Genomic DNA, 55,255 nt, shown 5'->3' with positions numbered 1-55,255 from the left:
GGTATAGCTCAGCTGGGAGAGCGCTTGCATGGCATGCAAGAGGTCAGCGGTTCGATCCCGCTTATCTCCACCAAATCGTTTTAACGATGCACTGAAAAAGATTTCCAGATGTGGGGGTATAGCTCAGCTGGGAGAGCGCTTGCATGGCATGCAAGAGGTCAGCGGTTCGATCCCGCTTATCTCCACCAAATCTCTGTTCGTCCTGAACAATTGCAACACAATCCAACATTACTGAATTCATAATTGCTCATTTCATATGCAGAATGGCGTCATTATTGGTGCGACGACACTACCAGCGTTCTGAAATGCGCCCATCTTTTGATATCAAGTCTCTCGACGAATTGCGCCATAAAACGCGCGAGCTTCTTCCTGCGCGCTGCGATGATCTCACCCATTCAGCATTCCAGCTTCTTCTCAGGGGACGCAATGAATGGCACCGCAGCAGTTTCTCACGCGCTGCGATGATCTTATCCGTTCAGCATTTCGGCTTCTTCTCAGGGGACGCAATGAATCGCACCGCAGTAGCTAGCTTCTCACGCACTGCGATGATTTTATCCGTTCAGCATTCAGCACTGCATCAGAGTGCGCAATGAATCGCACCGCAGCAGCTTCTCACGCGCTGCGATCATCTTATCCGTTCAGCATTCAGCACTTCATCAGAGCGCGCCACAAATCGCGCCGCCAGAGCTTAGTGTGCACTGAAATTATGCACAATCTTGTCGCGGCGCAATTTATGGCGCTAAGAATTAAGCGGTTGCGGCTTGTTCTTGAGCAGGCAACACACGGAAGCCGTGCGTGCCATCACGATCCAACTGTGCCACCAGGCCGTATTCCCAATCCAGGTACGCCTGCATCACGGCAGGTGCGATATCGGTGCCTTCATACGGACGGCGGTAGCGATCAATCGCCGGTGAAAGCAACTGCTGGTCGCCTTGCTCGGTCGGCAGTTGCGCTGCGCGCCAGGCCGCATTGCCGCCTTCCAGCACAAACACCGGCTTGCCGGTGAGTTCCGCCACCTGGTCAACCGCATATCCGGCCAGCAAACTGCTGCCGCAGGTCAGCACATAACGTCGTGCCGCTGGCAGTATGGCTTTACCTTCTTTTTGCAGCGTTGAGCGCAGCAGCCAGCCCGCACCCGGAATATGGCTGTTAAGGTGATTGGCGTGCGTGGTGAAGTCCAATACCTGGGTCTGACCTTCTTCCAGCCACTCCGCCAGCTGCTGTGGCGAAACAAACTCGGGCTGCGCAACAGCAGGAACCTGCGCTTTCCAGGCACCGGTGGCACTGAAATCACTGGCCTGCAGCTCTTCCAGCACCGACACTTGCCAGCCCAACTGCGCCAGCCAGGAAGCGGTCATATTGGCGCGTACGCCGTCGTCATCAATCAGTACAATACGTCCACCGCGCACGCTGGCGTAATGATCGGTTTCCTGCACCAGCTGTCCGCCTGGTACATGACGACTGCCGGGCAGATGACCCGCTGCATACTCTTCAGCGTCACGCACATCAAACAGGTAAGTGGTGCGTGTTTCCTGCTGCCAGCGCTTAAGTGTTGCCAAAGGAATGCGCTCCACGCCTGCGCGATCCGCGATGCTACGCGCGTTCGTCGCAGCCTGGCGCTGTGCCGTTTCACTGGCTTCACCGTATCGGCGCGACTGAGTATGCTCCAGCGCGTGGCCTGCCAGCGTCCAGCCAATAGTGCCGTTACGCAGCGCAAAGACCGGATTGCGAATGCCCGCATTCACCAGCGACTGAGTACCAATAATGCTGCGCGTGCGGCCCGCACAGTTCACAATCACCGTGGTTTCCGGTGATGGCGCGATATCGCGTACGCGCAACACCAGTTCACCGCCTGGTACGCTGGTGGCGCCTGGAATGCTCATGGTCTGATATTCATCAAAGCGACGCGCATCCAGCACCACCACGTTGGCATCACTGTTGATTAAGCTGTGCACTTCATTGGCTGACAGGGAAGGGGTATGATTGTGATGCTCAACCAGTTCACCAAAGGCCTTACTCGGCGAATTCACATCAATAAACAGCTCACCGCCCGCAGCCTGCCAACCGGCTAAATCTTCTTTTAACAGCGCTATATTTCTGTAACCCAGTGCTGCAATTCGTTCCGCAGCCGTCTGTGCCAGCCCTTCGCCGTTATCATATAGCGTGATGGCTGTCTCCAATTGCGGAATGCGATCCAGTAGTTCCAGCTCCAGTTTGGAAAGCGGGATATTCACCGCAAACAGCGGATGGCCGGTGGCAAACAGCGCTTCGTCGCGCACATCAACAATCGCCACTTCCTGCTGCTGACGAAGAGCCTCAAGAATGTCCGCCGCCTGGCGGAAAGGGAATACGGGTTTACTCATGTGATAGATCCCAAATGTTCGGTAAGTAACGGTTGCTGTAACCGGAGATAAATTGTTTTTCACTGCCGTCTTCGCGATACACCGCGCGTTTGACCGCGCCGATATTGGCGCCATAAACGTGGATGCTGATCGAGACGCGATCGTCATAGGCATTGCTGACGCGATGGATATCGCCCACGGTGGGAGAGACGGCTTCGACACTACCGGGATCAAGACGTACCGGCGCACCTTCCGGTTGCAGGCCATTCGGCCCCGGCTGCCAGGATTGCGAAATCTCCCCACCGCGCAGCATGCCAATCAATCCCCAGACGCGATGATCGTGAATCGGCGTTTGCTGGCCTGGCCCCCAGACGAAGCTCACAACTGAAAATCGCTGTCGGGCATCGGCATACAGCAGATATTGTTGATAGTGTTCGGGATGCGGATGGGTATAAGCCTCGTCCAGCCAGTCGTCATGTTGGATCAGCTCGCCCAGCCAGGCACTGCCCTGTTGCAAAACAGTGGCTTCATCGGGATTCTGGTCGAGCAAGGTGGCAAGGTTACCGACAAAGTCGCGTAAACGATGATGCTGATAGGCACTCATGACTTATCTCCCGGCGCGCTTTTAGCGACCTGATTGGCCTGAGCCGACAAACTAAAATCAAAGGCTTTACTGACATCGATCGCTTTCGGCAGCACCTGATAGCGATGGAAGAAGGCAGCCGATTTTTGCAGGGTGGGGATTAGGCTGGCATCAAACACCAGCGGTCGAATGCGCGCATCGGCTATCCAGCTGCTGGTAATGTTGGTGGGCATATTGAGTGTTTTACCCAGCACGCTGGCGAACTCCTGCGGATGTTGCTGCGCCCAGATTTGTGCCTTAGCCAGGCGCGCCAGCAGATCGGCAATGGCTTTACGTTTACCTGCATCATTGATCGCTTCATCACGCGCCAGCGCATACGAATAACCCGACATAATGCCTTTGCCACCGCCGTCAGCGACGCGCACCGTGCCATCCACAGCGGTGGAAGTGGCGATGTAAGGTTCCCACGGCGCCCACGCGGATACGGCGCCGGAGGTCAAGGCGGCTCGGCCATCAACAGGTCCAAGGAAGCGCAGCGTGACATCGTCTGGTTTTAATCCCGCACGCTCTAGCAAGCCAAGCAGCAGATAGTGGCCCCAGCCGCCACGATTCACCGCGATCTGCTTGCCTTTCAAATCCTGCAAACGGTGAATCCCGGCATCAGGACGCGTCAGCAGCGCGATACTGTCAGGATTGTTTTGCCATGCGCCCACTGCTTTCACCGGCGCGCCAGCCGCAAACACAAACAGGAACGGCAGGTCACCGGTAAAGCCGACATCCAGTGCACCGGCATTTAATGCTTCCTGCACTGGTGCACCCGAATCAAAGGCAGTGAGTTTCAGATCGTAGGGCAGATTATTGAGTTCACCTGACGCCTTTAACGCGGCAAAACGATCCCCCTTAACATCGCCCAGTCGCAGCGTGACTTTATCAGCGGCGAGCAGTGGATTGAGCGTGGAGAGCGCTATCGCAACACCGGTAAACAGTGCAGCCAGGCGCATCAGGCGCTCCTTTTGTCAGCGGTTTTTAGCGCAGCCACTTTTTCGCGCGTCAGTGGGATCAGTTCCTGGCCGTATTCCACCGCATCATTCAGCGGATCGAAGCCGCGAATCAGCACGCTGTGAATGCCAAGGCGATAGTAATCCAGCAGCGCGTCGGAAACCTGATCGGCAGTACCCACCAGTGCAGTGGAGTTGTAGCCGCCTTGCACCAGTTTAGCCACGCCTGTCCACAGTACTTTGTCCAGGCGATCGCCTTCATTGGCGGCAGCCAGCAGGCGCTGAGCACCGACGCTTTGCGGCTTGGGTTTGCCAAACGCAAATCCGGTCTCTTGTAACTGTTTTTCTGCCAGCTCACGGATATGCTCGGCGCGCTCCCAGGCTTCTTTTTCGGTTTTACCGATGATGGGGCGGAACGAGATATTGAAATCAATTTCGCGCCCGTGCTGAGCCGCAGCGGCTCGTACGTTGCGCACCGTCTCTTCCGCCCCTTTCAGCGGTTCGCCCCACAAGGCAAACACATCGGCATGGCGTGCAGCCACATCAATCGCTTCCTGAGACGATCCGCCAAAGTACACCGGCAGTTTTTTCTGCACGGGCTTGATGGCTGAAAACGCCTGTTCAGCCTGGTAAAAGTTTCCCTTATGATCATAAGGCTGGCTGGATTCCAGGCTCTGCCTGAGCACGGTGAGGAACTCGTCGCTGCGTGCATAGCGTTCGGCTTTATTCAGGAAATCGCCATCGCGACGCTGCTCGACATCGCTACCGCCGCTGATGATATGCACCGCCAGACGACCATCGGTCAGTTGATCCAACGTTGCCAGCTTGCGCGCGGCCAGGGTCGGTGCGACAAAGCCCGGACGGTGTGCCAGCAGGAATTTCAGTGAGGAAGTGTGTGCCGCCGCGTGGGCGGTGACCAAAAAACCATCCGGTTGATCGGACCAATAACCCACCAGAATACGGTCAAAGCCCGCTTCTTCATGGGCGCGGGCAAAACGTGCGATGTAATCTTTATCAAACAGCGGGCCGCTGGCGGGGATGATCTCGGAAGCCAGTCGGTGGCCAATCATGCCAAGAAATTGAATGCTCATACGATTCTCCAGATGTGACGTTATGGAGAAAAGCTACGGGCGCAGGCAACCGTGAAGGAAATTCAATATTGTGCAAAGGTTTTGCGTTTAGCGGGGAAGTGGCGATTGGCGGGGATAAGCGGGAATCGAAGTGAGATAGAACAGAAAGGCATAATTAAGAAGAGAAGGGCGAGCCGCAGCTCGCCCTGAACATCAGAAGGCCAGAACCAGACCGGCGATAGCGGCGGAAAGCACGCTCACCAGGGTTGAACCGTACAGCAATTTCAGGCCGAAGCGTGAAACCACGTTACCTTGTTCTTCGTTCAAGCCCTTAATCGCACCTGCTACAATCCCGATAGAAGAGAAGTTAGCGAAGGACACGAGGAACACGGACAGAATGCCTTCCGCATGCGGTGACAGCTGACCGGCGATTTTCTGCAGATCCATCATCGCCACGAATTCGTTAGAAACCAGCTTGGTCGCCATGATACTGCCCACCTGCAGCGCTTCGCTGGACGGCACGCCCATCACCCACGCGAACGGGTAGAACACATAACCCAGCACACCCTGGAAGCTGATGCCGAAGATCAGGTCAAACAGCGCGTTCAGGCCAGAAATCAGGGCGATAAAACCAATCAGCATGGCGGCAACGATGATCGCCACTTTGAAACCGGCGAGGATGTATTCACCCAGCATTTCGAAGAAGCTCTGACCCTTGTGCAGATCCTGCAACTGCAGATCTTCTTCGCTATCGACGCGGTAAGGGTTAATCAGTGACAACACGATAAAGGTGCTGAACATGTTCAATACCAGCGCAGCCACCACGTACTTCGGTTGCAGCATGGTCATGTAGGCACCGACGATGGACATGGAGACGGTCGACATCGCCGTAGCCGCCATGGTGTACATGCGACGCTGTGACATTTTGCCGAGGATATCTTTATACGCGATGAAGTTTTCTGACTGTCCCAAAATCAGAGAGCTTACGGCGTTGAAGGATTCCAGTTTGCCCATACCGTTCACTTTTGACAGCACGGTACCGATGCCGCGGATCACCCAAGGCAGGATACGGAAATGCTGCAAAATACCGATCAGCGCCGAGATAAACACGATCGGGCACAGAACATTAAGGAAGAAGAACGCCAGGCCTTTGTCGTTCATGTTGCCAAACACGAAGTTGGTACCTTCGGCGGCATACTTGAGCAGATGATCAAACAGACCTGCAAACCCTTTGACGAAGCCGAGGCCCGCTTCAGAGTTGAGGAAGAACCACGCCAGCAAAACTTCGATCACCAGAAGCTGAACGATGTAGCGAATGCGGATGCTTTTACGATCGTGACTGACCAGCAAGGCCAGTACGGCTACCACCACTAATGCCAAAAGAAAGTGCAAAATATGGGACATGTCGGCTCCAAATTTGAGGAGGGTTGTATTTTGTTGCGTATTCTATGTAACGCGTTACTTAAAAACGAGATCAAAACCACATTATAAGTATTCGGTATCGACAAATTTCTAAGAATAGTCTCACCGCTCACAACCTCTTCACAAAGTCTTCACAAGAAATATCCACAAAAACATTGTCTATAAAATAACCCGAGAGTAGAGTGATTCCTGTTGCAAACATTTTGGCAAGAACTGGCTTTACCGCAAGGTATAGCAATGGCTATACTTCATAGCACCATCTATTAATACGATAACTATAATCAAATTTCACTTGCCTTGAGCGCCCGCTAAGCTGCACGGGTCAACAAGCGTTAGGACAGGGTCCACACTATGTCAGAAAGTCGCACCGCTGAGCGCGCTGCTCGCGGAGCCAGAAAAATCAAGCTCGCGCTGCTGGGCCCCGCCTTCATCGCGGCGATTGGTTATATCGATCCCGGTAACTTTGCCACCAACATTCAGGCAGGTGCGGCCTACGGCTACAAACTGCTGTGGGTGGTGGTCTGGGCCAATGTGATGGCGATGCTGATTCAGTTGATGTCGGCCAAACTCGGTATAGCCACCGGTAAAAATCTTGCAGAACATATCCGCGATCGTTTTCCGCGCCCGGCGGTGTGGTTCTACTGGGTGCAGGCGGAAATCATCGCCATGGCCACTGACCTTGCTGAATTTATCGGTGCGGCACTCGGCTTTAAATTATTACTGGGGATTTCGCTACTGCAAGGTGCAGTGCTCACGGGTGTCGCCACCTACCTGATTTTGATGCTGCAAAGCCGGGGGCAGAAGCCGCTGGAATTGGTGATTGGCGGCCTGCTGTTGTTTGTCGCCGCTGCCTATATTGTTGAGCTGTTTTTCTCGCAGCCGAAAGTGAGTGAACTGGTCACCGGTATGGCGCTGCCTTCGCTGCCAACCTCTGACGCTGTGTTCCTCGCTGCCGGTGTGCTGGGTGCCACCATCATGCCGCACGTGATCTACCTGCACTCGGCACTGACGCAACACGGCAATATTGGCAGCAAAGCGGATCGCTACTCATCAACCAAACTGGATGTGGCGATTGCCATGACCATTGCCGGCTTTGTGAATCTGGCGATGATGGCGACTGCGGCGGCGGCTTTTCACTTCAGCGGCCATACCAGCATCGTTGATCTCGATCAGGCGTATTTGACGCTGCAACCTTTATTGGGCCGTGCAGCAGCCATTGTATTTGGATTAAGTCTGGTGGCGGCAGGCTTGTCTTCTACCGTGGTGGGAACGCTGGCGGGGCAAGTCGTGATGCAGGGCTTTATTCGCTTCCATATTCCGCTGTGGCTGCGTCGCACTATCACTATGCTGCCTTCCTTTATCGTAATCTGGGCCGGATGGGATCCGACGCGCATTCTGGTGATGAGCCAGGTGCTGTTGAGTTTCGGTATCGCACTGGCATTGATCCCGCTGTTGGCCTTTACCGGCAACCGCGAGTTGATGGGCGATGAGATGGTCAATTCGCGCCTGATGCAGAACGCCGGACGCCTGATAGTGGTGCTGGTAGTGGCATTGAATCTCTATCTGTTGGTGGGCGAGGCGCTCGGCTGGTAACTTTTCGGCTGGTCATCAGGAAGAAAAGAAAATCCCGGCTATCAGGCCGGGATTTTTGTATTAATGGTGGTGGTGATCATGCCTGTCATCATGACGATGGTCATGGCGCCAGTGCTCACGGCGTTCCCGCTCATGCCAGCGGCGTTCACGCTCACGTTCGTAAGCCTCATGGCGACGCCACTCTTCATGACGCCACCAGCGGTGATCGTTGTAGCGATAACGGTCATTCCACCAACGCGGCTCGCGCCAGCGGCCGCCATCCCAATAGTAACCTCGACGATCGCGATCGCCGAGATGCAGCGTGACACCCGGAGCCAGCGTCAGGGTAGCACTGTTGGCTTCTGCTGTGTGCATTGCCAGGGGTGAAAGTGTTGCCAGCAAGGCGGCAAACAAAATTGCACGTTTCATAACTTCTCCTTTTCAGTGGCTTATCACTGCCACCGTTGCGCTAGTGTGCCACATCGGTCCAGTGTTGCCTTGAGAGTGAGTCTGAAAACGTTGCGGGAAATCTGAATTGAGAATTTTCTGCTGCGGAAAATACCCGGCATGAGCCGGGTAGGTAAGCGTTTACACTAATATGTTATGAATCGCTTCGATCTCTTCAGTTGTCAGCATGGGCTGGCTTAGCATCTCAACCGCATCATCAATTTGCGCAGTTTTACTCGCACCAATCAGCACCGAAGTCACACGCGCATCACGTAGCACCCAGCTCAGCGCCATTTGTGCCAGCTTCTGCCCACGCTGTTGCGCGATGGCCTGCAGCTTACGCACTTTTTCCATCTTCTCTTGCGTCAACTGGCTCTCATTGAGGAATTGACTGCCGCTGGCGGCACGCGAATCCTCCGGGATGCCTTGCAGATAGCGATCGGTCAACACGCCGCCGGCCAGCGGAGAGAAGGCGATGCAGCCGACGCCATTATCACCTAGCACATCCAGTAATCCTTGCTCTTCCGGTGCACGTTCGAACATGGAATATTTCGGCTGATGAATCAGGCAAGGGGTGCCCAGATCGCGCAGAATGGCAATCGCTTCGGCTGCTTTATCTGCCGGGTAATTGGAAATGGCGGCATACAGCGCTTTACCCTGGCGCACCACCTGATCCAGCGCACGCATGGTCTCTTCCAGCGGCGTCTCCGGGTCAGGGCGATGGTGGTAGAAGATATCGACATACTCCAGCCCCATGCGCTTCAGGCTCTGATCCAGACTGGAAATCAGATACTTGCGTGAGCCCCAGTCGCCGTAAGGGCCGTCCCACATGGTGTAACCGGCTTTGGTGGAGATCACCAACTCATCGCGCAGTCCGGCAAAATCCTCACGCAAAATGCGTCCAAAATTGGATTCGGCGGAACCCGGCGGTGGGCCGTAGTTATTGGCCAGGTCGAAGTGCGTGATGCCACGGTCAAAGGCGTGGCGCAGGAGTTCGCGGCTGTTGTCGACACGGGTGCTGTCGCCAAAGTTATGCCATAAACCCAGCGAAATAGCCGGTAATTTCAGGCCGGTACGGCCACTGCGACGATATTGCATCTGTTGATAACGTTCGGGGTGAGGAAATACAGACATGCAGCGTTCCTGTCTCAAGAAGGGAGAAAGTGACATCAGCATAGCAGTGTATGCGTTTACACTAAGCCGAAACGCGCCGAAGATCGCAACTTACAGAATTTTCTGTCGTCGTAACGATTGCTTGCCACAAATCACCATGCGCTGATGGTGAAAATCTCGCCAATTCAGCCACATCGCTGATACTTCGATCATCCCCTTAAGAAGGAGCTGTCGATGAAAACCCTCAACGTTGGCGACTATTTACTGCACCGTTTACAGCAAGCTGGCATCCGTCATCTGTTCGGTGTGCCGGGTGATTACAATCTGCAATTTCTCGACAGTGTTATCGCCCACCCCGAGATTGCCTGGGTCGGCTGCGCCAATGAACTCAATGCCGCATACGCGGCGGATGGCTACGGTCGTTGCAACGGTGCTGCTGCATTGCTCACCACTTTTGGTGTGGGTGAACTGAGTGCGATCAATGGGATTGCGGGCAGCTATGCCGAATATGTCCCGGTTATTCATATTGTTGGCGCGCCAGCCAGTCGTGCGCAACAGCAAGGTGACTGTGTACATCATTCACTGGGTGATGGGGACTTCCATCATTTCCTGCGCATGGCACAAGAGGTCAGTACCGCCAGCGCGGTGCTGACTGCGGAGAATGCGGCTGAAGAAATTGACCGCGTGATAGCGGAAGCGCTTGACCAGCACCGGCCCGGCTATCTGCTGCTGGCGGTGGATGTCGCGGCGACGGAGATTACGGTGCCTGATGCCCAGCCCGTTGCGCCTGTCCATCAGGACACCGCAGTTGCGACAGCTTTTGCTGTTGCCGCTGAACGCTTACTGGCTCCTGCACAGCGCGTGGCGTTACTGGCCGATTTCCTCGCTTCACGTTGGCAATTGCAATCGCAGCTATTTTCACTCCGCCAACTGCGCGCCATTCCCGCCGCCACATTACTGATGGGCAAAGGCGTGCTTGATGAACAACAGGCAGGTTATGTTGGCACTTATGCGGCTGAGGGCAGCAGCGATCAGGTGCGCCGTGCTATCGAGGAGACGGACGTGACGTTGTGCGTGGGCGTGCGTTTCACCGATACCTTGACCGCCGGTTTCACCCAGCAATTACCTGCAGAGCGCGTTATCGACCTGCAACCGTTTCACGCCATGGTGGGGGGCGAACGCTTTGCGCCGCTTAGCATGGCGCAAGCCCTCGCCGCATTACTGCCCGTTTATCAACGCCACTGCACACATTGGGCGCTGGCTGACACCGCATCTTGCGAAGAAATTGAGCAAAACGATGATGCGGTAATCAGTCAGCGCGCATTCTGGCAGGCGATGCAGCGCTTCCTGCAGCCGGATGATATTATCCTGGCCGATCAGGGCACGGCCGCCTTCGGTGCGGCCGCGCTGCGTTTGCCGCCGGGCGCGCAATTGCTGGTGCAACCGCTATGGGGATCGATTGGCTATACTCTACCGGCGACCTTTGGTGCACAAACGGCACAACCTGGCCGGCGCGTCATTTTGATTATCGGTGACGGTTCAGCGCAGCTGACAATCCAGGAACTGGGTTCCATGCAGCGTGATGGGCAACAGCCAATTATTTTCCTGATCAATAATGAGGGTTACACGGTTGAGCGGGCGATCCATGGCGCTGAACAGCGCTATAACGACATCGCGCAGTGGAACTGGACTGCGTTGCCACATGCGATGAGCGTCCAGTGTGCCGCACAAAGCTGGCGAGTGAGCGAAACGGTGCAGTTAACGGCGGTGATGGAGCAATTGATGCGTCATCGTCGCCTGACGCTGGTGGAAGTGGTGATGGAGAAACAAGATCTGCCGCCGTTGTTGCGTAAAGTCACGGCGGCTCTGCACCAGCGCAACGGCGGCTAGCCGCTATCCGGCTTACGCTTTGTGACTTTAGACCAGGCGGGGCCTGAAATCCTTACGTACTCCCGGTACGCTCCGGTTTCTCCGCACCGTCCGTTTCCCGTGAGGCTACGACGATAACGCCTGGCGCGATAAGCCCGCAGTTTCGGAAAGTTGCCTCTATACAGTGAAGCCGCTGATTGTCAGGCTGTGGCACGCACCAGAAGTGTTTACGCCCATCGTGCTGGTGGGCGTTATTGTTTTATTGGCAGGCTCTTATATAGTGTCCTGCAATTGTTTATGACCCAAGCGGAGCAGCAGAAGAATGACAAAATACGCCCTGGTCGGCGATGTGGGCGGTACCAACGCCCGTCTCGCCCTGTGTGAGGTGGAAACCGGTGCCATCTCCCAGGCCAAAACATTCTCAACATCAGACTACGACAATCTCGAAGCGGTGATTCGTGCTTATCTCGATGAGCAAAAGCTGGACATTAAGCATGCCTGTATCGCGATTGCTTGTCCTATCACCGGTGATTGGGTGGAGATGACCAATCACGATTGGGCATTCTCAACGCGTGAGATGAAAGAACATTTGGCATTCGACAGCCTGGAAATCATTAATGATTTCACCGCCGTGTCGATGGCAATCCCGATGCTGACCGACAATGAAGTGATTCAATTTGGTGGCAAAGCGCCGGTCGAAGGCAAACCGATTGCCATTTATGGCGCCGGCACCGGATTGGGCGTCAGCCATTTGGTGCACGTTGATAAACGCTGGATCAGCTTGCCGGGAGAGGGTGGGCACGTTGACTTCGCCCCGAACAGCGAAGAAGAGGGCGAGATTCTTGAAGTGCTGCGCGCGGAGCTGGGTCATGTGTCGGCAGAGCGCGTGCTGTCAGGCTCCGGTCTGGTGAATCTCTATCGCGCCATCGTCAAATCTGACAGCCGTGAGCCCGAAAACCTCAAGCCGAAAGATGTCACCGAGCGTGCATTGAAAGATAGCTGCATCGATTGTCGTCGCGCGCTGTCACTGTTTTGCGTGATCATGGGTCGTTTCGGCGGCAACCTGGCGCTCAATCTTGGTACCTTTGGTGGCGTGTACATCGCAGGGGGAATTGTGCCGCGCTTCCTCGACTTCTTCAAAGCTTCCGGCTTCCGTGCCGCGTTTGAAGATAAAGGCCGCTTCCGTGATTATCTGGTCGATATCCCGGTGTTTATGATCACGCACGATCAGCCAGGCCTGCTGGGCGCGGGCGCACATCTGCGCCAAACACTGGGTCGCGTGCTGTAATCTGTTCAGGCGAGCAGCGTCCTGCTGCTCGCTTTACAACCTCATCAACTGGCGAAACGCCTTCACTTTGCTGCGGCTCACCGGCACCTGTGCATCCAAATCGCGTAACTTAACCAGATAGGTATTGTTAAACCACGGCTCGATCTCACGAATTTTGCTGAGGTTGACGCAGTACGAGCGATGACAGCGGAAGAACAGCTGTTCTGGCAGGCGACTGCAGAATTCACTGATCGCCATCGACATCACATACGCTTCGCGACGGGTATAAACAAACGTCAGTTTTTCATGCGCTTCGACGTAATAGATATCGTTGATATCTGTCACGATAATGCGCTCATCTTTCACCAGGTTAACGGTTTGCGGCGCACTTTGCTGAGTAGACGGCTGTGCGAGTTGCTGCTGTGCGCTGGCCTCCAGCTTGTTCAGCATGGTGATAATACGCGACTCATGATAGGGCTTGAGGATGTAGTCAAACGCATCCAGTTCAAAAGCATCCACCGCATGCTCTTTCCATGCGGTGATAAACACTATCAACGGCTTATGCGCAAATTGGTTGATGTTTTGTGCCAGTAGCATGCCATCCAGCGAAGGGATATTGATGTCGAGGAAGATGACATCGACACGATGGTTTTGCAGATACTTCAGCACCTCCAGCCCATCATCAAAACAGGCTTCGATAGTGATCTGACTGTGCTGCTGGATCATCCAGCTCAACTCTTGCTGAGCAAGAAACTCGTCTTCGACGATAATGGCTTTCACGCGCTGGGTTCCGTGATATGGCTCAACGGTGCAGCCATGCGCTGACCGTTTTTGCTCAGAGTGAAGGCAATTTCCGTTCCCGGATGATGACGAGTGATGCTCAGACCCTGGCCGGAAAGCAGCTTCACCCGATGATGCACATTAAGCAGGCCGATTTTGTTACCCGGCATCTCATCGCGTGCCACCCGGCCAATCACCTCTTCACTGATACCTGCGCCCGTATCGCGCACCGCGACGCGAACACTCTCCCCGAGATCTTTCACACTCAACGTCACCACACCTTTGCCACGGCAGGGCTGAATCCCGTGCACAATGGCATTTTCCACCAAAGGCTGAATCAGCAAACTTGGCAGCGTGAAGTGCAGATCTTCATCAATGTCATAAATCATCGAGAGCTTATCGCCAAAGCGCGCCTGTTCAATGGCAATGTAATCCTTCACCTGCCACAGCTCTTTTTTAATGTCGATCAGCTCGTCATCGTTAAGCTCAAGGTTGTAGCGCAAATAGCGCGACAGATTAATCACCAACTGGCGTGCCGTATCCGGATTGAGACGAATGGAAGAGGAGATGGCATTCAACGCGTTAAACAGGAAGTGCGGGTTAATTTTGCTCTGCAACGCGCGCAACTCGGCTTTATTCGCCATCTCACGTAACTGCTCTGCACGTGATACCTCCAGCTGGGTAGAGATAATTTGCGACAAACCTATAGCCATCTCTTTCAGCGATCCGGTAATACGATGCGCACGACGATAATAGATTTTTAGTGTGCCCGTTACTTCCCCTTTTTCCCAAAGGGGAATAACCAGCATCGAGTGAATATCTTTGGTGCGATGGGCTTCATCATTATTCTTAATGATGATTTTGCCGCTCGCGATTGACTGCGCGGTAGTCGGGCTGATGCCATCATCCCCATTTTGATAGTTATGCTCACCGTAACCGACATAGGCGAGAATTTGTTGGGTATTGGTGATGGCCACGGCATCGGCGTGAATATCGCTACGAATAATCGCGCATACCTGGCGCAGTGACTGGCTATTCACCTGACGAAACAGCGGCAGAGTTTTATTGGCTATCTCCAGTGCCAGCTTGGCCTGGCGCGCGGCAATCGCCTCTTTTTCCCCTTCCACGCTCTGCACTAACAGCACAATCAAGCCAATGCTCGATGCGCCGAGAATCATCGGTAAAGCGATCTCAGAAACAATGGAAAAGCCCAGTGCCATCGGCCGAGCCCATAACACAATCAGAACCATGGTGAGGGTTTCGCACAGCATGCCGCCAAGAATACCGGCGCGCCAGTGCTGCTCTTTGCTCACGCGGCGATTAATGACGCCAGAAGCGACACCGGCAATGATACTGGTAATCAGGCAAGGCACGGCCGTGACACCATCCATATCGATCAGATAACGATGTATGCCCGCGATCACCCCTGTCGCGATGCCAACCCAGGGGCCAAACAGAATGCCGCCGGACATCACCGCTATCACACGCACGTTCAGCAGCGAGCCATCTACGTTAATGCCGGACCAGGTGCTAAACAGCGCAAACAGCGAGAAAATCGCTGTCACCACCACCTTTTCTTTGATCGAATGCTCATCTTTTTGCAGCAGCTGACGGAATACCCGCGTGCGGGTAAGGAAGAATAGACAAATCAGCATCAGCGCAGCGCGGTCAAATACCGCCAGTAGCATGTCAAAGTGGGAAGGCAAGGGCATCTCTCGGAGTGAACCTGGGTGAGGTTATGATAAAAAATGTGATCAAGATCTGCCAGCGCCGCGACACCCGCAAAACGCTTCTCATGGTTTAGATCAATTTTCTGCCAATTTCTCCAGCATCCTCCGCGCGGTTTTAAAACAGCAACGCATTCAGCTCAAGGCCAGAGCGGACCAGCCCGAAGAGCAAAGCGTCTGGGCCATGGATGGCCCAGCCGATCTGCACGGATGCGTTTTGTCTTTGCGATCGGGCTGGTCCGTTCTGGCCCTGGCACCCAACCAGCAGCAACTTTAAATCCAGCTCCCAACTCCCAACTCCCAACTCCCAACTCCCAACTCCCAACTCCCAACTCCCAACTCCCAACTCCCAACTCCCAACTCCCTCAATCCCCTTAAATTCCCAAAAAGAGGAAAACTTGAGTAACAAAAAGAGGATTAGTTATCCCTGCGCGGAACGCTGGTTGTCAAAGACTCCGTTTGCTATGTTGCCATGAGTTATTTCGCGGAGCGCAGCAATGCAACTTCTTACCCCTCGCTTGTCCCTGACACGCTTACAACCCGAAGACTGGCAAATCTTCAAAGCGGTACATGAAGATCCCGGCACCATGACCTGGGTCAGTGAAATCCCTGACGAAAACGACATTCGTCAGCGCTTCACTGAACGCCTCGCACCCTGGCAAGTCACCAGCTTCCACATGCTGTGCCTGGTGGCGCGCTTGCGCGAAACCAATGAACCCATTGGCCTGTTTGGATGCAGTGCCGAATGGCAGCCTTATCGGCAGGCCGAGGTCGGCTACATGCTCTGCCATCGGTTCACCGGAAACGGCTACGGCAGTGAAGCGCTCAAGGCACTGTGCGACTTCTTGCTACAGGCAGAATTTCATAAACTCAAAGCTCTGGTCATAGAGGGGAATTGGCCGTCCCGACGCATTCTGGAAAAGAATGGTTTCACGTTAGAGGGCACGCTGCGGGATAATTATCTGCTAAACGACCAATGGGTAAACGATTGGGTGCTGGGGCGCCTGAATCCACAAAATTAAAAAAATATTCTGTTGCTCTCGACAATTCTGTTATCAGCGCGTTATGTTCTTTCTTCGGTCACCGCAGTGACCAGCGTCGCTCGGACGGTCCGGGCGCCTACGTAAACCAGAGGACATCATGGCTGATAACAGCACACCCCGTCGTTTCTCGCGTATTGAACGCCTTCCCCCGTATGTATTTAACATCACCGCTGAATTGAAGATGGCTGCGCGTCGGCGTGGCGAAGACATCATCGATTTCTCGATGGGGAACCCGGATGGCCCTACGCCGCCACACATCGTGGAAAAACTCTGTCAGGTAGCGCAACGCGAAGACACGCACGGTTACTCCACCTCGAAAGGCATTCCTCGCCTGCGTCGCGCCATCTCGCGTTGGTACGCAGACCGCTATCAGGTGGAGATCGATCCCGAATCAGAAGCGATTGTCACCATCGGTTCCAAAGAAGGGCTGGCACACCTGATGCTGGCGACGCTCGATCATGGCGACACCGTACTGGTGCCAAATCCGAGCTATCCGATTCATATCTACGGCGCGGTGATCGCCGGTGCGCAAGTACGTTCCGTACCGCTGGTGGCAGGCGTTGACTTCTTCAACGAGCTTGAACGCGCCATCCGTGAAAGTTACCCGAAACCGAAGATGATGATCCTCGGCTTCCCATCCAATCCCACTTCTCAGTGTGTTGAACTCGACTTTTTCGAACGGGTGATCGCGTTGGCGAAACAGTACAACGTGCTGGTGATCCACGACCTCGCTTACGCCGACATCACCTATGATGGCTGGAAAGCGCCGTCGATTATGCAGGTGCCGGGGGCGCGCGACGTGGCGGTGGAATTCTTTACCCTGTCAAAAAGCTACAACATGGCAGGCTGGCGTATCGGCTTTATGGTGGGTAACAAAGAGCTCGTGTCTGCACTGGCGCGCATCAAAAGTTACCACGATTATGGCACCTTCACCCCACTGCAGGTTGCGGCGATTGCCGCACTGGAAGGCGATCAGCAATGCGTGCGTGATATCGCTGAACAGTACAAACGCCGTCGTGACGTGCTGGTGAAAGGCCTGCATGAGGCGGGCTGGATGGTCGATCTGCCAAAAGCCTCGATGTACGTCTGGGCGAAAATCCCCGATCACTACGCGCATCTCGGTTCGCTGGAGTTCGCTAAACTGCTGTTGCAGGAAGCCAAAGTGTGCGTCTCACCGGGCATCGGCTTTGGTGACTACGGTGACACCCATGTGCGATTTGCCCTGATTGAAAACAGCGATCGTATTCGTCAGGCGGTACGTGGCATCAAAGCGATGTTCCGCGCGGATGGTATATTGCCGGGAACGGTAAAAGCGCTGGAAGAAGAAGAGTAAAACTAAGAAGGGCGACTTTGGTCGCCCCGCCTGGCAGGATTTATTTGAGCATCAGCACGAAGGTGCCTACCCAGATTAACAGGAAGAAAGAAACTCCCATCAAAGCGTATCTCACAAAATGACTCCTCTGAGCGGTTACCATGCTGGTGATCCCACTCCAGCGTAACCCGAACAGAATAAGAGAAAGGTGAAGTTCATAACCGCTGCACGCTTTCTTCTCAGGTGGTTCCAAGCGAACTCAGAACAGGATCGAGCGCTAATTTACGCGCAATCGATCCGAAAATAAATAGGCCATTTCTGAGAGATTGCTCACATTTTCATCGCGCTTCAATTTCCGGTATCGCGGACATGCCCACACGCAGTTGTGCCAGATCGGGTTGGTTGGCATCCAGCACAATTTTCACCGGTAAACGCTGCACGACCTTGGTGTAATTACCGGTGGCATTGTCCGGTGAAATGGCGGAGAAGGTCGCGCCTGTCGCCGGTGCAATGCTGTCGACATGACCGGTAAAGGTCTTGCCAGGCAATGCATCGACTCTCACTACCGCTTTTTGCCCTGGCTGGACATCTGCCAGCTGAGTTTCAAGATAGTTGGCGGTGATATAGGTTTGCTGTAAGGGCACTACCGCCAGCAAACGGGTTCCGGCGCTGACGTAAGCGCCCAATCGCACCGAACGCTGACCCACCATACCCTCTACCGGCGCCACAATCCGCGTGTAAGAAAGATTTAATTTCGCCTGATCCACGCTGGCCTGCGCCGCCGTCACATCGGCTTCTGCCTGACGCACGGCCGCTTGCAACACGCCAACCTGTTTCATTGCGGCTGCCAGCGCCGCTTCACTCTGGCGCACCGCAGCGGATGCTGAACGCTGAGTTGAACTGGCTTTCTGCTGCTCATCAGCAGCAATAGTGCCGCTTTTATACAGCTGGTTATAACGCGCCGCACTCTGTCCGGCATATTGCGCTGACGCCTGGCTCGCCGCTAAGGTCGCTTTGGCTTCATCAATCGTTGATTGCTGCTGCTCCAGTTGAGCCTGGCTGCTCAGGCGCTTGGCATCGCTGACCTGCAAATTCGCCTGCGCCGTTTCCAGCGCCACGCGGTAATCGCGATCGTCCAGTGTGGCCAGCAGTTCGCCCGCTTTTACTCGCTGGTTATCCTGCACATTCACACTGGCGATATAACCGGACACTTTGGGTGCCACCAGAGTGTAATCCGCATTGACGTAAGCATCATCCGTGCGGTGATCATTCCCGGTCATTGATGACCAGACAAAAAAAGCCATGGCCAGCAACACGATTAATAGGGCACTCAACAGTACTGTTCTTTTCAAAGCAAAAGCTTGCATATCAGTTATCTCGACGTCGTCGTAACAGATTGAATCAGGGTTTGTGGCGGCCAGACACGTTTTGGCAGCCAGGCAGTCAGCAATAGCAGCAGGGCGGCGAAGCCAATCAGCATCTGATAACAGTCACTCAGGCTAAGCACCATCGCCTGATGTTTCAGTAACGTCGCGAAACCGCTAAGGTTCTCTGCGCTACTGGCGCTGCCATCAGGTAGTAAAGGAAAACTGCTGCTGGATTGGGCGCTGCTGGGCGCGGTCATCAGCCAGGGGCGACTGGCGGCATTGCTCACCAACACGCTGGAGTGAAACTGTTCCCGGTGACTGATAAACCACCCCACCAGGGTGCTGGCGGCAATGCTCGAGAAGCCGCGCACCGTATTAAACATCGCGGAGGCAAAAGGGCCTTCCGGTGGCGCAACCACGCTGGTCGCACTCATCAATACCGGCAAAATCACCATCGGTTGACCGAAGGCCTGCAAAATCTGAATTTGCCAGAAATTTTGCCGCGCCCAGTCGCTGGTGATATGCATGCCCATCAGGCAGGAGATCACCAGCAGCGCCACGCCAGCGGTCAGCATCCAGCGGCAATCAATCCAGCGGATATTCAGCAGTGCCGCCACCAGCGGGGCGATCAGTAATTGCGGCAAGCCGATGGTTAACGCCAGCGGCGCAAACTGTAGCGTGCGGAATCCCTCTACCTGGCCAAGATAAGCTGAAGGCAGCGCCGATCCGGAAAGTGACAACATCAAGACACCTGCCAGCGCCAGCAATCCGTGCGTGAGATTGTGACGACGCAGCATCTGGAGTTTGAACAGTGGCAGCGGGTGAAACCATTCATTAATAAAGAACACAGTTAGCAATGCCAGCGCGCTCAATAATAGCGCCGCAAACAGCGGTGAACTCAGCCAGTCGAGACGTTCGCCCTGCGTCAGCGCCAGAATCAGCAGTGCCATGCCTGAGCAGCCGGTGAGCATGCCGAAAAGATCGATCTGTTTGAAACGATCGAAGCGCAGCGGATCTTGCGGTAAGCCCCAACCAATCAGCAGCATGGCGATCAGCATGCTGGGGATGACCTGCCAAAACACAAACATCCAGCTCACCTCATCGGTCCAGAAAGCGGCGAGCGTGGCGGCGAGATTGGGCCCAAAGGTGGCGGTCAGCGCGTAGGCACCAAGGCCATAAAGCTTGATCGGCGGCGGCAGAAATCGCAGTGCTACGGTCATGAGTAACGGTGGCAATGCACCGCCAAACAACCCCTGCATCACGCGCAGCGCAATAAAGAGTGTGGCGTTCGGCGTTAAAGGCAGCAGTAAACCGCAAAGCATAAAGCCAGCGGAAACAGCCAGAGCAAAACGACGCAGGGAAAAGGTCACGGCAAACCACGGTGCGATCATCATCGCGGCCACTTCTGCGGCCTGATAAGCGGAGATGATCCAACTGCCTTGATCGTAGCTAATGCCGATAGCGGCACGGATATCCGCCAGCGCAATATCCGTCACGCGGTCATTTAATCCGGAGGTGAGCGCAGCAATCAGCACGCCAACCAACCCCAGCGCCAGGCGCAGGGTAAACGGATGGGGAGCCGGAGCCGCAACAGGCTGGGCGTTCATAGCAGGTGTCTCGTTTTATTATTGATGCAGTGTATTGCGATGTGATACATGTCGCATCTTACATCTCGGTATGATGTATTGCAATGTGATACAGGGTGTAAAAGTGCGGTCATTCGCGCTAAAGTAGGGCAGGCCAAAAAGGAACGCACAATGGTTGAACTTCCCTCAAGCCGTGAGGATGAAAAAGTGGGTGGCATTCAGGTCATCGCGCGTGCGGCAAAAATTCTGAATGCGCTGGGTGAACATCCGGGTGGCATGAGTCTGGGCGAAATTGCGCAGGTGGTCGATCTGCCGCGTTCAACGGTGCAGCGTATTATCGCCGCACTCGACAGTGCGCAACTGGTGCGCAGCAGCGGGGCGGGCGGGCTGCGTCTGGGACCGGCTCTGCTCAAACTGATTTCCAGCGTGCACAGTGATGTGGTCGAAATCGTCCGTCCGTTTCTGGAACAACTCTCAGCCGATATTAACGAGACCGTCTCGCTGGCGCGCGCCAGTGGCACGCAGTTGGCGATTGTTCACTATGTGGTGGCATCCCGGGAATTGCGCGTGGTGCCACGCATCGGATTGAATCTCCCGCTCTATAGCACTTCAGGCGGTCGCGCACTGCTGGCACTGGAAAGTGATGAAGATGTGCGAGTGATGGTCGGCGAAGCCTACAAAGAGTTGACCGAAATGACGGTGAAAACCCTGCCGCAGCTGCTGGAGCTGATTGCTGAAGTGCGTAACAGCGGTCTGGCCATCGATCGTGGCGAAACGCTGGAAGGCATTTCCACCATGGCGGTGGCGATCGACACGCTGTTTGGTCGCTTCTCCATTTCGCTGCTGGTGCCGACGGCGCGTTTTCATAAACAGGAAGCACGCTATCGTGATGAAATCATGAAATGCAAAGAGGCGCTGATTCGCGAAATTGGCAAAATGACCGCTGTGGAAGGATAACCAACTGATGAAAACCTTGCTGATGGCCATCGATAACTCACCGGTGGCAGAAAAAGTCATCGCGTTAACCATTGAACAGGCGCTGGCACAACAGGCTCAGGTCACGGTGTTGTGCTGTGTTGATCCCACTTATTCCTCCTGCAATCAACCGATCGAAATCGATGCGGGCGAAGATCCGGATGATTTCGTAGCGGCAAAAGATGAACAAAACACCGCTGAAATGGTGGTGCGTCACGCGCTGGCACCGCTACTGCGTGCCGGTGTGGCTGCCAAAGGTTTGATTCTGGCCGGTGAAGCAGCGGAAACCATTGTGGCACAATCCAATGCATTGAAGGCCAGCATGATCATCATCGGTCGCCGTCATCTCTCTCCTTTCAATCGCTTACTTAAAGGTTCGGTGAGTGCGGCTGTGATTGAGCGCGCCAACTGCCCGGTTCTGATTGACGTTCGTAAGGATTAATCACGCTCCATGTTTTCCCTCTTACCTATCACGCTGGCGGCGTTTGCGCTGCTGGCGGTGATTATCATCGTTCTGATTCGCACCACCGCACTGCGCTTATGGCAGGGGCTGGGGCTGTTTTTACTGCCACTCGTATTGGCGAATATGCTGTGGTTCAGCTGGTTACATCCACGGCAGGAGCGACAGGCGCTGGAAACCGAGGTGGCAAACCAGTTAAGCCTCGCGCCAGGCTATCGTCAGTTAAAAACACAGGAGCCAGCGCTGTGGCAAATGCTTAATCGTGAGTTGCTGCACAAGCGTATGGAAGGGGTGCCTGCTGATCAGGCACTGGGCGAGTTGCGTGGATGGTTAATGGATCTGGTTAATCAGCGTATGGCGCGTGCAGACGACGAAACGCTGCTCAATTATTTGCGCGTGTCAGTGCAGGAGATGCAGGCACTGCAGCAACCCGAGCCACAACGCTGCTTCCGCTTCCTTTACCCGCAGGTAAATGGCGGCATCAATCTGCAACAAGCGCTGTCACCGACGTTATACCAGCGTGATGCCCTGGCGTTAGATTTGCTCCTGCAAAACAGCACCGGCGAAGAGCGTCCGATTGATCAGCAGGGCGCACAACGTGATTTGCAAAGCGTCGTGGAGAAACTTTACGGCAAGTGGGGTGATAAACTTCAGCAACTCAACATGCCTGCTGATACTGCCGTCGATCGCAGCGCCATGTGTGCCATGTCGATTGATCTTTACAGCGGTATTCTCGCATTGCCTGCCAAACAGTCCGCCAACCTTTTGCGTAAAATGGTCAGCCTTACCGGTTAGGTTTACGCGTAAAAAAAAAGCCCGCTCAGCGCGGGCATAATGGTCACTTTCCGTTTGTTTTTTTCGTGTCACCTGGTGTGGTGCAGACTTCGTGCTGTCTGAAAGCATCATGGCATCGGTTAAGTGATATGAAAAACCGTTTGGTTTTATTGATTTGATTGGTAAAAACTTTTTCAAAATGACTATTTCGCGCCAGTTTCCTATAGATGCGTGCGGCATAGGCATTTAGACTGCTTCGCCTGGAAGAGGACACCCTAATGAAAAAAATGCTGATTAGCGCACTCGCGCTTTTTATGCTGGCCGGTTGTAGTGTCAGCAAACCCGGTGGATTTGAACGTGTCGATGAAGATAAAAGCTCAAATACCGTGCAATATCGTTATGACCCGCAAACGTTTAATAGAGATGCGATGGAAGTCGATCTGGCGAATTATTGCAACCAACGTGGATTTGATAAAGTGGAATCGCTGCCGGCACAGGACAGCCATTTGCCCGGATTAAAGAAAGCCTGGTATCAATGTAATTACGCGGTAAAAAGCTAAAAGAAAGGGCGGGATAAATTCCCGCCCTTTTTGTTTTTTTATTATGTGCTGTGTGTGCTTTGCCCAATTACCAATGGCGACCATGATAACCATGGTCATGATGCCAGCCGCCACCGTGGCCCCAGCCCGGTCCGCGACCATATCCGTCATGAACGATACAACCACTCAACATCGTCATAATGGCAACAACCGAAGCAGCTTTAATAAGTGTTTTCATGGAGAGTCCTCCTCTTTTCCAATGAAGCCAGATTACCGGGGAAAAGTGGAGTGAAGATGCAGTGAATGTAGAGTTATTTCTGGATCTATTACCAGATATGTCAATTTAAAGCTAAAAACGTCAAGGCGGGAAATAAACCAATCAGATAAAACCGAATGCCTGATGATAATAACGCGAATAGTCTGAAATACAATCCTAAATAACAGCCGTTCTCAACTTCAAAAACATTATGCAGGAAAGAAGGAGAAAATAGATGCCGCAAAGTGATGCGGCATCTGTGGGAATTAATTGTGCAGCAAAGGTTCACTAACGTTTTGACGATTTGGCAGACGGATGCTGAGCGACAACACCAGTGAAATCACCAGCAGTGTCATGATCAAGCTGAAGGTCACGGTAAAACCACCAAACACGGAAGCCACCAGTGAACCCATCACGCTGCCGATACCGAATCCCAGGTAAATCAGCCCGTAATTTTTCGTTAGATTATTGAGACCGAAGAAATCGCTGACCAGAGAAGGGAACACGGTGATGGTGCCACCAAAGCTAAAGGCAACGCAGGCCAGTGACAGGAAGAAGGTGGTTTCATTCATCCGGGTAAACAACAAAATACTCATGCCCACCAGTGAAACGATCTGTGCCAGTGAAATGACGCGAATACGTGCCATTTTATCGGAGAGTACGCCGAGAATAAGGCGGCCACTCAGGTTAGCAATCGCGATGACAGTCACGGCATTGGCGGCGGTTTGCGTGGTCAGATGGACCATGCCTTCGCCGATGTCTTTCGCTACGCCAATGACATACAGTCCGCTCATGCAGGCAGTGAGGAACATCAGTGCCAGCATCCAGTACTGTGGCAAGCGCACGGATTGCGCCAGCGTGTAATCTTTTTCCTGCAATTTCGCGTTACCGCTGCTTTGCTGGATCGGGGCATCACGCATCATCAGCGCACCCACAATGATCATACTCATCGCCAGCACACCCCAAATCATAAAGGTGTTCTCCAGGCCGTAAGTGCTGAGCAACGCGCCACAGATAAATTTGAAACCCAGGCTACCTAAGCCATAAGCGCCAATTGAGCAGGCGGAAATTAACCCTTTACGCTCCGGGAACCACTTCACGCAGTTTGACAGCGTCATCAGATAACCTGCGCCATCCGCTAAACCGACCAGGATGCCGGCGCTGAGATACAGCATCATCAGGTTATCGGCATGAGCGGTCAGCCAGAAGCCTATCGCCATCAAAATACCGGCGCCGATGGTGACGTTACGCACACCAAAGCGCTCCTGTAATTTCCCCGCCAGTGACGATGCAATCGCGAGGCCCAGGCTTAATAAACCGAACGAAAAAGCGACCTGACTAATGGGAGCATCGAGTTTATGTGCCAACTGGCCGTTAAACAGGCTCCACGTATAGACCGAGCCCAGGGCAAACTGCGTGATAATAGTGCCGATAAGGGTAAGCATGCGGGTGCGCTGCAACGGCGCGGATATTTCTGTTTTCATTTTTATCTCTCCCCTCAGGGAATGCGGAATCTGCAGCGATAATAGGCAGCTTACGCGCGCGCGTGGCGAAGCAGGGCATCAAGAGACGGGACGAGGGAATGAAATGCAGTAAAACGGGTATGAATGGCATTGGGCCATTAGGATGTCAATTTAAGCGTGGCGGTTGCTATGGGTAAACATGTGTAACCAGGTGTGATAAGCGCGCCAGTTTTGCTGCAAGATGACAGATTTTTGCCAGGATTAAAATTCACTAACAGGAGGAAATATGACAGACCGAGCATATGAATCCGCGTCAAGCGAGGATGAAGTTTGCTGCATCATCGGTCAGGCGGTGATTGAGTTAAGCGATGAGCATCAGCCTGTGAATAAATCCACGCTGTCGCTGAAATTATTGGCTATGGCCGATCGCGACAGAGATGATGAACGCGTTCTGCTTTACTGGATTGCCAGAAAAGCCATCAATAAACCTCACCAGCTCAATATCGGCGTTCAGGGCTGGCGCTAGAGGACCAAAGAGCGGGCGCAATGCCCGCTCTCGCAATTTAGGCCAGGCGTAATTTGCGTGCCGTGGGCCAGCGCACAAACATCACCATATTCCCCATCAGAATCATCGCCAGACCCACGATGGCATTGCTGTGCCACTGATATCCCTCATAAATGGTCGACAACGTCAGTGCCACCAATGGGAAAAGCAGTGTGCAGTAGGCGGCCTGGCTGGCTCCGATACGACCGACGAGCGTGAAATAAGCGCCAAATCCCAGCACAGAACCAAAAATGGCCAGATAACTCATCGAACCGAGCCACTGCAGATTCAGCGCAGGCGCTAATGAATCGCCATTCAGTAGTGCGATGATTGCCATAACGATTGCACCATATAACATGGCATAGCTGTTGGTGGTCAGCACATCACGTTGACGGCGCTGATGGCGAGTCGAAATCATGTTACCCAAAGAGAATCCAAGCGTGCCCAAAGCACTTAGCCCAACGCCCCACAGCAGTTGCGGAGCCGGGTGCGCTGCCTGAATGTCATTCCAGAACAAGGCAACAATTCCCCCCAAGCCGAGCACGGCCGCGGGTAACAGGCGAAACGGTGGGCGCTGACGGAAAAAGATCCAGCTATTAAGCGCGTTATATAACACTGCCATGGAGAAGATGACCGATTCCAGGCCACTGCTGATCCACGCTGCCGCATGATAGAAACAAACGAAGTTGAAGCCAAATACGCAACAGCCTTGCAGTAAGCAGAAAAGGTGATCCTGCTTATCCAGTGGGCGCAGGCGTTTAATCAGCTTTAGGATCACTAACATCAATACCGATGCCAGTAAGAAGCGCCAGAATACCGCCACCAGGACTGGCGTGTTGGCAGCCTCTTGTTGTAGAAAAATGGCGATCCAGGTGGTGCCCCAAATCAATACAACCGCAAGGTACAACATGATGTTCATCGTAAACTCTCCAGCAAAATCATTGCCCGAAGTGTGACGAAAATAATCACCACTGGCTTGCACGCCGTTGCGCGTGAATTGCAAAATCTTGCGCTTTTTACACGGATGTCCCGCGTTGGCCTGTTTTCTGGCTGGGGAGATCCGTAAACTGTGCGTTATTAACCTGTGAGTGGACCTCCCGATGCCCGATTATCAGACCTTTGACATGTTGCAGCGCCATAAAGCGCAACTGCGCGATAGCGTGCAGCTGTCGGGTGGCATCAAGTTGGCGGCCTGGTTTAATAGCGGCGATCGCGTCACCAACCTGAGCGACCACCACACGCTGAGCCTGTATACCGCTGATGGCTATGATACCTGGCACAAAACCCAGCATGGTTGGCGCAATGGCGGTGGTCCGGATCGCTTCTGCCTGATGCCGAGCGGGGTTGAATCGACCTGGGATCTGCGTGCCGATTTGTCGTTCGTGCACCTTTACTGTACGGATGAGCACTTGCGGCATCTCGGTGAGCAGATCTGGGATCGCAGCCCCGCGCAACTCAACCTGCATGAAAAAATCTTTGCCGATGACGATCGCATAACGCAACTTTATCGCCATTTCCTGCTGAGCGTTGACTGGCAGCAACCCGCTAATCAATTGATGTTGAGCAGTGCCTCGACGTTGTTGATGACGCATCTTTTGCAGCGCTACAGTGAAGTGCAGTGGCAGGCGCCACAGGTGCGTGGCGGATTAGCGCCCGCGGTATTGCGACGTGTATTGGCGTTTATCGATGCGCAGCTGGATCAGCCTTTGACGCTGGCACAGCTGGCGGCAGAAGCGGCCTTGAGTGAATACCACTTTGCACGCATGTTCCGCAGCAGCGTGGGCGAAGCACCCCACCAGTTTGTGATGCGCCGCCGCATGGACACCGCTTTAAACTTGCTGAAGTTTAGCGCGTTGCCGTTAACCGAGATCGCGCTGCGCTGCGGTTTTCACTCTTCCAGTCACTTCAGTAACCGTTTCCGCCAACTGCATGGCGTAACGCCCTCCGCATGGCGGCAAAACCCGCATCAGCTTTGATTTCACTGTAATTGCCTGAAACAGCCAGTTTCTACCTTCGAGGAACGTCTCAAATTCATTCACTCATACGCTATTTTTAGTGACTTCCTCTTCGATTTAGATAGAGTCTTATCCGTTAACATATTGTTTTTATGTGATAATTACACGTTTAGCTTATGCGGAGTGGTAATGATGGAAATGCGCGTTTCAAAGCTTGAAACCGATGTATTTGAAATGAAGGCAGATATTAAAACGTTGAAAACCGATATGGAAACGGTGAAAACCGACCTGGCGGTGATCAAGTCTAACTACGTAACGAAAGCCGATTTACATCAGGAAATCGGCAAAACGCATGTAGAAATCGCCAAAATTCACAAAGAAATGACAAAACAAACCAAATGGATCTTGGGTGGAATAATGAGCGCGGCTGGGCTCAGCTTGGGCATAGCTCGCTGGCTGTTTTGAGGAGGGAGGGAGGTCTGAACTGGTGTCCCCTGCAGGAATCGAACCTGCAACTAGCCCTTAGGAGGGGCTCGTTATATCCATTTAACTAAGGAGACGCGGCGCGCAGTATAGCGTACCGACCAGCAGAATTTAACCGTGTTAATCCTGTTTGCTCAATCTATCAACAATGTCGTGCCACAGATCACTGTTGTTTCTTCTGCGCTTTCTCTTTGCGCTTCTGTTCCGCCTTCGCTTTGGCCTCCGCCGCCTCACTCATATCGTTGCGAATTTGCGCATGGCTGATCAGTGCAAAAATCAACGTACCGCCGGTGATATTTCCCAGCAGGGTAGGCAGCGCAAACGGCCAGAAGAATTCCTGCCAGGGTAGCGTGCCGGCAAACACCAGATACAGCACTTCAACGGAACCCACCACAATATGGGCCAGGTCCCCCAGCGCGACCAGCCATGTCATCAGCACAATGACCACAATTTTTGCGGCTCCGGCATAGGGGAACATCCACACCATGGTGGCAATGATCCAGCCAGAAATGACGGCATTTGCAAACATCTCACTCGGTGAGTTATCCATCACTTTTTCACTGATGGCGGTAAATGCCTGCCGGGTCGCATCATCAAAGATCGGCATGTAATTAAACGCCAGTGCGCCCAACGCCGTGCCCATCAGGTTTCCCGCCAGGACTACACCCCAGAGTCGAAACAACAGCAGAAAATTACCGCTGGTGGGTTTGTGCATCACCGGTAATACCGCAGTAACCGTGTTTTCAGTAAACAGCTGCTGACGCGCCATAATGACGATAACAAAGCCAAAGGTATAGCCCAGATTTTCTAGCAGAAAACCGCCAGGCACATCGGCCAAATGCACATGGAAAATCCCTTTGGCCATCAGCGAAGCGCCCATTGAAAGCCCGGCCGCAACGGCAGACCATAATAAAGCCATACCGTCACGTTCTAGCTCTTTCTCGCCATCCTGGCGGATCTCTTCATGAATGGCAGCCGCTCGCGAGGGCAGGGCATCTTCATCCACCTCAATCTCTTTTCCCTGGTCTTTCTCTTCACTCTCAACATCGTTGTCATTATTAGAAATGGATGGCGATTGCTTCATGTTTTCCCCCGGTGATAATGCCAGTGCGTAATAAGCGTAGACGGTTTTATCAAGGGCGAAATGTTACTAAGATTCAAATTAAGAGTAACAAGATTTTAACTGAGGTGCTTTTTTGCACAGTTTCTTGATCTGATGCGCACGAATACCCCCTTTGAGGGAAGTGAGAGCAACCTCACAGACTTCGGCCCACAGATTCATTGTGGTATTATCCCCGCCTTATTTCACAGCTGCGATTCCCTCTTTCATGCTCGAAGTCATTAATCTCTCATGCGTTCGTGATGAGCGAACCCTGTTTCATGGACTGAGCTTCCATGTGCAACCGGGTGACATTGTGCAAATTGAAGGCCCTAACGGGGCAGGAAAAACCTCACTGCTGCGTCTGCTGGCTGGTTTAAGCCGGGCAGAAGAGGGCGAGGTGATGTGGCAATCGCAGCCGATTCGTCAGCAGCGCGAAATATGGCATCAAAACTTGCTCTATCTTGGTCATCATCCTGGTGTGAAGTCGGTACTCTCACCTCTGGAAAACCTGCATTTCTGGCACGGCGATCGTGATGAAGAAGTGATTTTCGACGCGCTGGAGCAGGTGAACTTGCTGGGATATGAAGAGGTGCCGGTTGCACAGTTGTCCGCAGGGCAGCAACGGCGTGTAGCCCTGGCTCGCTTGTGGCTCAGCCCGGCAAAAATCTGGATTCTGGATGAACCGCTCACGGCCATTGATAAAGGCGGCGTGGAAAAATTAATGGCGCGTTTCGCTGAACATGCCGATAACGGAGGCGCAGTGATTTTGACTACCCATCAGGATCTGCCTGATGAGAGTGAACGCGTGCGCAAAATCCGCCTTATCTCGGAGTGGGCTTGATGTTAGGTCGCGTGATTCAGCGTGAGTTGAAAATTGCATTTCGCAGCGGTGCCGAGGTGATTAACCCGCTGTGGTTTTTCCTGATTGTTATCACGCTGTTTCCGTTAGGTATCGGGCCGGATCCTCAGCAACTGGCGCGCATTGCGCCAGGCGTGGCGTGGGTTGCGGCATTGTTAGCCTCACTGCTGGCGCTTGAACGACTGTTCCGTGATGATTTTCTGGATGGTTCGCTGGAGCAACTACTTTTGCTACCCACACCGCTGCCCGTCACGGTGCTGGGAAAAGTGATTGCTCATTGGCTGATTACGGGCTTGCCACTGATTTTACTGTCGCCGCTGGCGGCACTACTCCTGTCACTGGATTTTGCTGGCTGGCGCGCGATGGCACTGACGCTATTACTCGGCACGCCAACCTTGAGTTTTCTTGGTGCGATTGGCACCGGTTTGACCGTTGGGCTGCGGCGTGGCGGCGTACTTCTGAGTTTACTGGTATTGCCGTTGTCGATACCTGTTCTGATCTTTGCCAGCGCGGCCATCGATGCCGCCGGTCAGGGATTGCCGATCGGAGGTTATCTGGCAATTCTTGGCGCGATGCTGGCAGTGAGCGCAACACTTTCGCCGTTTGCTACTGCTGCGGCTTTGCGCATTAGTCTGCATTAATCCGTGCTGCCCCAGAGCTGCCGGTATCCGAATTCTTTTTATTGTGAGCTATGCAAATGTGGAAATGGTTACACCAGTGGGCGAAGCCTGAGCGGCTTTACCAGCTATGCGGTCGCTTAATTCCCTGGTTCGCAGTGCTGGGCGTCGCCACGCTGCTACTTGGCTGGGTATGGGGCTTTGGCTTTGCACCGGCCGATTATCAGCAGGGCAACAGCTTCCGAATTATGTACATTCACGTGCCTGCGGCGATGTGGTCCATGGGTGTTTACGCCTCCATGGCGATTGCCGCGTTCATCGGCCTGGTGTGGCAGATGAAGATGGCAGATCTGGTCTCCGCAGCGATGGCGCCGATTGGCGCAGTATTTACTTTTATCGCGCTGGTCACCGGTTCTGCCTGGGGCAAACCGATGTGGGGCACCTGGTGGATTTGGGATGCCCGCCTAACCTCGGAGCTGGTGCTGCTGTTCATCTATATGGGGGTGATTGCGCTCTATCACTCGTTTGAGGATCGTCGCACCGCCGGTCGCGCTGCAGGCATCCTGATTCTGGTGGGCGTGGTTAACTTGCCCATCATCCACTTCTCGGTGCAGTGGTGGAACACCCTGCATCAGGGATCGTCTGGCATTTTGCAGCAGGCGATTGCGCCGAGCATGCGGACGCCGCTGCGCTGGGCCATTCTCGGTTATCTGCTGGTGTTTGGCGCGCTGACGCTGATGCGCCTGCGTAACCTGATTTTGTTCAGCGAGCGCCATCGTCCATGGGCGATCGATGTGGCTCAGGGAGGGCGCAAAGCATGACACCGGCTTTCTCATCATGGAGCGACTTCTTCGCCATGGGTGGCTATGCCTTCTATGTCTGGCTCGCCGTCATCCTCACGTTAATTCCTTTATTCGGTCTGGTGCTGCATACCCTGTTGTTCCGCCGCCGTTTGCTGGCAGAAATTCGCCAGCGTCAATCCAGGGAGCGCCGCATTCGCGCGGCCAAGTCGAAAAAAGCTGCCAGTGAAGCAGCAGGAGAAACCGTGTGAATATCCGTCGTCGTAACCGCCTGTATGTGGTGGTGGCGATTTTGGTCGGCTTAGGCCTGGCCACATCGCTGGTGATGTACGCGCTGCGTTCCAACATTGACCTGTTTTACACCCCGAGTGAAATTCTGTACGGCAAAGGCGAAGCGCATCAGATGCCGGAAACCGGGCAACGTCTGCGCGTCGGCGGCATGGTGATGCCTGGCAGCGTAAAACGCGACCCCAAAACGCTGGCTGTCTCTTTCAAGTTGTATGACGCCAACGGCGTGATCAGCGTAAGTTACGAAGGCATCTTGCCGGACCTGTTCCGTGAAGGGCAGGGCGTGGTAGCGCAAGGCGTGCTGGAAAGCGGCAACCTGGTCAATGCCAAAGAAGTGCTGGCAAAACATGACGAAAAATACACCCCGCCAGAAATTGAAGATGCGATGAAGAAAAACCACACAGGACCTGCAGCGACTTATCAGCAGGCAGGTGCTCAATCATGATGCCGGAAATTGGCAGCTTTCTGCTTTGCCTGGCGCTGGGACTCGCGCTGCTATTAAGTATTTATCCGTTGTGGGGCGCAACCCGTCAGGATGCACGTTTGATGGCGATGGCACGTCCACTGGCATGGGGCATGTTCGCCTGTATCGTTGCCGCCTTCGTGGTGCTGGTACATGCGTTTATCGTTAACGATTTCAGCGTGGCCTATGTTGCCACCAACTCCAACACCCTGCTGCCGGTTTACTATCGCATCGCGGCCACCTGGGGCGCGCATGAAGGTTCACTGCTGCTGTGGGTGCTGTTGCTCAGCACCTGGACGGTAGCTGTCGCAATTTTCAGTCGCGGTATGCCGCAGGATGCACTGGCGCGTGTGTTGTCAGTCATGGGGATGATCAATCTCGGCTTCCTGCTGTTTATTACGCTCACCTCGAATCCGTTTACTCGTACCCTGCCGAACTTCCCGGTTGATGGCAGCGACCTCAATCCGATGCTGCAGGATATCGGGCTGATATTCCATCCGCCCCTGCTCTACATGGGTTATGTCGGTTTCTCAGTGGCATTTGCGTTTGCTATTGCGTCATTGATGGCAGGGCGTCTCGATACCGCATGGGCGCGCTGGTCACGCCCGTGGACCACCGCAGCCTGGGTTTTCCTGACCATTGGCATCGTGCTCGGTTCGGCGTGGGCCTATTACGAACTGGGCTGGGGCGGCTGGTGGTTCTGGGATCCGGTCGAGAATGCTTCGTTCATGCCTTGGCTGGCCGGTACGGCGTTGATGCATTCACTGGCGGTGACAGAAAAACGGGGTAGCTTCAAATCCTGGACGGTGCTGCTGGCGATCACGGCATTCTCATTAAGCCTGCTGGGCACTTTCCTGGTGCGCTCAGGCGTGCTGGTGTCAGTGCACTCGTTTGCTTCCGACCCGGCGCGCGGCATGTTCATTCTCGCCTTCCTGGTGATCGTGATTGGTAGCTCGCTGCTGCTTTATGCCATCAAAGGTGGCAAGGTGCGCAGCCGCGTGCAGAGCGAAGCCTGGTCACGCGAATCCTTCCTGTTGGGTAATAACGTTCTGTTAATTGCGGCCATGCTGGTGGTGCTGCTGGGCACGCTGTTGCCGTTAGTCCATAAGCAGCTGGGACTGGGCAGTATTTCTGTCGGCGAACCGTTCTTCAACACCATGTTTACCTGGCTGATGGCACCGTTCGCCCTGATGCTCGGCATTGGGCCACTGGTGCGCTGGCGTCGCGATGAACCGCAGAAACTGTGGAAACGTCTTGGCGTCGGCTTGCTGGTCACACTGATCTTATCGATCGCGCTGCCATGGCTGCTGCAGGATCGCATTGAAGCGATGACGGTGATTGGCCTGTTGATGGCGATCTGGGTGATTCTGCTGACGCTGATGGAACTGCACGAGCGCGCGACCCATCGCCACAGTTTCTTCAAAGGTCTGCGTCATTTAACCCGCAGCCATTGGGGCATGGTGCTGGGTCATTTAGGCGTTGCCGTAACGGTGGTGGGTATCGCTTTTAGCACGCAGTACAGCGTCGAGCGTGATGTGCGCATGAAATCGGGCGATGCCGTGGATATCCACAACTATCACTTCATTTTCCGCGACGTACACAACTTACAGGGGCCGAACTACAGCGGCGGTGTTGCCATTATCGATGTGACGCGTGACGGAAAATTTGAAGCGGTACTGCATGCTGAAAAGCGGTTCTATACTGCAGCTCGCACCATGATGACCGAAGCGGCAATCAGCGGTGGTTTCACTCGCGATCTCTACGCGGCATTGGGCGAAGAGCTGGATGACGGTTCATGGGCGGTGCGCATCTATTACAAACCGTTCGTGCGCTGGATTTGGTTCGGCGGTGTGTTTATGGCGGTCGGCGGCCTATTGTGCCTGCTGGACCCGCGTTATCGTTCGCGCAAAAAAGCGCAGCAGGAGGAGCTGGCATGAGTAAGAAAATCTTGTTCATCCCGTTAGTGCTGTTTCTGCTGCTGGCGGCCGCGCTGTTGTGGCAGCTGTCTCGCAACGCTAATGGTGATGATCCCACGCGTCTGGAGTCGGCGCTGATTGGTAAGCCGGTACCGGTTTTCAAATTGGAAGCGCTCGATAAGCCGGGCAAAATCTACGATCAGCAGGTTCTGACCGATGGCAAGCCGATCCTGCTCAATGTCTGGGCCACCTGGTGCCCGACATGCCGTGCTGAGCATCAGTATCTCAACACGCTGGCCGAGAAGGGCATTCGCGTCGTCGGGCTGAACTACAAAGATGATCGCACCAAAGCGGTCACCTGGCTGAACACCCTGGGCAACCCGTACGCGCTGAGCCTGTATGACGGTGACGGCATGTTAGGTCTGGATCTCGGCGTGTACGGTGCGCCGGAAACCTTCCTGATCGACGGCCACGGCATTATTCGTTATCGCCATGCGGGGGATATGAATGACCGCGTGTGGAACGAAGAAGTGAAACCGCTGTGGGATAAATACAGCAAGGGGGCCGGTGCGTGAAACGGCTGCTTCTGTTAATAGCGGGCATTCTGCTCAGCACCAGCCTATGGGCTGCCATTGATACTTACCAGTTCGATTCGGTACAGCAGGAAGAGCAGTACCGCGATCTCACCGGTTCACTGCGTTGCCCTAAGTGTCAGAACAACAGCATTGCCGACTCCAATGCGATGATTGCCGCAGACATGCGTCTGAAAGTGTATGAGCTGATGAAGCAGGGCCAAAGTCGCCAGCAGATCATCGATTACATGGTGGCGCGCTACGGCAACTTCGTCACTTATGAACCCCCGGTTACCCCTTCAACGCTGATTTTGTGGGTGGGGCCGGCGCTGTTTGTGGTGCTGGGCGGCTTGATTATTATTCTGCGCAATCGCCGGGGGAAAACCCGTAGCGATCTTGATGACGATGAACAACAACGCCTTGCGGCGATTCTTAAGCGTGACGGGAAGCCGTAATGACTGGATTCTGGATTACCCTGATTATTTTGCTGGTGGCAGCCTCGGCGCTGTTTCTTCGCGCGGGCTGGCGTCAACGTGAAGCCAGCAGCGGCGATCGCGATCGCCTGAATACCGATTTTTACCAGCAGCGCCTGCGCGAACTCGAACGCGATGAAGAGGAAGGCGTGGTTGCAGAGCGTCCCGAGATGGTACGTGAACTGCAACAAACGCTGCTCACCGATGTGCCAAACGAGCACGCGGCTCGCATCCATCACAGTAGCCGTTGGGTGCTATTGCCGGGTTTGATTGTATTGTTGCTGGTGTCGGTTGGCTTTTACCTGAAGACCGGTGGACTGGCGCAACTGGCCGGTTGGGTTAGCGTACAGCAGGAGTACCCTCAGTTGCGTGCCCGTGTGATGGATCCCAAAGCGGCGCCCTTAACCATGGAAGAGTTGGCTCGCCTACAATTAGGGTTGCGCACCTCATTGCAAGACGATCCGCAAAACCTCAATGACTGGACGATGCTGGGCCGCCTTGGCATGGTGCTGAATAACGCGACCAATGCCAGCCAGGCCTTCCAGCGCGCATTGCAACTGGCACCTGATAATCTGGAACTGCAGCAGGATTATGCCGAAGTCCTGACGCGCTCCACCGATCCGCAGGACAACCGCCAGGCCAATGTGATGCTGAAAGATCTGCTAAAACGCGACCATAGCAACGTGCGCACCCTGAGCTTGTTGGCATTTAATGCTTTTGAGCAGCAGCAATATGATCAAGCGATTGGCGCCTGGCAGGTGATGCTGAAGCTTCTGCCCGCGGGTGACAAGCGCATTACCATGATAGAGCGCAGCATTGAACAAGCGAAAACTGATGCGGGACAGCAAAATAGTCACCTGGCATTGACGGTGAGTTTAACCTCGCAGGCAGAAAAAATGTTACCGCAAGGCGGAGTGTTGTATATTTCTGTGTCTGACGGTGTTTCACCGGTGCCTGTGGCTGTGAAGCGTTTACCGCTGAGCCATTTCCCGTTATCGCTCACGCTGGATGACAGCAACGCCATGATGCCCGATCGCCTGCTTTCGGCGCAGCATCAGGTGCAGGTCAGGGTGCGTATTTCGCGCGATGGTAGCGCCAATCCTCAGTCGGGAGACTGGTTTGGCTTAAGCGCGATCACCCCCTGGGATGGTCATCAGCAACTGGCTGTGGAGATTAATCAACAGCAGCCCTGAAGCGATACATTATTCAACCGCACAGGGAGATAAGAATGAATAACCGCCTGACCGGTCTGGCGCTGGCCAGCTTGCTGCTGGTGGGATGTGCCAGTTCCAAACCGGCCGATCCAACGCAGCCTGCGCAGCGTAGCGATCCGCTCGAAGGCTTTAACCGCACGATGTTTAATTTCAACATGAACGTGCTGGATCCTTATGTGGTGCGCCCGGTGGCGGTTGCCTGGCGTGACTATGTGCCGGTGCCTGCGCGCAGTGGCATGAGCAACTTCCTCGGCAACCTGGATGAACCTGCCAGCATGCTGAACTCGATTCTGGTGGGTGAACCGCGCCAGGCAGGAATCCACTTCACGCGTTTCTTCCTCAATACCGTATTGGGCTTGGGCGGATTTATCGATGTGGCGGGCAAAGCGAATCCTGAACTGGCGCGAGAAGTTCCGCACCACTTCGGGAGTACTCTGGGTCGTTATGGGGTGGGCTATGGTCCTTATGTGGTTCTGCCGGGTTATGGCAGCTTCACGGTGCGTCAGGATGGCGGCGACTATGTCGATACGCTTTATCCGGTGCTGAGTTGGCTGACCTGGCCGATGTCGATTGGTAAATGGACACTGGAAGGTGTGGAAACACGTGCACAGTTGTTGGATTCCGATGCCATCCTGAAACAGCAGCAGGATCCGTATGCGTTTATCCGCAACGCCTACTTCCAGCGTAATGATTTCCTCGCCAACGGCGGGAAGTTAAAACCGGAAGAGAATCCGAACGCCAGTGCGATTCAGGATGACTTGAAGGACATCGATTCACAGTAATGCCAAACATGACAGACCTGAAATGGCGACCTTAAGTGTCGCCATTTTTTTAGCGAATTAGTATTAAGTTGTGATTAATTAGTCATAGTTAGAATCGCTTCACAGTAATTTTTGGCCCTATTCCAATTCCCTTTGTTTAGTACGTTTAATGTCACAATTACTTAACAAAGTGAACAATACCACTGGCTGATCATTTTCCTGCTCGCTAACGTAGAGTGAATTAAAACAGTGTTTTATTTCATTTCTTCAGCAAGGAATCGCCATGACGGACAGCACTTCTACCGCAACGAAAACGGCAATACCCGAGCATGAAAGCGCTCAGATGACACTCAGTGTGGGCCAGCGCTGGTTCCAGCTGATGCTAGTGGTTCTGGCGGCAGGGACGATCTATCCACTTCTCTATCTACGCCAATATTATCAGCCGACATTGATCGCCTATTTCGGCATCAACGATCTGCAACTTGGCCAGCTCTACTCGATGCTTGGCACCGTATTTGTATTGAGTTATTTACCCAGTGGTTGGCTGGCGGATCGCATTGCCCCGCGCATCCTGATCTGTTTCTCCCTTTTCACAACCGGACTCTTGGGTTTACTTTATGCCAGCCAACCGCCTTTCCCGCTATTACTGTTGATCTTCGCCTGCTGGGGACTCACCACAGGATTAACCTTCTGGTCCGCTGTCATCAAGCGTGTGGGCGCCATTGCTCAGTCTAATGAGCGCGGAAGGTTTTTCGGCATACTGGATGGCGGGCGTGGCATGGTCGAAGCTTCTCTTGCCACGGTCGCGGTGGCTTTGTTTGGCTGGTACGCTTCTCAGGGGTTGGAGCAAACAGGCTTCCGCCATGTGATCCTGATGTACGCCACACTTTGCGTGGTTTTAGCCATCGTCCTGGCATTTATCCGCGATCCTTCCGTGACGCACTCTCAGCCGCGTGCAGCCACTCGCCAGGGAAATCTGTGGCAGGATTTTAAAACCATCGCGGGCAAGCCTAATCTTTGGCTCCTCGCCAGCGTGGTGTTCTGCGGTTACCAGTTGTTTTGGTCAACGTACAATTTCTCTGCGTATTTAAGAACATCTGATTATGGTGTCACTGCGGCACTGGCCGCATTTATTACCGCAGGGAAAATGTGGATGCGCCCGATTGGGGGCATTGGTGGTGGCTGGCTGGCGGATAAAATCTCGCGTGCTGGCGTACTTTGTGGCGTGCTGATTTGCGGTGCTTTAGGCGTCACAGGGCTGATTTTACTGCCATCGGGCATTCCGCATGGGGCGTTAATTGCATTTGTGCTGTTGGTGGGGATGTTCGCCTATGCCGTGCGCGGGCTTTACTGGGCATTACTCGATCGCTGCGATATCCCACCTCACTGTACCGGCTTAGCCATTGGCTTAGTTTCCGTCATTGGCTACTCGCCCGATATCTATCTTCCACTGCTCAGCGGCTATCTCACACAGCATTTTCCTGGCGCGACGGGATACCGTTTTTTCTTTGCCTACATCGTTTTTATCACGCTATGCGGCGCTTTTGGTGCCTGGCGTTTACACGTTCGTTTTAAAATCAAAGAGGAAGCCTGATGAAAGTTATCTCAATGGAAACCCATGTGGTTGCCGTCCCTCCACCGCATTTGGGTGGCATGTACTGGCTGTTTGTGAAGTTGAAGACCGATGACGGCATCGAGGGCGTTGGAGAAATTTATGCTGCAACGTTTCACCCGGATGCCATGGTGCCGATCATTCAGGACGTGTTTGAACGCTATCTGTTAGATCAGGATCCGCATCACACAGAACGGCTGTTTCGCCAAACCTACTCAAGTGGTTTCACCCAAAGGCCCGATCTCACCATGATGGGCGTGGTGAGCGGTCTTGAGATGGCCTGCTGGGATATTATCGGTAAGGCGGCGAACAAACCGGTGTATCAACTGCTTGGTGGTCTGGTTCAGCCACGTTTACGCTCCTACACCTATCTTTATCCCACCAATGCGCAAGGAGAATATGACTATGACGATCCAGATCTGGCGGCGGAGTGCGCCGCCGAGAATGTGAGGAAAGGCTTCACCGCCGTGAAGTTTGATCCTGCCGGACCTTACACTGCCTACTCCGGTCATCAGCTTTCGCTGGAAGTGCTGGATCGTTGTGAGCTGTTCTGTAAGCGCATTCGCGAAGCAGTGGGCAGCAAAGCCGATCTATTATTTGGCACGCATGGGCAGATGGTGCCTTCATCTGCCATTCGCCTGGCTAAGCGGCTGGAAAAGTTCGACCCGCTGTGGTTTGAAGAACCTGTCCCGCCAGGACAACCCGAGGCGATGGGCGATGTTGCGCGGCACACTTCCATTCCCATTGCGGCAGGTGAGCGCCTCACCACCAAATACGAATTCCACCAACTGCTGCAGGCTGGAGCGGCCAGTATCATACAGATGAATGTGGCGCGCGTCGGTGGATTACTGGAAGCGAAGAAGATTGCTGCGCTGGCAGAAGTGCACTACGCGCAGATTGCACCGCACCTCTACAATGGTCCGATTGGTGCCGCTGCCAGTATTCAACTGGCAGCCTGTACGCCCAACTTCCTTATCCAGGAGAGCATTGGAACCTGGGATGGCTTCCATGCGGCCATCCTTAAACAACCGATTCAATGGGAAGAGGGTTACATCATTCCTTCTACTGAACCGGGGTTAGGCGTGGAGCTGAACATGGAAGTGGTGAAGCAACACTCGCCTTACCGTCATCGGCGATTGCATCTGCAAATGGCGGAGAACCCAGCGGATGTGAAAGATCTGGCACCAGCAAAAGGATAACGCAATAAAAAACGGCGACATCTCTGTCGCCGTTTTTCACACTGTAGGCAGCATCAGAACTTGTAGTTAAAGTTCGCGCCGTACAGCCAGGCTTTACCCTCGGAGTTAAAGGTATAAGGGCCTTCTTTCACGGTGACTTTCTGGCCGTGCATGTAAGAGATACCAAGGTCGACTGACGCATTTTCGTTGAAGGCGTAAGAAGCACCGGCGCTCAACCACAGACGGTCCTGATCCGGAATTGAGATCGAGCGTTTGTCAGCGGGAACCGGGCTGTCATCAAATGCGATACCGGTACGGAAGGTCCAGTTATCGTCGTAGAAGTAAGTGGTACCCAGCGCGATGCGATAGGCATCTTTAAAGCCTTCATCCTTATAGAACAGCGTCTGGCCGTTGCTGCCCGTGGCCTTCAGTTCCTGGAACTGGCTCCAGCTGGTGTAGGTCAGGCTGTAGTGTACGGCCCACTGTGGTGCCACTTTATGCCAGCCCGACACTTCCCACATCTCTGGCAGGTTCAGCGTGAGTGAACCCGGAATGGTTTGGCCGCTGGTGCCATATGGCAGTCCTAAGGCAATCGCCTGCGGTGTACCGTTGTAAGCGGTTGGAATGCTGCTCTTATAATCGCCGTCAAAGTCGATTTTTACTTCTGAACGATAGGTGAAGCCGAAGCGATTGTTTTTATCCACTTCATACAGGATACCGGCGTTCCAGCCGTAGCCCCATTCATCACCTTTCAGGTGGGCAACCTGAGTATCAGCTGGCATGCCGACGCGAGCGCCTGCTTCACCCGCATAACGTTCGATTTTTGCTTTAGCGTAAACCGCATCAAAGCCAACACCAAAGCTGAAGTGCTCATTCAAACGATAAGCCGTGCTAAGGTTAAAGTTACCTGTCATCAGGTCGGTTTTACCACCGTAGCCGCCAGCGGTGTAACCGTCATTGAACTCTGTCGCCAGACCATAGTTAGAGGTGACGGATGCGCCTACCCACCACTGATCGTTAATCGGATGGACATAATGGAGGTTAGGGATCCACTGATTCGGTGCGATGTTTTTCGCATTCAGGCTGTTGCCGGTTGGGCTCTGGCCGCTGATATCAACTTCCGGATCAATATAAACGGTACCGATGGAGAAAGAAGGGCGATCCATCAATGCCATGGTCGCCGGGTTACGACTGGCAGATGCGGCAGTATCGCCCATCGCACCTTCACCCGAATAAGCACGACCTAAACCAATTGCTGAGAATTCATTAAGTTGAAAGCCTGCGGCGTAAACTTGGGAAGAAATAAGCGCCACTGCAGCTGCCACAGCTGACTTTGCAAACAGGTTCTTATGGTTCATGACCACAACCTCATCTAGATTTATTATTAAACGTTGTTACGTCGCGTAACAAAGGACGGCGGATTGTAGGGACTGATGACAAAGGCACATATCAGACCAGTGCGACGAGTATAGGTCTGACCTGTGTATTTGTTGCAATAATGTTTTTTAAATATTTCCGATTTGATCGATAAAATCAGATCTGCTTAACAAAATCTTGTCGATGCCCATCTAGCATAGCGGTCAAATTTGTTCTGGATCAATTTTTAGTGTGATATTCGTCACTTAGCCGCTGAGAGATAGAAGCCAGGCCGCGTGGGGCGTACACTTTGTGTCAGAAAATGATCCGATTGTGTCGATTTATCGTCAGGAGAAAACAATGACTGATGCCATTAAAAAATGCAGTGCCACGGAAACGGCGGCTTGCTGCTGCGTAGATGTTGGCACCGTAATGGACAATACCGATTGCACGGCGAGCTGGTCTGGCGCTTTTGCCGATCGTCATGCGGCCGAAGCGATGCTGAAGCACCTGACGGACAAAGCGCGTCAGGTTGAATCCGAGCCTTGCGTGATTCAAGCCGAGTTCGTTGAAGAAGCGCCAGGCATACGCCTGGATGTTGATTTCACTTTTGCCTGCCAGGCTGAGACCCTCATTTTTCAACTCGGCTTACGCTAATCCTGTCGCTGCCGGAAGCCCTTCCGGCAGCGTTTTCTCTTTTTCGTGTCTTCCCTCGCACTTTTTTTCTTCTGTTATTGGCGACTTAGCAACACCTGGTTAACACTGATGATCAGGTCAGACCTGTTTGGCAATGATGCTACGGTCGTAAATTACAGGTGAGTGCAATGAGCAAAGCGCAGCCGCTGCTGACGCGTCAGGGCGAACGTATCGCCATAACCCATGGATTACGCACGCCTTTCGCTCGTCAGGCGAGTGATTTTCATGGCATTTCCGCGCTGGAGTTGGGGCGCATGGTGGTGTCAGAACTGATGGCACGCAGCGAGTTACCGGTAGACGTTATTGACCAGCTGGTATTCGGCCAGGTGGTACAGATGCCGGAAGCGCCTAATATTGCGCGCGAAATCGTGCTGAGCAGCGGATTGAGCGTTCACACCGATGCTTACAGTGTCAGTCGTGCCTGTGCCACCAGTTTTCAGGCGGTGGCGAATGTGGCGGAAAGCCTGATGGCGGGCACCATTGATGCAGGTATTGCCGGTGGCGCAGACTCCTCATCGGTACTGCCCATTGGCGTCAGTAAAACGCTGGCGCGCGCGCTGGTCGATCTCAACAAAGCGCGAACCTTTAGCAAAAAGCTGCAAATCCTACGCCGCCTGCGCCCCCGTGATTTGCTACCGGTGCCTCCTGCGGTGGCGGAGTATTCCACGGGGTTGCGTATGGGGGATACCGCCGAGCAGATGGCGAAAACCCATGGCATCACGCGTGAGCAGCAAGACACCCTGGCGTTGCGCTCACATCAGCATGCAGCGCGTGCCTGGCAATCAGGCGTGCTGGCGCAGGAAGTGATGACTGCCTTTGTACCGCCATGGAAAGCACCGATCGAGCAGGATAACAACATTCGCTTTAACGCCAGCGCCAGCGATTACGCCAGGCTGCGACCAGCTTTTGATCGCCACCACGGTTCTGTCACGGCAGCCAACAGCACACCGCTAACGGATGGCGCCGCCGCAGTGATTTTGATGCGTGAAGGCCGCGCACGTGAGCTGGGGATTACCCCGATCGGCTATCTGCGCAGCTACGCGTTTACCGCGATTGATGTCTGGCAGGACATGTTGCTGGGTCCTGCTTACGCCTCGCCGCTGGCGCTGGATCGCGCGGGTATCACGCTCAATGACCTCACGTTGATCGATATGCACGAAGCCTTTGCTGCGCAGACGCTGGCGAACCTGAAAATGTTCCGCGATGAGCGTTTTGCGCGCGAGGTGCTGAATCGCCCGCATGCCTTGGGTGAAGTCAATGAAGAACGTTTCAATGTGCTCGGCGGCTCCATTGCTTACGGCCATCCGTTTGCTGCCACTGGCGCGCGCATGATCACCCAAACGTTGCATGAACTGCGGCGGCGCGGCGGGGGATTGGGCTTGGTAACCGCCTGTGCAGCAGGCGGGTTAGGCAGTGCAATGGTTCTGGAGGCCGAATAATGAGTGCATCTGCATTCCATTTACATATGCGCCTCGATCATGTCGGCATCATCACCATCGACGTGCCGGGCGAAAAGATGAACACGTTAAAAGAGGAGTTTGTCCCACAAATAAAAGCGGTGCTGGCTGAAGCGCGCAGCAATCCCAGATTGGCGGGATTGGTGTTGATCTCTGGCAAAAGCGATAACTTTGTTGCCGGTGCAGATATCAGCATGATCGCGGATTGTCAGACGGCAGAAGAAGCGGAAGCCCTGGCGCGACAGGGGCAAGAGGTGATGGCGCAGATAGCGGCATTGCCCTTCCCGGTGGTTGCGGCAATCCACGGTGCCTGTCTTGGCGGCGGGCTGGAGTTGGCGCTGGCTTGTAGCGCGCGTATCTGCACGCTGGATGATAAAACCCGGTTAGGCCTGCCGGAAGTGCAGTTGGGTCTGTTACCTGGCTCAGGCGGGACGCAGCGCCTGCCAAAACTGATTGGTGTGCCGCAAGCGCTACCGCTGATCCTGAGTGGTAAACAGCTGCGTGCTAAACAGGCCCTGAAACTGGGTGTCGTTGACGATGCGGTGCCACAATCCATCTTGCTGGAAACGGCGATTGCACGTGTGCATAAAGGAAAGATCATTCGCCGTGAGCTGTCACGTCGTGACCGCCTGATGCAGGCACCACTGGCACGCTCGCTGTTATTCGCGATGGCAAAACGTCAAACCGACAGCAAAACCCAGGGCAATTACCCTGCGGCGGATCGCATTCTGCAGGTGGTGCGCACGGGTCTGGAGCAGGGCAGCGATGCCGGGCATGCAGCGGAAGCGCGTGCCTTTGGCCAGCTGGCGATGACACCGGAATCTGCGGCGCTACGCAGTCTGTTTTTTGCATCGACCGCGATGAAGAAAGAAGCCGTGGCCGAGGTTGAACCGCGCAGATTGCAACACATTGGCGTGCTCGGTGGCGGATTAATGGGCGGTGGCATTGCCAGCGTGACGGCGCTGAAAGCCGGTTTGCCAGTAAGGATTAAAGACGTCAATCTCAATGGTGTGAACCACGCATTGCAATATAGCTGGGACCTGCTGAGCCAAAAAGTGAAACGGCGTCAGCTTAAACCGGCTGAGCGTCAGCAGCAGATGGCGCGTATCAGCGGCGGTATCGATTATCAGGGGTTCAGCCAGCGCGATTTGGTGATTGAGGCGGTATTTGAGGATTTAACCCTGAAGCAGCAGATGGTGGCGGATATCGAAAGTCATTGCCAGCCGCATACCATCTTTGCTTCCAACACCTCCTCGTTACCGATTGGTGATATTGCCGTCAACGCGCAGCGTCCCGAGAATGTCATTGGCCTGCACTATTTCAGTCCGGTGGACAAAATGCCGCTGGTGGAAGTGATTCCGCATGTGGGTACGTCGGCAGAAACGCTCGCGACCACGGTTCAGCTAGCGCGCCAGCAGGGTAAAACAGCGGTGGTAGTGGCCGATAAACCCGGTTTTTACGTCAATCGCATCCTCGCGCCCTATATAAATGAAGCCATGCGCTGCTTGCTGGAAGGGGAGCCGGTGGACCATATCGATCGTGCATTAGTGAAGTTCGGTTTTCCGGTCGGGCCGTTACAGTTACTGGATGAAGTTGGCATTGATGTCGGCAGCAAAATCAGTCCGATTTTGCTGCAGGCTTATGGCGAGCGTTTCAGCGCACCCGATGCGGTGAATGCCATCCTGGCCGATGGCCGCAAAGGGCGTAAAAACCAGAAAGGATTTTACCTTTACAACGCGGCTCGCTGGCCGGGAAAACGCAAAGTCGATGACTCAATTTATAGCCTGATTAACGTCAAGCCGCAGGCAAAGCAGAGCGAAGAACAGATTGCACAACGCTGCGTGATGATGATGCTGAATGAGGCTGCACGCTGTCTGGACGAGTCCGTGGTGCGCAATGCTCGGGATGGTGATATCGCGGCGGTATTTGGCATCGGCTTCCCGCCTTTTCTTGGCGGGCCGTTCCGCTATATGGATCAACGCGGCGTCAGCGAAATCGTCAATACATTACGTGCATTAATGCAGCAACATGGCGATCGTTTCGCGCCCTGTGACGCTTTAATGGCAATGTCAGAAGCGCAAACGAATTTTTACACTTCTGCACAAATTTGAATAGGCGCACAGATTCAGCGGGTTAGTTATGGTGCCATGAAGAAGGTGGTGCGGCACCATTCTGAGATGTGCTTATTTAATAAACAACCGGTTGACTATACTGAAGCCATTGGGGTAAAACACAGCGTTCATTCGCAGAATGAAGCGTCTGGTGCTGTGGTACCCGACGATATCGACAAACAACAGCGGTGCTTTATGCAAGTTTTTATCATGCGTCATGGCGATGCAGCTCTGGAAGCAGCGAGTGATTCAGTACGCCCACTCACAATCTGTGGCTGTGACGAATCGCGCCAGATGGCGAGCTGGCTAAACGGCCAGGCGCTGGATATTGAAAGGGTATTAGTCAGCCCTTATCTTCGTGCAGAGCAGACGCTCGCCACGGTACGCGAGGCACTGAAGCTGCCAGAAGGGCAGGATGTGCTGCCAGAGCTGACGCCGGGTGGCGATCCGGGTATGGTGGCCTGCTATCTGCAGGCGCTGGCGCAGCAGGGGGTTAAATCAGCTTTAGTGATTTCGCATCTGCCGCTGGTGGGCTATCTGGTTTCAGAGCTCTGCCCGCAGGAAGCGCCTCCGATGTTTGCTACGTCGGCAATTGCCTGCGTGAATTTTGATGCAGAGGCCTGTGAAGGCAAACTGGAGTGGCAGGTCAGCCCGTCAAAACTGGCTAAAGCAATGTAAACTCGCCGTGCGTGAGATCTCTATGGGCCGCCTTCTGCGGCCCTTTCCTTTTTAAGGGTTAAGGCAGTTCCGGCGGTTGCCACTCTTCAACTTCAATCAACACCAGCAGAGCGGCATCACCGCCAAACAGCTTCGGTGCCTGATGAAATGCCATGACGTGCGGATGTTGCGCCAGCCACAGCGGTGTTTGCTGCTTGAGGATATGCTTGCCGTGCCCGGTCATCACGCTGGCACAAAACAGGTGTTCACGGCGGCAGGCGGCAATGAGCGCCCCCAGCTCCTGTTTGGCTTGCTGCTGTCTTAAACCATGAAGATCGAGAAAAATTTCCGGCGTGTAATCGCCGCGTCGCAATTTCTTCAGCTCGTAATGACTGACATCCGCGCGCACATAACGCATCGGTCCCTCGCTGGAGAGCAAAGGCTGAAACTCATCTGAGAAGTAGTGACTGTTATCGGCTTGCTCGGAAAGCAGTCTTTTCAGCGGGACTTCGCGGGTTTTCACTACCGGTTTGTGCACGATAGTGTCTTGTTTCAGCTTACGCGTTCCGCTCATCAACTCACGAAACAGCGCCTGATCGTCCTGGTTTAGGGGCGTCTTCTTACTCATGGCTCAAAATAGGGTTAAAGGGCTGGTTAACAGCCGGTGGCATACCTTAACGCTTAGCGTTAACAAATGTCAGCTTTTTCGCCTTGCTGCGCTGAATTCTGCCCGGCTTCGTGGCACACTATCGGCCGATTGATTTTAAGGCCTGCGGAGGGCTACGTGGACAAGATTTTCGTCGATGAGGCAGTGAGTGAACTGCACACCATTCAGGATATGCTGCGCTGGGCTGTCAGCCGTTTTTCGGCGGCAGGCATTTGGTACGGCCACGGCACGGATAATCCCTGGGACGAAGCAGTCCAACTGGTTCTGCCTACGCTCTGGCTGCCGCTGGATATCCCCGAAGATATGCGCAATGCGCGCCTGACGGCCAGCGAGCGTCACCGCATTGTTGAACGTGTGATTCGTCGCGTAAACGAGCGCATTCCGGTGGCCTATCTCACCCATAAAGCCTGGTTCTGTGGTCACGAGTTCTATGTCGATGAACGCGTGTTAGTGCCACGTTCACCGATTGGCGAGCTGATTGAAAACCGCTTTGCCGGACTGATAGGTGAACAACCGCATCACATTCTCGACATGTGTACCGGCAGCGGCTGCATCGCGATTGCATGCGCTTACGCCTTCCCGGAAGCGGAAGTCGACGCGGTGGATATCTCCACGGATGCACTGGCGGTGGCTGAGCAAAATATTGAAGAACATGGCCTTATCCATCACGTTACGCCCATTCGCGCCGATTTGTTCCGCGGCCTGCCGCAGGTGAAATACGATCTGATCGTCACCAATCCACCGTACGTGGATGCGGAAGATATGGACGATCTGCCGAATGAATATCGCCATGAACCGGAACTGGGCCTGGCAGCAGGCAGTGATGGTCTGAAGCTGGTGCGCCGAATTCTCGCCTGTGCGCCGGATTATCTGAGCGAGCAGGGCGTGCTGATTTGCGAAGTGGGCAACAGCATGGTGCATATGATGGATCAGTACCCGGATGTGCCGTTTACCTGGCTGGAGTTCAATAACGGCGGTGACGGTGTGTTTATGCTGACGCGCGAGCAGATCGTCGCGGCTCAGCATCACTTCTCCTTCTACAAAGACTAAAAAAATGGGGCGAAACATCGCCCGCAACATCGCAACAAGGAACCACAATGGCCGGTAACAGCATTGGACAAGTTTTTCGCGTGACCACCTTTGGCGAGTCGCATGGTATTGCGCTGGGCTGCATCGTTGATGGTGTGCCGCCAGGCATTCCGCTCACGGAAGCGGATATTCAACACGATCTCGATCGCCGCCGCCCGGGGACGTCGCGCTACACCACACAGCGCCGCGAACCGGATCAGGTGAAAATTTTGTCCGGCGTGTTTGAGGGCGTCACCACGGGCACCTCTATCGGCCTGCTGATTGAAAATACTGACCAGCGTTCGCAAGATTACGGCGCAATCAAAGATCTGTTCCGCCCCGGCCATGCGGATTACACCTACGAGCAAAAATATGGTCTGCGCGATTATCGCGGTGGTGGGCGCTCCTCAGCGCGCGAAACCGCGATGCGCGTGGCTGCGGGTGCGATTGCCAAAAAATATCTGCAAATGAAGCACGGTATTCAGGTGCGTGGCTATCTGGCACAGATTGGTGATGTGGCCTGCGAGCTGAAAGACTGGAGCATCGTTGAAGAGAACCCGTTCTTCTGCCCGGATGCCTCGAAGCTGGATGCGCTGGACGAACTGATGCGCGGCCTAAAGAAAGAGGGTGACTCGATCGGTGCCAAAGTCACGGTGATGGCGGAAAACGTGCCATCGGGACTGGGCGAGCCGGTATTTGATCGTCTGGATGCCGATTTGGCTCATGCGTTGATGAGCATCAACGCGGTAAAAGGCGTGGAAATCGGTGACGGTTTCGCGGTGATTAACCAGCGCGGTAGCCAGCATCGCGATGAGATTCGTGCTGACGGTTTCCAGAGCAACCACGCGGGTGGCATTTTGGGTGGCATCAGCAGCGGCCAGACCATCAGTGCGAATCTGGCAATGAAACCCACTTCCAGCATCACCGTGCCGGGTAAAACCATCACGCGTGAGGGCGAAGAAGTGGAGATGATAACTAAAGGTCGCCACGATCCTTGCGTGGGCATTCGTGCGGTGCCCATTGCCGAAGCGATGATGGCGATTGTGTTGATGGATCACCTGCTGCGTCAGCGTGCGCAGAACGGTGACGTCAACAGCAGCGTTCCGCGCTGGTAAGCCACTGATGCGCCGCCTGCTCACTATCGTTGCCGCGCTGTTGTGCAGTGCGGCTGCCTTTGCTGCCACACCCTGGCAGCAAATTCATCAGCCGATTGCTGGTAGCCCACAGTCGATTGGCGGGTTTGCCAACGGCTGTATTGTCGGCGCACAGCAACTGCCTCTCAATTCACCTAACTATCAGGTCATGCGCCAGGATCAGCGGCGTTATTACGGCCATCCCGATCTGATTGCTTTTATTCAACGTCTTAGTACCCAGGTGCATCAATTGCAGCTGGGGCAAGTGTTGATTGGTGATATGGGCATGGCGGCCGGCGGGCGCTTCAGCAGTGGGCATGCCAGCCATCAAACCGGGTTGGATGTCGATATCTGGTTGCAGCTGCCGCAAAATCGCTGGACGGCGCAACAGCTGCTGAAGCCACAGCCGCTGGATTTGGTGACACCGGATGATAAGCAAGTGATTGCGCGTCATTGGCAGCCGCAGATTGACAGCCTGATCAAGCTGGCGGCGAAAGATAATGAAGTGACGCGCATCTTCGTCAATCCGGCGATTAAAAAGCAGCTTTGTGCGGATGCCGGAAGCGATCGTGCATGGCTGAATAAAGTGCGCCCGTGGTTTGCCCATCGTGCCCACATGCACGTGCGTCTGCGCTGTCCGGCAGGCAGTCTGGAGTGCGAAGATCAGGCAGCACCGCCGCCGGGTGATGGTTGTGGCGCAGAGTTAGACAGTTGGTTCCTGCCGAAAAAACCGGGTAGCACGCCGCCTGTGAAGAAAACGCCGCCGCCGTTGCCACCCTCCTGTCAGGCACTATTAGATCGTCATTTACTCTAGCCTTGATGCATCCTGTTGCAGGAGCATTGGCAACGTTCTCTCTCCCACGCACGGATGTGTGTGAGACCAGGAGAGAGCACGGATGCCCAGCCTGCAATAAGAACGGTCGGGTTAACTTTACGAGAAAAAAATGGACCTCTTTGTTGTTAGCCCACTGTTGCTGGGCGTGTTGTTTCTGGTTGCGGTGCTGGCAGCGTTTATCGACTCCATCGCCGGCGGTGGTGGCTTACTCACCGTTCCTTCATTACTCGCTGCGGGACTCTCTCCTGCTCAGGCTTTAGCCACCAATAAGTTGCAGTCGGTAGGCGGATCTTTCTCTGCCAGCCTCTATTTTGTGCGTCGTGGCGCGGTGAAACTGCGTGAACAGCGACTGAACATTGCCATGACCTTTATCGGCGCAGTCTGTGGCACGGTTTTGATTCAGCATATTCAGGCGGAGGTGCTGCGACAAATTCTGCCGCTCCTGCTGATCAGCATCGGTTTATGGTTCCTGCTGATGCCGCGGCTGGGCGAGTCGGATCGTGAACATCGCCTGCAGGGGATCGCTTTTGCGCTGGTCGGCGGTGGTTGCGTCGGTTTTTACGACGGCTTTTTTGGTCCGGGTGCCGGTTCATTCTATGCATTGGCGTTTGTGACGCTGTGTGGCTTCAATCTTGCCAAGGCCACCGCCCACGCCAAAGTCCTAAATTTCACCTCCAATTTCGGCAGTCTGCTGTTCTTTATGTTCGGCGGAAAGGTGGTGTGGGGCACAGGCGTGATCATGTTGATTGGCGCATTCGTGGGTGCGCGTATCGGCGCCAGACTGGTGCTGAGCCGGGGTCAGAAGCTGATCCGCCCGATGGTGGTGACTGTATCCGCCGTGATGAGCGCCAAATTATTGTGGGATAGCCATGGCAGCGCGTTGCTGGCGTGGATAGCCACGCTGTAAAGCAGTACTCGTCAAGAACGGCTGCCAATGCGACAATGGCGCTAATTTTTTTAAAGATTAAAATATTATGAGTACAGAACATCATTACCAGCAGCTGGTGGATATTTTTGATGGCTGCTTTGTTGAAGACTTTCAGACCCGTCTAATTAAAGGCGATGACGAACCTATTTATCTTCCAGCGGATGAGGAATCGCCGTGGAACCGCGTGGTGTTTGCTCACGGTTTCTACGCCAGCGCGCTGCACGAAATTTCTCACTGGTGTATTGCCGGTGAAGCGCGTCGCAAGCTGGTGGATTTTGGTTATTGGTACTGTCCGGATGGGCGGGATGCGCAAACGCAAAGTCAGTTCGAATCAGTGGAAGTCAAGCCACAGGCGCTGGAATGGTTGTTCTGTGTCGCGGCAGGCTTCCCCTTCAATGTCAGTTGTGACAACCTCGAAGGCGATTGTGAACCCGACCGCATCGCGTTCCAGCGCAAGGTCCATGCTCAGGTGATGACCTATTTTGAGCAGGGTATTCCGGCACGTCCGGCTCGCTTTATCGATGCGTTAGCCAGCTATTACGGTACGCCAGCACTGACGGCGGCACACTTCCCGTGGCCGGAAGATTTGTGATTCGCAAATATATTATTAATGACCCAAAGTCACCCGCGTTGCAGCATGACGGCGAATGAACAAACCCCGGGAACGCGAACCAGCGTGTAACGGGGTGAGGGCGTGATGCCAGCGCAGTAGCGGCGCGGCGTATCAAGGGTAATAAGGAACAAGACGATGATCGTAGAATTCGAATCCCGCATCCTGGCATTGATTGACGATATGGTTGATCACGCCAGTGACGACGAGCTGTTTGCCGGTGGCTATCTGCGTGGTCATCTGACCCTGGCGGTGGCTGAGATTGAAATCAGCGGTGAGCACACACCTGAAGCGCTGCAAATCCATGTGACCAACAGCCTGCAAAATGCGATTGCGGCGGGTGAACTGTCACCGCGCGATCAGGCGCTGGTGATTGGCATGTGGGATAATTTGTTCCAGCAGGCGCGTCAGACCGCCTGATAAGTCGGGGCGACCGCTCGCCCCGTCATCCTAGCGTCCCGCTTTCTTACCTTTCAGCAGTTTTCTTACCCAGTAACGATTCGGATTCAATGCCGCCAGCGTGGTGATATCCAGCGGTTGCGGCTCACCACTCATCTGTGCCGCCAGCACTTCCGCTGCCAGCGGCGCGCTGCACAAACCGCGTGAACCCAGCGCACCCAGCACAAATAAACCAGCATGAACCGGTGCATCGGCAAGGGTTTCACCCCGTGCACGCTGCTCCGGCAAATCAACGTATTGCGCCAGCGTTGCGGCGTAATCAGGCGCGCTGCCACTCATCGGTAGGTGATCGCGCGTGGCGCAGCGTACGCCGACACGCGCCTCGTTATCACTGATATCCACTTGCTGCGGCCACTGCGCATCCGGCAGGCAGTTCACCAGGCGCTGGCGATTTTCCTGCTGATCGTCAGCACGGAAATCGGTTGTGGTATCGCCGCGATGGTAGCTGGCCCCGATGCAGTGGGTGTTGAAATGCGGGCTGACTGGCGTGAGATAACCGTCATAGCAGAGTACGGTATTTAACGCGCCCAGCTCAGGATTGGTCGGCACATGACTGACCTGACCCGCCACCGCATATACGGGCAAGTCTTTGCTCTGCTCAATCTCCAGCAGCGCATGGCCATTGGCGAGCACCACCTGCTGATGATTCACCGAGGGCTGCTCGCTGAAGTTCAGGGTCCACCCCTCAGTCGTCGTTTCCAGCGTGGTGACGCGATGCAGCCAGTGCAGGCGTAAACCCAGCGTTTGCGCATGCTCCAACAGGTTGCTGGTCAATTGCGACGGAGAGAGCCAGCCGCCTTGAGGATAGAAAATGCCACCACAACCGGTATCGACGCCCGCTAACTGCTGCGCGTCCTCATTACTTACGCCGTACGCCACATCATGCGGCAATCCCATCTCCAGCATCTGGGCAATTTTATCGGCACTTTTGCTGTCCCAGCCGAGTTGCAACACACCGCTCCAGTCATGCTCGAACATCACCGGTAGCTGGTCGTACAAACGGCGGGCAAAGGTGAACGCCGCAGGGAAGAACGTAGCGAGAGCGGGATCGTGCTGATTAAGCAGCGGGTAAAGTGCGCCCTGACGATTGCCGGAAGCACCCAGCGCGGGCGCGGCATCGGCGCAATAAAGTGTTACCTTCCAGCCGCGGCGCAGCAGCGCCAGCGCCAGTACGGCACTCGCCACGCCACCGCCAACCAGCGCCACTTCCTGAGTGCGAGCCGCAGGGCGGGCGTACCATGGCTGGCTGTGGGGCAGGGCAGCAACCTGTTCCATTACGCCGGTTAACATTTCGCGCTTGTGGCCAAAGCCTTTGCGTTTGGTCACCGTGAACCCGGCTTCCTGCAAACCACGGCGCACAAATCCGGCGGCAGTGAACGTTGCCAGCGTCCCGTCTGGACGCGCCAGACGCGCCATGGCGGCGAACAGTTCTGGCGTCCACATTTCCGGGTTTTTAGCGGGGGCAAAACCATCTAAAAACCACGCATCCACCTGATCATTGAGACTGTCATCAAAGGTATTAATTAGCGCGTTAATATCACCGAGCCAGAGATCGAGCGTGACTTTACCGCTGTTGAACAGTAAACGCTGGCAACCCGGCAGCGCCTGTGGCCACTGTTGCTGCAATTGTTCGGCCCATGGCGCCAGCTCGGGCCAGTGCGCATGTGCGGCAATCAGATCGGTTTGCGTCAGTGGGAATTTTTCGCAGCTGATGAAGTGCAGGCGCTTAAGTGTCGCGTCGGGATGTTCGCTACAGAAGCGATCGAAGGCTTGCCACAGGGTGAGAAAGTTAAGGCCAGTCCCAAAACCGCTCTCAGCGACGATAAAAAGATCGCGCGAATGTTGAGCAAAGCGGGCAGGAATATGGTTGCCATCAAGAAAAACATAGCGCGTCTCCTCCAGCCCATTGTCGTTGGAGAAATAGACGTCGTCGAATGCTCGGGAAACAGGTGTACCCTGATCATTCCAGTTTAATTGCGCGTGTTCAACCGGGGATAACTTCACGGGAAAGGCTCATATTTCAGGCAGTGGCGCGATTTTAACGACTGCCGTCACATGACGCAAATTTACAAAAGGAAATGGCTGATCGGACTTGTTCGGCTTACAACTGTAAGCTAGAGTGCACGTCAATCCAAAAGAAGTGGAATGAGGACTATTGAATGAAACGTGCAGTGATTACTGGCCTGGGTATCGTTTCCAGCATTGGTAATAACCAGCAAGAAGTGCTGGCTTCTCTGCGTGAAGGCCGTTCGGGTATCACCTTCTCTGAAGAGATGAGAGATATCGGTATGCGCAGCCACGTATGGGGCAACGTCAAACTGGATACCAACGGGCTCATCGATCGCAAAATCGTGCGTTTCATGAGTGATGCTTCAATCTACGCTTACCTGTCTATGGCGGAAGCGATTCAGGATTCCGGCCTGACTGATGAGCAATACCAGAACAACCCACGCGTGGGTCTGATTGCCGGTTCAGGCGGTGGTTCTCCGCGTTACCAGGTCTTCGGTGCCGATGCGATGCGTGGCCCGCGTGGCCTGAAAGCCGTTGGTCCTTATGTGGTGACCAAAGCCATGGGTTCAGGTGTATCAGCTTGTCTGGCTACCCCATTCAAAATCCACGGCGTGAACTACTCAATCAGCTCTGCCTGTGCCACTTCCGCACACTGCATCGGTAACGCGGTTGAGCAGATTCAATTGGGTAAACAGGACATCGTGTTTGCTGGCGGCGGCGAAGAGCTGAGCTGGGAAATGGCCTGTGAGTTCGATGCGATGGGCGCACTGTCCACCAAATACAACGAAACGCCAGAAAAAGCTTCTCGTACCTATGATGCAAACCGTGATGGTTTCGTGATCGCAGGCGGCGGCGGCATGGTGGTGGTTGAAGAGCTGGAGCATGCTCTGGCGCGTGGCGCGCACATCTACGCTGAAATCGTCGGTTACGGCGCAACCTCAGACGGCGCAGATATGGTTGCTCCTTCAGGCGAAGGCGCAGTGCGCTGCATGAAGATGGCCATGCAGGGCGTTGATACCCCAATCGATTACCTCAACACCCACGGCACCTCTACACCTGTTGGTGATGTGAAAGAACTGGGTGCGATTCGCGAAGTGTTTGGTGACAACTCACCGTACATTTCTGCGACCAAAGCCATGACTGGCCACTCACTGGGTGCAGCGGGCGTGCAGGAAGCGATCTACACCTTGCTGATGCTGGAGCATAGCTTCATCGCGCCAAGCATCAACATCGAAGAGATTGATGAAGCCGGTAAAGGTCTGAACATCGTGACGCAGCCGACTGAAAAAGCGCTGACCACCGTGATGTCCAACAGCTTCGGTTTCGGCGGCACCAACGCCACCTTGACCATGCGTAAGCTGCCAGCTTAATCGCGTGATCACAGTTTTCCAGGGGCCGGTCTATCCGGCCCCTGTTGTTTTTGACATTTCCCCCGCTGCTTGCCTACACTCATCCCATCTTGCCTG

Annotated in this window: 55 protein-coding genes and 2 tRNA genes; 37 read left to right on the top strand and 20 right to left on the bottom strand. The window is 54.4% G+C overall.

The annotated features are described in order from the left end of the window. Positions 1-112: 112 nt before the first annotated feature. Both ACCW76_RS07905 and ACCW76_RS07900 read left to right on the top strand, forming a co-directional pair. Positions 113-188: transfer RNA gene (locus tag ACCW76_RS07905), tRNA-Ala, on the top strand. Between the two features lie 117 nt (positions 189-305). Then, entirely contained in the window at positions 306-593 is a 288-nt protein-coding gene (locus ACCW76_RS07900; RefSeq protein ID WP_436338220.1) for a hypothetical protein, read from the top strand. Positions 594-746: 153 nt separating this feature from the next. On the opposite strand, the gene ACCW76_RS07895 is transcribed toward ACCW76_RS07900, so the two are convergent. From ACCW76_RS07895 to ACCW76_RS07875, 5 genes are all read right to left on the bottom strand, one after another. Continuing rightward, a complete protein-coding gene (locus tag ACCW76_RS07895; RefSeq protein ID WP_436338219.1) occupies positions 747-2,363 on the bottom strand; it encodes a rhodanese homology domain-containing protein in 1,617 nt (538 codons plus the stop codon). Continuing rightward, positions 2,356-2,946, bottom strand: a complete 591-nt coding sequence (locus ACCW76_RS07890) for a cysteine dioxygenase (RefSeq protein ID WP_436338218.1) — start codon at positions 2,944-2,946, stop codon at positions 2,356-2,358. The genes ACCW76_RS07895 and ACCW76_RS07890 overlap by 8 nt, the downstream gene beginning before the upstream one ends. Then, a complete protein-coding gene (locus tag ACCW76_RS07885; protein ID WP_436338217.1) occupies positions 2,943-3,926 on the bottom strand; it encodes an ABC transporter substrate-binding protein in 984 nt (327 codons plus the stop codon). The genes ACCW76_RS07890 and ACCW76_RS07885 overlap by 4 nt, the downstream gene beginning before the upstream one ends. Continuing rightward, positions 3,926-5,014, bottom strand: coding sequence for an LLM class flavin-dependent oxidoreductase (locus ACCW76_RS07880; RefSeq protein ID WP_436338216.1), 1,089 nt, complete (start codon positions 5,012-5,014; stop codon positions 3,926-3,928). Before ACCW76_RS07880 ends, ACCW76_RS07885 begins: the two co-directional genes overlap by 1 nt. A 192-nt stretch (positions 5,015-5,206) precedes the next feature. Next, positions 5,207-6,397, bottom strand: coding sequence for a NupC/NupG family nucleoside CNT transporter (locus ACCW76_RS07875; protein WP_034825912.1), 1,191 nt, complete (start codon positions 6,395-6,397; stop codon positions 5,207-5,209). Between the two features lie 369 nt (positions 6,398-6,766). Here ACCW76_RS07875 and ACCW76_RS07870 point away from each other — a divergent pair, with 369 nt between their 5' ends. Next, a complete protein-coding gene (locus tag ACCW76_RS07870) occupies positions 6,767-8,008 on the top strand; it encodes an Nramp family divalent metal transporter (RefSeq protein ID WP_034825925.1) in 1,242 nt (413 codons plus the stop codon). 60 nt (positions 8,009-8,068) lie between these two features. On the opposite strand, the gene ACCW76_RS07865 is transcribed toward ACCW76_RS07870, so the two are convergent. Together ACCW76_RS07865 and mgrA are read right to left on the bottom strand one after the other, a co-directional pair. After that, entirely contained in the window at positions 8,069-8,416 is a 348-nt protein-coding gene (locus ACCW76_RS07865; protein ID WP_045816613.1) for a DUF2502 domain-containing protein, read from the bottom strand. 159 nt (positions 8,417-8,575) lie between these two features. After that, positions 8,576-9,568 (bottom strand): L-glyceraldehyde 3-phosphate reductase, encoded by a 993-nt coding sequence (gene mgrA / locus ACCW76_RS07860; protein ID WP_436338214.1) that lies wholly within the window; start codon positions 9,566-9,568, stop codon positions 8,576-8,578. Positions 9,569-9,781: 213 nt separating this feature from the next. On the opposite strand from mgrA, the gene ACCW76_RS07855 reads away from it, so the two are divergent. Together ACCW76_RS07855 and glk are read left to right on the top strand one after the other, a co-directional pair. Then, the gene (locus ACCW76_RS07855; RefSeq protein WP_436338213.1) at positions 9,782-11,437 is read left to right on the top strand and encodes an alpha-keto acid decarboxylase family protein; all 1,656 of its coding nucleotides are present in this window, start codon (positions 9,782-9,784) and stop codon (positions 11,435-11,437) included. A gap of 301 nt (positions 11,438-11,738) precedes the next feature. After that, positions 11,739-12,704, top strand: coding sequence for a glucokinase (gene glk / locus ACCW76_RS07850; RefSeq protein ID WP_436338212.1), 966 nt, complete (start codon positions 11,739-11,741; stop codon positions 12,702-12,704). A 33-nt stretch (positions 12,705-12,737) separates the two neighbouring features. Here the strand turns inward: glk and ACCW76_RS07845 are convergent, their stop codons facing one another. Both ACCW76_RS07845 and ACCW76_RS07840 read right to left on the bottom strand, forming a co-directional pair. Further along, a complete protein-coding gene (locus ACCW76_RS07845) occupies positions 12,738-13,463 on the bottom strand; it encodes a LytR/AlgR family response regulator transcription factor (protein WP_045816617.1) in 726 nt (241 codons plus the stop codon). Further along, the gene (locus tag ACCW76_RS07840; protein ID WP_045816624.1) at positions 13,460-15,151 is read right to left on the bottom strand and encodes a sensor histidine kinase; all 1,692 of its coding nucleotides are present in this window, start codon (positions 15,149-15,151) and stop codon (positions 13,460-13,462) included. The genes ACCW76_RS07845 and ACCW76_RS07840 overlap by 4 nt, the downstream gene beginning before the upstream one ends. 536 nt (positions 15,152-15,687) lie before the next feature. On the opposite strand from ACCW76_RS07840, the gene ACCW76_RS07835 reads away from it, so the two are divergent. Together ACCW76_RS07835 and alaC are read left to right on the top strand one after the other, a co-directional pair. Further along, the gene (locus tag ACCW76_RS07835) at positions 15,688-16,212 is read left to right on the top strand and encodes a GNAT family N-acetyltransferase (RefSeq protein ID WP_038645616.1); all 525 of its coding nucleotides are present in this window, start codon (positions 15,688-15,690) and stop codon (positions 16,210-16,212) included. Positions 16,213-16,330: 118 nt separating this feature from the next. Continuing rightward, positions 16,331-17,566, top strand: a complete 1,236-nt coding sequence (alaC, locus tag ACCW76_RS07830; protein WP_038645618.1) for an alanine transaminase — start codon at positions 16,331-16,333, stop codon at positions 17,564-17,566. Between the two features lie 40 nt (positions 17,567-17,606). On the opposite strand, the gene ypdK is transcribed toward alaC, so the two are convergent. The 3 genes from ypdK to ACCW76_RS07815 form a co-directional block, all read right to left on the bottom strand. After that, positions 17,607-17,681 (bottom strand): membrane protein YpdK, encoded by a 75-nt coding sequence (ypdK, locus tag ACCW76_RS07825; RefSeq protein WP_100701370.1) that lies wholly within the window; start codon positions 17,679-17,681, stop codon positions 17,607-17,609. A 202-nt stretch (positions 17,682-17,883) separates the two neighbouring features. Next, positions 17,884-18,912 carry an HlyD family secretion protein gene (locus ACCW76_RS07820; RefSeq protein WP_045816621.1) on the bottom strand — a complete coding sequence of 343 codons (1,029 nt, stop codon included), beginning with the start codon at positions 18,910-18,912 and terminating at the stop codon, positions 17,884-17,886. A 5-nt stretch (positions 18,913-18,917) separates the two neighbouring features. Continuing rightward, positions 18,918-20,519: an MFS transporter gene (locus tag ACCW76_RS07815; protein ID WP_436338211.1), complete on the bottom strand. Its 1,602-nt coding sequence runs from the start codon at positions 20,517-20,519 to the stop codon at positions 18,918-18,920. 150 nt (positions 20,520-20,669) lie between these two features. Here ACCW76_RS07815 and ACCW76_RS07810 point away from each other — a divergent pair, with 150 nt between their 5' ends. From ACCW76_RS07810 to ACCW76_RS07795, 4 genes are all read left to right on the top strand, one after another. Continuing rightward, a complete protein-coding gene (locus tag ACCW76_RS07810; protein ID WP_436338210.1) occupies positions 20,670-21,455 on the top strand; it encodes an IclR family transcriptional regulator in 786 nt (261 codons plus the stop codon). Positions 21,456-21,462: 7 nt separating this feature from the next. Next, positions 21,463-21,915: a universal stress protein gene (locus tag ACCW76_RS07805; RefSeq protein ID WP_038645626.1), complete on the top strand. Its 453-nt coding sequence runs from the start codon at positions 21,463-21,465 to the stop codon at positions 21,913-21,915. 9 nt (positions 21,916-21,924) lie between these two features. Then, positions 21,925-22,728 carry a hypothetical protein gene (locus ACCW76_RS07800; protein ID WP_436338209.1) on the top strand — a complete coding sequence of 268 codons (804 nt, stop codon included), beginning with the start codon at positions 21,925-21,927 and terminating at the stop codon, positions 22,726-22,728. Positions 22,729-22,985: 257 nt separating this feature from the next. Beyond that, positions 22,986-23,267, top strand: coding sequence for a membrane lipoprotein lipid attachment site-containing protein (locus ACCW76_RS07795; protein WP_045816623.1), 282 nt, complete (start codon positions 22,986-22,988; stop codon positions 23,265-23,267). A gap of 67 nt (positions 23,268-23,334) precedes the next feature. Here ACCW76_RS07795 and ACCW76_RS07790 read toward each other — a convergent pair whose 3' ends face one another. Then, positions 23,335-23,484 carry a hypothetical protein gene (locus ACCW76_RS07790; RefSeq protein WP_166934934.1) on the bottom strand — a complete coding sequence of 50 codons (150 nt, stop codon included), beginning with the start codon at positions 23,482-23,484 and terminating at the stop codon, positions 23,335-23,337. Positions 23,485-23,768: 284 nt separating this feature from the next. Then, positions 23,769-24,986: an L-lactate MFS transporter gene (locus ACCW76_RS07785; protein WP_436338208.1), complete on the bottom strand. Its 1,218-nt coding sequence runs from the start codon at positions 24,984-24,986 to the stop codon at positions 23,769-23,771. 265 nt (positions 24,987-25,251) lie between these two features. Between ACCW76_RS07785 and ACCW76_RS07780 the strand changes: the two genes are divergently transcribed. After that, a complete protein-coding gene (locus ACCW76_RS07780) occupies positions 25,252-25,491 on the top strand; it encodes a hypothetical protein (RefSeq protein ID WP_034825199.1) in 240 nt (79 codons plus the stop codon). 37 nt (positions 25,492-25,528) lie between these two features. On the opposite strand, the gene ACCW76_RS07775 is transcribed toward ACCW76_RS07780, so the two are convergent. After that, a complete protein-coding gene (locus ACCW76_RS07775) occupies positions 25,529-26,428 on the bottom strand; it encodes a DMT family transporter (protein ID WP_166934932.1) in 900 nt (299 codons plus the stop codon). 181 nt (positions 26,429-26,609) lie between these two features. Here ACCW76_RS07775 and ACCW76_RS07770 point away from each other — a divergent pair, with 181 nt between their 5' ends. Together ACCW76_RS07770 and ACCW76_RS07765 are read left to right on the top strand one after the other, a co-directional pair. After that, positions 26,610-27,485, top strand: a complete 876-nt coding sequence (locus tag ACCW76_RS07770; protein WP_436338207.1) for a helix-turn-helix transcriptional regulator — start codon at positions 26,610-26,612, stop codon at positions 27,483-27,485. Between the two features lie 168 nt (positions 27,486-27,653). Beyond that, on the top strand, positions 27,654-27,929 hold the full coding sequence (locus tag ACCW76_RS07765) for a hypothetical protein (protein WP_436338206.1): 276 nt from the start codon (positions 27,654-27,656) through the stop codon (positions 27,927-27,929). A 20-nt stretch (positions 27,930-27,949) separates the two neighbouring features. Here the strand turns inward: ACCW76_RS07765 and ACCW76_RS07760 are convergent. Together ACCW76_RS07760 and ACCW76_RS07755 are read right to left on the bottom strand one after the other, a co-directional pair. Next, positions 27,950-28,024 (bottom strand) — tRNA-Arg (locus ACCW76_RS07760). Between the two features lie 86 nt (positions 28,025-28,110). Beyond that, positions 28,111-29,031, bottom strand: coding sequence for a formate/nitrite transporter family protein (locus ACCW76_RS07755; protein ID WP_436338205.1), 921 nt, complete (start codon positions 29,029-29,031; stop codon positions 28,111-28,113). Between the two features lie 244 nt (positions 29,032-29,275). Here ACCW76_RS07755 and ccmA point away from each other — a divergent pair, with 244 nt between their 5' ends. The 12 genes from ccmA to ACCW76_RS07695 all read left to right on the top strand — a co-directional run bounded on the left by ccmA (position 29,276) and on the right by ACCW76_RS07695 (position 39,823). Next, positions 29,276-29,890, top strand: a complete 615-nt coding sequence (gene ccmA / locus ACCW76_RS07750) for a cytochrome c biogenesis heme-transporting ATPase CcmA (protein ID WP_034825191.1) — start codon at positions 29,276-29,278, stop codon at positions 29,888-29,890. Next, positions 29,890-30,549 carry a heme exporter protein CcmB gene (ccmB, locus tag ACCW76_RS07745; protein WP_038649973.1) on the top strand — a complete coding sequence of 220 codons (660 nt, stop codon included), beginning with the start codon at positions 29,890-29,892 and terminating at the stop codon, positions 30,547-30,549. The genes ccmA and ccmB overlap by 1 nt, the downstream gene beginning before the upstream one ends. A gap of 56 nt (positions 30,550-30,605) precedes the next feature. Beyond that, the gene (locus ACCW76_RS07740) at positions 30,606-31,346 is read left to right on the top strand and encodes a heme ABC transporter permease (RefSeq protein ID WP_034825278.1); all 741 of its coding nucleotides are present in this window, start codon (positions 30,606-30,608) and stop codon (positions 31,344-31,346) included. Beyond that, positions 31,343-31,576 carry a heme exporter protein CcmD gene (ccmD, locus tag ACCW76_RS07735; protein WP_034825187.1) on the top strand — a complete coding sequence of 78 codons (234 nt, stop codon included), beginning with the start codon at positions 31,343-31,345 and terminating at the stop codon, positions 31,574-31,576. The genes ACCW76_RS07740 and ccmD overlap by 4 nt, the downstream gene beginning before the upstream one ends. Next, the gene (gene ccmE / locus ACCW76_RS07730) at positions 31,573-32,058 is read left to right on the top strand and encodes a cytochrome c maturation protein CcmE (RefSeq protein WP_034825185.1); all 486 of its coding nucleotides are present in this window, start codon (positions 31,573-31,575) and stop codon (positions 32,056-32,058) included. The genes ccmD and ccmE overlap by 4 nt, the downstream gene beginning before the upstream one ends. Continuing rightward, positions 32,055-34,013, top strand: a complete 1,959-nt coding sequence (locus tag ACCW76_RS07725; protein WP_436338204.1) for a heme lyase CcmF/NrfE family subunit — start codon at positions 32,055-32,057, stop codon at positions 34,011-34,013. The genes ccmE and ACCW76_RS07725 overlap by 4 nt, the downstream gene beginning before the upstream one ends. Beyond that, complete coding sequence (locus ACCW76_RS07720) at positions 34,010-34,567, top strand: DsbE family thiol:disulfide interchange protein (RefSeq protein WP_038645648.1); 558 nt, start codon at positions 34,010-34,012, stop codon at positions 34,565-34,567. Before ACCW76_RS07725 ends, ACCW76_RS07720 begins: the two co-directional genes overlap by 4 nt. Continuing rightward, positions 34,564-35,019 carry a cytochrome c-type biogenesis protein gene (locus tag ACCW76_RS07715; protein WP_034825179.1) on the top strand — a complete coding sequence of 152 codons (456 nt, stop codon included), beginning with the start codon at positions 34,564-34,566 and terminating at the stop codon, positions 35,017-35,019. The genes ACCW76_RS07720 and ACCW76_RS07715 overlap by 4 nt, the downstream gene beginning before the upstream one ends. Further along, positions 35,019-36,230: a c-type cytochrome biogenesis protein CcmI gene (gene ccmI / locus ACCW76_RS07710; protein ID WP_436338203.1), complete on the top strand. Its 1,212-nt coding sequence runs from the start codon at positions 35,019-35,021 to the stop codon at positions 36,228-36,230. The genes ACCW76_RS07715 and ccmI overlap by 1 nt, the downstream gene beginning before the upstream one ends. 35 nt (positions 36,231-36,265) lie before the next feature. Beyond that, positions 36,266-37,033, top strand: coding sequence for a phospholipid-binding lipoprotein MlaA (gene mlaA / locus ACCW76_RS07705; protein WP_045813678.1), 768 nt, complete (start codon positions 36,266-36,268; stop codon positions 37,031-37,033). A 262-nt stretch (positions 37,034-37,295) separates the two neighbouring features. Continuing rightward, entirely contained in the window at positions 37,296-38,606 is a 1,311-nt protein-coding gene (locus ACCW76_RS07700; protein ID WP_436338201.1) for an MFS transporter, read from the top strand. After that, complete coding sequence (locus tag ACCW76_RS07695; RefSeq protein ID WP_436338200.1) at positions 38,606-39,823, top strand: mandelate racemase/muconate lactonizing enzyme family protein; 1,218 nt, start codon at positions 38,606-38,608, stop codon at positions 39,821-39,823. The genes ACCW76_RS07700 and ACCW76_RS07695 overlap by 1 nt, the downstream gene beginning before the upstream one ends. Positions 39,824-39,876: 53 nt before the next feature. On the opposite strand, the gene fadL is transcribed toward ACCW76_RS07695, so the two are convergent. Continuing rightward, the gene (gene fadL / locus ACCW76_RS07690) at positions 39,877-41,160 is read right to left on the bottom strand and encodes a long-chain fatty acid transporter FadL (RefSeq protein WP_034825171.1); all 1,284 of its coding nucleotides are present in this window, start codon (positions 41,158-41,160) and stop codon (positions 39,877-39,879) included. 358 nt (positions 41,161-41,518) lie between these two features. Here fadL and ACCW76_RS07685 point away from each other — a divergent pair, with 358 nt between their 5' ends. The 4 genes from ACCW76_RS07685 to sixA all read left to right on the top strand — a co-directional run bounded on the left by ACCW76_RS07685 (position 41,519) and on the right by sixA (position 46,100). Beyond that, positions 41,519-41,815, top strand: a complete 297-nt coding sequence (locus ACCW76_RS07685) for a YfcZ/YiiS family protein (RefSeq protein ID WP_436338199.1) — start codon at positions 41,519-41,521, stop codon at positions 41,813-41,815. Between the two features lie 167 nt (positions 41,816-41,982). Further along, complete coding sequence (gene fadI, locus ACCW76_RS07680; RefSeq protein ID WP_038645655.1) at positions 41,983-43,293, top strand: acetyl-CoA C-acyltransferase FadI; 1,311 nt, start codon at positions 41,983-41,985, stop codon at positions 43,291-43,293. After that, positions 43,293-45,422, top strand: coding sequence for a fatty acid oxidation complex subunit alpha FadJ (gene fadJ / locus ACCW76_RS07675; protein WP_436338198.1), 2,130 nt, complete (start codon positions 43,293-43,295; stop codon positions 45,420-45,422). The genes fadI and fadJ overlap by 1 nt, the downstream gene beginning before the upstream one ends. A 195-nt stretch (positions 45,423-45,617) precedes the next feature. Continuing rightward, entirely contained in the window at positions 45,618-46,100 is a 483-nt protein-coding gene (gene sixA, locus ACCW76_RS07670; RefSeq protein ID WP_038649978.1) for a phosphohistidine phosphatase SixA, read from the top strand. A 58-nt stretch (positions 46,101-46,158) separates the two neighbouring features. On the opposite strand, the gene smrB is transcribed toward sixA, so the two are convergent. Further along, positions 46,159-46,707 (bottom strand): endonuclease SmrB, encoded by a 549-nt coding sequence (smrB, locus tag ACCW76_RS07665; protein ID WP_034825165.1) that lies wholly within the window; start codon positions 46,705-46,707, stop codon positions 46,159-46,161. A gap of 156 nt (positions 46,708-46,863) precedes the next feature. On the opposite strand from smrB, the gene prmB reads away from it, so the two are divergent. From prmB to ACCW76_RS07635, 6 genes are all read left to right on the top strand, one after another. Further along, entirely contained in the window at positions 46,864-47,796 is a 933-nt protein-coding gene (gene prmB / locus ACCW76_RS07660; protein ID WP_045813673.1) for a 50S ribosomal protein L3 N(5)-glutamine methyltransferase, read from the top strand. Between the two features lie 47 nt (positions 47,797-47,843). Further along, positions 47,844-48,929, top strand: a complete 1,086-nt coding sequence (aroC, locus tag ACCW76_RS07655; protein WP_436338197.1) for a chorismate synthase — start codon at positions 47,844-47,846, stop codon at positions 48,927-48,929. A 7-nt stretch (positions 48,930-48,936) separates the two neighbouring features. Beyond that, positions 48,937-49,761 carry a penicillin-insensitive murein endopeptidase gene (mepA, locus tag ACCW76_RS07650; protein ID WP_436338196.1) on the top strand — a complete coding sequence of 275 codons (825 nt, stop codon included), beginning with the start codon at positions 48,937-48,939 and terminating at the stop codon, positions 49,759-49,761. A gap of 130 nt (positions 49,762-49,891) precedes the next feature. Continuing rightward, positions 49,892-50,689, top strand: coding sequence for a sulfite exporter TauE/SafE family protein (locus ACCW76_RS07645; RefSeq protein WP_160869171.1), 798 nt, complete (start codon positions 49,892-49,894; stop codon positions 50,687-50,689). A gap of 67 nt (positions 50,690-50,756) precedes the next feature. Next, positions 50,757-51,302 carry an elongation factor P hydroxylase gene (locus ACCW76_RS07640; protein ID WP_034825153.1) on the top strand — a complete coding sequence of 182 codons (546 nt, stop codon included), beginning with the start codon at positions 50,757-50,759 and terminating at the stop codon, positions 51,300-51,302. Positions 51,303-51,458: 156 nt separating this feature from the next. Next, entirely contained in the window at positions 51,459-51,740 is a 282-nt protein-coding gene (locus tag ACCW76_RS07635) for a YfcL family protein (protein ID WP_034825151.1), read from the top strand. Between the two features lie 30 nt (positions 51,741-51,770). Here the strand turns inward: ACCW76_RS07635 and mnmC are convergent, their stop codons facing one another. After that, a complete protein-coding gene (gene mnmC, locus ACCW76_RS07630; RefSeq protein WP_436338195.1) occupies positions 51,771-53,783 on the bottom strand; it encodes a bifunctional tRNA (5-methylaminomethyl-2-thiouridine)(34)-methyltransferase MnmD/FAD-dependent 5-carboxymethylaminomethyl-2-thiouridine(34) oxidoreductase MnmC in 2,013 nt (670 codons plus the stop codon). Between the two features lie 155 nt (positions 53,784-53,938). On the opposite strand from mnmC, the gene fabB reads away from it, so the two are divergent. Continuing rightward, on the top strand, positions 53,939-55,159 hold the full coding sequence (fabB, locus tag ACCW76_RS07625) for a beta-ketoacyl-ACP synthase I (protein ID WP_034825147.1): 1,221 nt from the start codon (positions 53,939-53,941) through the stop codon (positions 55,157-55,159). Positions 55,160-55,255: the final 96 nt, after the last annotated feature.

Source organism: Pantoea sp. C8B4, assembly GCF_051336905.1.
GTDB lineage: Bacteria > Pseudomonadota > Gammaproteobacteria > Enterobacterales > Enterobacteriaceae > Pantoea > Pantoea rwandensis_B.
The sequence above is the reverse complement of the archived record's forward strand: the minus strand, read 5'-3'. Positions and strand labels throughout refer to the sequence as shown.

Bases quoted from the DNA above. Each gene is read 5' to 3' on its own strand.
- ACCW76_RS07800 (WP_436338209.1), top strand. From the start codon at position 21,925: ATGTTTTCCCTCTTACCTATCACGCTGGCGGCGTTTGCGCTGCTGGCG.
- fadL (WP_034825171.1), bottom strand. From the start codon at position 41,160: ATGAACCATAAGAACCTGTTTGCAAAGTCAGCTGTGGCAGCTGCAGTG.
- ACCW76_RS07875 (WP_034825912.1), bottom strand. From the start codon at position 6,397: ATGTCCCATATTTTGCACTTTCTTTTGGCATTAGTGGTGGTAGCCGTA.
- ACCW76_RS07790 (WP_166934934.1), bottom strand. From the start codon at position 23,484: ATGAAAACACTTATTAAAGCTGCTTCGGTTGTTGCCATTATGACGATG.
- mgrA (WP_436338214.1), bottom strand. From the start codon at position 9,568: ATGTCTGTATTTCCTCACCCCGAACGTTATCAACAGATGCAATATCGT.
- ACCW76_RS07820 (WP_045816621.1), bottom strand. From the start codon at position 18,912: ATGCAAGCTTTTGCTTTGAAAAGAACAGTACTGTTGAGTGCCCTATTA.
- ACCW76_RS07640 (WP_034825153.1), top strand. From the start codon at position 50,757: ATGAGTACAGAACATCATTACCAGCAGCTGGTGGATATTTTTGATGGC.
- ACCW76_RS07780 (WP_034825199.1), top strand. From the start codon at position 25,252: ATGACAGACCGAGCATATGAATCCGCGTCAAGCGAGGATGAAGTTTGC.
- fadJ (WP_436338198.1), top strand. From the start codon at position 43,293: ATGAGTGCATCTGCATTCCATTTACATATGCGCCTCGATCATGTCGGC.
- ACCW76_RS07725 (WP_436338204.1), top strand. From the start codon at position 32,055: ATGATGCCGGAAATTGGCAGCTTTCTGCTTTGCCTGGCGCTGGGACTC.
- mepA (WP_436338196.1), top strand. From the start codon at position 48,937: ATGCGCCGCCTGCTCACTATCGTTGCCGCGCTGTTGTGCAGTGCGGCT.
- ACCW76_RS07885 (WP_436338217.1), bottom strand. From the start codon at position 3,926: ATGCGCCTGGCTGCACTGTTTACCGGTGTTGCGATAGCGCTCTCCACG.
- ACCW76_RS07870 (WP_034825925.1), top strand. From the start codon at position 6,767: ATGTCAGAAAGTCGCACCGCTGAGCGCGCTGCTCGCGGAGCCAGAAAA.
- alaC (WP_038645618.1), top strand. From the start codon at position 16,331: ATGGCTGATAACAGCACACCCCGTCGTTTCTCGCGTATTGAACGCCTT.
- ACCW76_RS07810 (WP_436338210.1), top strand. From the start codon at position 20,670: ATGGTTGAACTTCCCTCAAGCCGTGAGGATGAAAAAGTGGGTGGCATT.
- ACCW76_RS07695 (WP_436338200.1), top strand. From the start codon at position 38,606: ATGAAAGTTATCTCAATGGAAACCCATGTGGTTGCCGTCCCTCCACCG.
- ACCW76_RS07840 (WP_045816624.1), bottom strand. From the start codon at position 15,151: ATGCTACTGGCGGTATTTGACCGCGCTGCGCTGATGCTGATTTGTCTA.
- ACCW76_RS07700 (WP_436338201.1), top strand. From the start codon at position 37,296: ATGACGGACAGCACTTCTACCGCAACGAAAACGGCAATACCCGAGCAT.
- ACCW76_RS07685 (WP_436338199.1), top strand. From the start codon at position 41,519: ATGACTGATGCCATTAAAAAATGCAGTGCCACGGAAACGGCGGCTTGC.
- ACCW76_RS07645 (WP_160869171.1), top strand. From the start codon at position 49,892: ATGGACCTCTTTGTTGTTAGCCCACTGTTGCTGGGCGTGTTGTTTCTG.
- ACCW76_RS07755 (WP_436338205.1), bottom strand. From the start codon at position 29,031: ATGAAGCAATCGCCATCCATTTCTAATAATGACAACGATGTTGAGAGT.
- ACCW76_RS07895 (WP_436338219.1), bottom strand. From the start codon at position 2,363: ATGAGTAAACCCGTATTCCCTTTCCGCCAGGCGGCGGACATTCTTGAG.
- ACCW76_RS07835 (WP_038645616.1), top strand. From the start codon at position 15,688: ATGCAACTTCTTACCCCTCGCTTGTCCCTGACACGCTTACAACCCGAA.
- ACCW76_RS07880 (WP_436338216.1), bottom strand. From the start codon at position 5,014: ATGAGCATTCAATTTCTTGGCATGATTGGCCACCGACTGGCTTCCGAG.
- ACCW76_RS07775 (WP_166934932.1), bottom strand. From the start codon at position 26,428: ATGAACATCATGTTGTACCTTGCGGTTGTATTGATTTGGGGCACCACC.
- aroC (WP_436338197.1), top strand. From the start codon at position 47,844: ATGGCCGGTAACAGCATTGGACAAGTTTTTCGCGTGACCACCTTTGGC.
- mlaA (WP_045813678.1), top strand. From the start codon at position 36,266: ATGAATAACCGCCTGACCGGTCTGGCGCTGGCCAGCTTGCTGCTGGTG.
- ACCW76_RS07865 (WP_045816613.1), bottom strand. From the start codon at position 8,416: ATGAAACGTGCAATTTTGTTTGCCGCCTTGCTGGCAACACTTTCACCC.
- ccmB (WP_038649973.1), top strand. From the start codon at position 29,890: ATGTTAGGTCGCGTGATTCAGCGTGAGTTGAAAATTGCATTTCGCAGC.
- ACCW76_RS07770 (WP_436338207.1), top strand. From the start codon at position 26,610: ATGCCCGATTATCAGACCTTTGACATGTTGCAGCGCCATAAAGCGCAA.
- ACCW76_RS07795 (WP_045816623.1), top strand. From the start codon at position 22,986: ATGAAAAAAATGCTGATTAGCGCACTCGCGCTTTTTATGCTGGCCGGT.
- ccmD (WP_034825187.1), top strand. From the start codon at position 31,343: ATGACACCGGCTTTCTCATCATGGAGCGACTTCTTCGCCATGGGTGGC.
- fadI (WP_038645655.1), top strand. From the start codon at position 41,983: ATGAGCAAAGCGCAGCCGCTGCTGACGCGTCAGGGCGAACGTATCGCC.
- ACCW76_RS07740 (WP_034825278.1), top strand. From the start codon at position 30,606: ATGTGGAAATGGTTACACCAGTGGGCGAAGCCTGAGCGGCTTTACCAG.
- ACCW76_RS07765 (WP_436338206.1), top strand. From the start codon at position 27,654: ATGATGGAAATGCGCGTTTCAAAGCTTGAAACCGATGTATTTGAAATG.
- smrB (WP_034825165.1), bottom strand. From the start codon at position 46,707: ATGAGTAAGAAGACGCCCCTAAACCAGGACGATCAGGCGCTGTTTCGT.
- sixA (WP_038649978.1), top strand. From the start codon at position 45,618: ATGCAAGTTTTTATCATGCGTCATGGCGATGCAGCTCTGGAAGCAGCG.
- ccmI (WP_436338203.1), top strand. From the start codon at position 35,019: ATGACTGGATTCTGGATTACCCTGATTATTTTGCTGGTGGCAGCCTCG.
- fabB (WP_034825147.1), top strand. From the start codon at position 53,939: ATGAAACGTGCAGTGATTACTGGCCTGGGTATCGTTTCCAGCATTGGT.
- glk (WP_436338212.1), top strand. From the start codon at position 11,739: ATGACAAAATACGCCCTGGTCGGCGATGTGGGCGGTACCAACGCCCGT.
- ACCW76_RS07890 (WP_436338218.1), bottom strand. From the start codon at position 2,946: ATGAGTGCCTATCAGCATCATCGTTTACGCGACTTTGTCGGTAACCTT.
- ccmA (WP_034825191.1), top strand. From the start codon at position 29,276: ATGCTCGAAGTCATTAATCTCTCATGCGTTCGTGATGAGCGAACCCTG.
- ACCW76_RS07815 (WP_436338211.1), bottom strand. From the start codon at position 20,519: ATGAACGCCCAGCCTGTTGCGGCTCCGGCTCCCCATCCGTTTACCCTG.
- ACCW76_RS07785 (WP_436338208.1), bottom strand. From the start codon at position 24,986: ATGAAAACAGAAATATCCGCGCCGTTGCAGCGCACCCGCATGCTTACC.
- ACCW76_RS07805 (WP_038645626.1), top strand. From the start codon at position 21,463: ATGAAAACCTTGCTGATGGCCATCGATAACTCACCGGTGGCAGAAAAA.
- ACCW76_RS07855 (WP_436338213.1), top strand. From the start codon at position 9,782: ATGAAAACCCTCAACGTTGGCGACTATTTACTGCACCGTTTACAGCAA.
- ACCW76_RS07900 (WP_436338220.1), top strand. From the start codon at position 306: ATGCGCCCATCTTTTGATATCAAGTCTCTCGACGAATTGCGCCATAAA.
- ACCW76_RS07635 (WP_034825151.1), top strand. From the start codon at position 51,459: ATGATCGTAGAATTCGAATCCCGCATCCTGGCATTGATTGACGATATG.
- ACCW76_RS07720 (WP_038645648.1), top strand. From the start codon at position 34,010: ATGAGTAAGAAAATCTTGTTCATCCCGTTAGTGCTGTTTCTGCTGCTG.